Source organism: Adlercreutzia shanghongiae, from assembly GCF_035830635.1.
GTDB lineage: Bacteria > Actinomycetota > Coriobacteriia > Coriobacteriales > Eggerthellaceae > Adlercreutzia > Adlercreutzia shanghongiae.
Genome location: NZ_JAYMFI010000019.1, coordinates 1 through 56,101 on the forward strand (window position 1 = coordinate 1; position 56,101 = coordinate 56,101).

The 56,101-nt window shown below is 63.7% G+C and carries 54 protein-coding genes, 1 rRNA gene and 1 pseudogene (1 of these 56 cut by a window edge); 48 read left to right on the top strand and 8 right to left on the bottom strand.

The window, feature by feature from the left end; all coding sequences use genetic code 11:
* The 13 genes from rrf to moaC form a co-directional block, all read left to right on the top strand.
* Positions 1-102: ribosomal RNA gene (gene rrf, locus VJ923_RS09075) — 5S ribosomal RNA — on the top strand; the annotation flags it as partial.
* A 254-nt stretch (positions 103-356) separates the two neighbouring features.
* On the top strand, positions 357-1,253 hold the full coding sequence (locus VJ923_RS09080; RefSeq protein ID WP_326440727.1) for an acetamidase/formamidase family protein: 897 nt from the start codon (positions 357-359) through the stop codon (positions 1,251-1,253).
* 168 nt (positions 1,254-1,421) lie between these two features.
* Positions 1,422-2,351 carry a molybdate ABC transporter substrate-binding protein gene (locus tag VJ923_RS09085; protein ID WP_326440729.1) on the top strand — a complete coding sequence of 310 codons (930 nt, stop codon included), beginning with the start codon at positions 1,422-1,424 and terminating at the stop codon, positions 2,349-2,351.
* An 84-nt stretch (positions 2,352-2,435) separates the two neighbouring features.
* Positions 2,436-3,929 carry a molybdate ABC transporter permease subunit gene (gene modB, locus VJ923_RS09090; protein ID WP_326440731.1) on the top strand — a complete coding sequence of 498 codons (1,494 nt, stop codon included), beginning with the start codon at positions 2,436-2,438 and terminating at the stop codon, positions 3,927-3,929.
* Positions 3,926-5,032, top strand: a complete 1,107-nt coding sequence (locus tag VJ923_RS09095) for a sulfate/molybdate ABC transporter ATP-binding protein (RefSeq protein ID WP_326440733.1) — start codon at positions 3,926-3,928, stop codon at positions 5,030-5,032. Before modB ends, VJ923_RS09095 begins: the two co-directional genes overlap by 4 nt.
* A 261-nt stretch (positions 5,033-5,293) precedes the next feature.
* Entirely contained in the window at positions 5,294-6,055 is a 762-nt protein-coding gene (locus tag VJ923_RS09100) for a hypothetical protein (protein WP_326440735.1), read from the top strand.
* Positions 6,056-6,094: 39 nt separating this feature from the next.
* Positions 6,095-8,983, top strand: a complete 2,889-nt coding sequence (locus tag VJ923_RS09105) for a molybdopterin-containing oxidoreductase family protein (protein ID WP_326440737.1) — start codon at positions 6,095-6,097, stop codon at positions 8,981-8,983.
* Entirely contained in the window at positions 8,983-9,591 is a 609-nt protein-coding gene (locus VJ923_RS09110; RefSeq protein ID WP_326440739.1) for a 4Fe-4S dicluster domain-containing protein, read from the top strand. The genes VJ923_RS09105 and VJ923_RS09110 overlap by 1 nt, the downstream gene beginning before the upstream one ends.
* Positions 9,592-9,817: 226 nt before the next feature.
* Complete coding sequence (locus VJ923_RS09115) at positions 9,818-10,561, top strand: TorD/DmsD family molecular chaperone (RefSeq protein ID WP_326440741.1); 744 nt, start codon at positions 9,818-9,820, stop codon at positions 10,559-10,561.
* Between the two features lie 9 nt (positions 10,562-10,570).
* Positions 10,571-11,302, top strand: a complete 732-nt coding sequence (locus VJ923_RS09120; RefSeq protein ID WP_326440743.1) for a ferric reductase-like transmembrane domain-containing protein — start codon at positions 10,571-10,573, stop codon at positions 11,300-11,302.
* Between the two features lie 62 nt (positions 11,303-11,364).
* Complete coding sequence (locus VJ923_RS09125; protein ID WP_326440745.1) at positions 11,365-12,930, top strand: helix-turn-helix transcriptional regulator; 1,566 nt, start codon at positions 11,365-11,367, stop codon at positions 12,928-12,930.
* A 97-nt stretch (positions 12,931-13,027) separates the two neighbouring features.
* Positions 13,028-14,029, top strand: a complete 1,002-nt coding sequence (gene moaA / locus VJ923_RS09130) for a GTP 3',8-cyclase MoaA (protein WP_326440747.1) — start codon at positions 13,028-13,030, stop codon at positions 14,027-14,029.
* Between the two features lie 94 nt (positions 14,030-14,123).
* Positions 14,124-14,627 (top strand): cyclic pyranopterin monophosphate synthase MoaC, encoded by a 504-nt coding sequence (gene moaC / locus VJ923_RS09135; protein WP_326440749.1) that lies wholly within the window; start codon positions 14,124-14,126, stop codon positions 14,625-14,627.
* A gap of 400 nt (positions 14,628-15,027) precedes the next feature.
* On the opposite strand, the gene VJ923_RS09140 is transcribed toward moaC, so the two are convergent.
* The gene (locus VJ923_RS09140) at positions 15,028-16,830 is read right to left on the bottom strand and encodes an FAD-binding protein (protein WP_326440751.1); all 1,803 of its coding nucleotides are present in this window, start codon (positions 16,828-16,830) and stop codon (positions 15,028-15,030) included.
* Positions 16,831-17,098: 268 nt separating this feature from the next.
* Here VJ923_RS09140 and VJ923_RS09145 point away from each other — a divergent pair, with 268 nt between their 5' ends.
* From VJ923_RS09145 to VJ923_RS09160, 4 genes are all read left to right on the top strand, one after another.
* A complete protein-coding gene (locus VJ923_RS09145; RefSeq protein ID WP_326440753.1) occupies positions 17,099-18,559 on the top strand; it encodes a helix-turn-helix transcriptional regulator in 1,461 nt (486 codons plus the stop codon).
* A 157-nt stretch (positions 18,560-18,716) separates the two neighbouring features.
* Positions 18,717-19,517, top strand: a complete 801-nt coding sequence (locus tag VJ923_RS09150) for a YebC/PmpR family DNA-binding transcriptional regulator (RefSeq protein WP_326440755.1) — start codon at positions 18,717-18,719, stop codon at positions 19,515-19,517.
* 263 nt (positions 19,518-19,780) lie between these two features.
* Positions 19,781-20,581 carry an SDR family NAD(P)-dependent oxidoreductase gene (locus tag VJ923_RS09155; protein ID WP_326425924.1) on the top strand — a complete coding sequence of 267 codons (801 nt, stop codon included), beginning with the start codon at positions 19,781-19,783 and terminating at the stop codon, positions 20,579-20,581.
* A gap of 251 nt (positions 20,582-20,832) precedes the next feature.
* Positions 20,833-22,227, top strand: coding sequence for an RNA-binding domain-containing protein (locus VJ923_RS09160; protein ID WP_326440757.1), 1,395 nt, complete (start codon positions 20,833-20,835; stop codon positions 22,225-22,227).
* A gap of 70 nt (positions 22,228-22,297) precedes the next feature.
* Here VJ923_RS09160 and VJ923_RS09165 read toward each other — a convergent pair whose 3' ends face one another.
* Both VJ923_RS09165 and VJ923_RS09170 read right to left on the bottom strand, forming a co-directional pair.
* Complete coding sequence (locus VJ923_RS09165; protein ID WP_326440758.1) at positions 22,298-22,648, bottom strand: type II toxin-antitoxin system PemK/MazF family toxin; 351 nt, start codon at positions 22,646-22,648, stop codon at positions 22,298-22,300.
* Positions 22,635-22,925 (bottom strand): type II toxin-antitoxin system RelB/DinJ family antitoxin, encoded by a 291-nt coding sequence (locus VJ923_RS09170; RefSeq protein ID WP_326440760.1) that lies wholly within the window; start codon positions 22,923-22,925, stop codon positions 22,635-22,637. Before VJ923_RS09170 ends, VJ923_RS09165 begins: the two co-directional genes overlap by 14 nt.
* Before the next feature lie 351 nt (positions 22,926-23,276).
* Here VJ923_RS09170 and VJ923_RS09175 point away from each other — a divergent pair, with 351 nt between their 5' ends.
* The 16 genes and pseudogenes from VJ923_RS09175 to VJ923_RS09250 all read left to right on the top strand — a co-directional run bounded on the left by VJ923_RS09175 (position 23,277) and on the right by VJ923_RS09250 (position 34,607).
* Positions 23,277-24,251, top strand: a complete 975-nt coding sequence (locus tag VJ923_RS09175) for a hypothetical protein (RefSeq protein WP_326440762.1) — start codon at positions 23,277-23,279, stop codon at positions 24,249-24,251.
* Positions 24,252-24,257: 6 nt separating this feature from the next.
* A pseudogene (locus tag VJ923_RS09180) lies at positions 24,258-24,320 on the top strand (zinc-ribbon domain-containing protein); the annotation flags it as partial.
* Positions 24,321-24,374: 54 nt separating this feature from the next.
* Positions 24,375-25,358 carry a DUF6273 domain-containing protein gene (locus VJ923_RS09185; protein WP_326440914.1) on the top strand — a complete coding sequence of 328 codons (984 nt, stop codon included), beginning with the start codon at positions 24,375-24,377 and terminating at the stop codon, positions 25,356-25,358.
* A gap of 163 nt (positions 25,359-25,521) precedes the next feature.
* On the top strand, positions 25,522-26,823 hold the full coding sequence (locus VJ923_RS09190) for a DUF6273 domain-containing protein (protein WP_326440763.1): 1,302 nt from the start codon (positions 25,522-25,524) through the stop codon (positions 26,821-26,823).
* Positions 26,824-26,896: 73 nt separating this feature from the next.
* On the top strand, positions 26,897-27,436 hold the full coding sequence (locus VJ923_RS09195) for a zinc ribbon domain-containing protein (protein WP_326440764.1): 540 nt from the start codon (positions 26,897-26,899) through the stop codon (positions 27,434-27,436).
* A gap of 3 nt (positions 27,437-27,439) precedes the next feature.
* Entirely contained in the window at positions 27,440-28,150 is a 711-nt protein-coding gene (locus tag VJ923_RS09200; RefSeq protein WP_326440766.1) for a zinc ribbon domain-containing protein, read from the top strand.
* 47 nt (positions 28,151-28,197) lie between these two features.
* Positions 28,198-28,944 (top strand): zinc ribbon domain-containing protein, encoded by a 747-nt coding sequence (locus VJ923_RS09205; RefSeq protein ID WP_326440767.1) that lies wholly within the window; start codon positions 28,198-28,200, stop codon positions 28,942-28,944.
* A 298-nt stretch (positions 28,945-29,242) separates the two neighbouring features.
* Positions 29,243-30,433, top strand: coding sequence for an ATP-binding protein (locus tag VJ923_RS09210; RefSeq protein WP_326440769.1), 1,191 nt, complete (start codon positions 29,243-29,245; stop codon positions 30,431-30,433).
* Between the two features lie 221 nt (positions 30,434-30,654).
* Positions 30,655-30,870, top strand: coding sequence for a DUF3791 domain-containing protein (locus VJ923_RS09215; protein WP_326440771.1), 216 nt, complete (start codon positions 30,655-30,657; stop codon positions 30,868-30,870).
* Entirely contained in the window at positions 30,867-31,343 is a 477-nt protein-coding gene (locus VJ923_RS09220) for a DUF3990 domain-containing protein (protein ID WP_326440772.1), read from the top strand. Before VJ923_RS09215 ends, VJ923_RS09220 begins: the two co-directional genes overlap by 4 nt.
* Complete coding sequence (locus VJ923_RS09225; RefSeq protein WP_326440773.1) at positions 31,340-31,597, top strand: hypothetical protein; 258 nt, start codon at positions 31,340-31,342, stop codon at positions 31,595-31,597. The genes VJ923_RS09220 and VJ923_RS09225 overlap by 4 nt, the downstream gene beginning before the upstream one ends.
* A gap of 69 nt (positions 31,598-31,666) precedes the next feature.
* The gene (gene ruvC / locus VJ923_RS09230) at positions 31,667-32,161 is read left to right on the top strand and encodes a crossover junction endodeoxyribonuclease RuvC (RefSeq protein WP_326440775.1); all 495 of its coding nucleotides are present in this window, start codon (positions 31,667-31,669) and stop codon (positions 32,159-32,161) included.
* On the top strand, positions 32,158-32,757 hold the full coding sequence (gene ruvA / locus VJ923_RS09235) for a Holliday junction branch migration protein RuvA (protein ID WP_326440777.1): 600 nt from the start codon (positions 32,158-32,160) through the stop codon (positions 32,755-32,757). Before ruvC ends, ruvA begins: the two co-directional genes overlap by 4 nt.
* Before the next feature lie 12 nt (positions 32,758-32,769).
* Entirely contained in the window at positions 32,770-33,858 is a 1,089-nt protein-coding gene (ruvB, locus tag VJ923_RS09240; protein WP_326440779.1) for a Holliday junction branch migration DNA helicase RuvB, read from the top strand.
* Between the two features lie 9 nt (positions 33,859-33,867).
* Positions 33,868-34,281 carry a hypothetical protein gene (locus tag VJ923_RS09245; protein ID WP_326440781.1) on the top strand — a complete coding sequence of 138 codons (414 nt, stop codon included), beginning with the start codon at positions 33,868-33,870 and terminating at the stop codon, positions 34,279-34,281.
* A 122-nt stretch (positions 34,282-34,403) separates the two neighbouring features.
* Positions 34,404-34,607 carry a cold-shock protein gene (locus VJ923_RS09250; RefSeq protein ID WP_326440783.1) on the top strand — a complete coding sequence of 68 codons (204 nt, stop codon included), beginning with the start codon at positions 34,404-34,406 and terminating at the stop codon, positions 34,605-34,607.
* Positions 34,608-34,714: 107 nt separating this feature from the next.
* Here the strand turns inward: VJ923_RS09250 and VJ923_RS09255 are convergent, their stop codons facing one another.
* Entirely contained in the window at positions 34,715-35,608 is an 894-nt protein-coding gene (locus VJ923_RS09255; RefSeq protein WP_326440785.1) for a methyltransferase domain-containing protein, read from the bottom strand.
* Positions 35,609-35,869: 261 nt separating this feature from the next.
* Here VJ923_RS09255 and thyX point away from each other — a divergent pair, with 261 nt between their 5' ends.
* The 7 genes from thyX to VJ923_RS09290 all read left to right on the top strand — a co-directional run bounded on the left by thyX (position 35,870) and on the right by VJ923_RS09290 (position 42,736).
* Positions 35,870-36,562, top strand: a complete 693-nt coding sequence (gene thyX, locus VJ923_RS09260; protein WP_326440787.1) for an FAD-dependent thymidylate synthase — start codon at positions 35,870-35,872, stop codon at positions 36,560-36,562.
* 18 nt (positions 36,563-36,580) lie between these two features.
* Positions 36,581-37,819 carry a DUF1385 domain-containing protein gene (locus VJ923_RS09265; RefSeq protein WP_326440790.1) on the top strand — a complete coding sequence of 413 codons (1,239 nt, stop codon included), beginning with the start codon at positions 36,581-36,583 and terminating at the stop codon, positions 37,817-37,819.
* A gap of 130 nt (positions 37,820-37,949) precedes the next feature.
* Positions 37,950-38,681 carry an amino acid ABC transporter ATP-binding protein gene (locus VJ923_RS09270; protein ID WP_407651375.1) on the top strand — a complete coding sequence of 244 codons (732 nt, stop codon included), beginning with the start codon at positions 37,950-37,952 and terminating at the stop codon, positions 38,679-38,681.
* 12 nt (positions 38,682-38,693) lie between these two features.
* The gene (locus tag VJ923_RS09275) at positions 38,694-39,581 is read left to right on the top strand and encodes a transporter substrate-binding domain-containing protein (RefSeq protein ID WP_326440793.1); all 888 of its coding nucleotides are present in this window, start codon (positions 38,694-38,696) and stop codon (positions 39,579-39,581) included.
* On the top strand, positions 39,581-40,819 hold the full coding sequence (locus VJ923_RS09280) for an amino acid ABC transporter permease (RefSeq protein WP_326440795.1): 1,239 nt from the start codon (positions 39,581-39,583) through the stop codon (positions 40,817-40,819). Before VJ923_RS09275 ends, VJ923_RS09280 begins: the two co-directional genes overlap by 1 nt.
* Positions 40,812-41,468, top strand: a complete 657-nt coding sequence (locus VJ923_RS09285) for an amino acid ABC transporter permease (RefSeq protein WP_326440796.1) — start codon at positions 40,812-40,814, stop codon at positions 41,466-41,468. Before VJ923_RS09280 ends, VJ923_RS09285 begins: the two co-directional genes overlap by 8 nt.
* A gap of 188 nt (positions 41,469-41,656) precedes the next feature.
* Positions 41,657-42,736 (top strand): MerR family transcriptional regulator, encoded by a 1,080-nt coding sequence (locus VJ923_RS09290; RefSeq protein WP_326440797.1) that lies wholly within the window; start codon positions 41,657-41,659, stop codon positions 42,734-42,736.
* On the opposite strand, the gene VJ923_RS09295 is transcribed toward VJ923_RS09290, so the two are convergent.
* Positions 42,733-42,948 (bottom strand): helix-turn-helix domain-containing protein, encoded by a 216-nt coding sequence (locus VJ923_RS09295; protein WP_326440799.1) that lies wholly within the window; start codon positions 42,946-42,948, stop codon positions 42,733-42,735. The genes VJ923_RS09290 and VJ923_RS09295 overlap by 4 nt on opposite strands.
* Before the next feature lie 90 nt (positions 42,949-43,038).
* Between VJ923_RS09295 and VJ923_RS09300 the strand changes: the two genes are divergently transcribed.
* Both VJ923_RS09300 and VJ923_RS09305 read left to right on the top strand, forming a co-directional pair.
* Positions 43,039-43,674 carry a DUF4230 domain-containing protein gene (locus VJ923_RS09300; RefSeq protein WP_326440801.1) on the top strand — a complete coding sequence of 212 codons (636 nt, stop codon included), beginning with the start codon at positions 43,039-43,041 and terminating at the stop codon, positions 43,672-43,674.
* Positions 43,675-43,698: 24 nt separating this feature from the next.
* On the top strand, positions 43,699-44,490 hold the full coding sequence (locus VJ923_RS09305) for an FxLYD domain-containing protein (RefSeq protein WP_326440803.1): 792 nt from the start codon (positions 43,699-43,701) through the stop codon (positions 44,488-44,490).
* A gap of 374 nt (positions 44,491-44,864) precedes the next feature.
* Here VJ923_RS09305 and VJ923_RS09310 read toward each other — a convergent pair whose 3' ends face one another.
* Positions 44,865-45,359, bottom strand: coding sequence for a hypothetical protein (locus VJ923_RS09310; protein ID WP_326440805.1), 495 nt, complete (start codon positions 45,357-45,359; stop codon positions 44,865-44,867).
* A gap of 513 nt (positions 45,360-45,872) precedes the next feature.
* Between VJ923_RS09310 and VJ923_RS09315 the strand changes: the two genes are divergently transcribed.
* Positions 45,873-48,368 (top strand): DNA topoisomerase I, encoded by a 2,496-nt coding sequence (locus VJ923_RS09315; RefSeq protein WP_326440807.1) that lies wholly within the window; start codon positions 45,873-45,875, stop codon positions 48,366-48,368.
* A 17-nt stretch (positions 48,369-48,385) separates the two neighbouring features.
* Here VJ923_RS09315 and VJ923_RS09320 read toward each other — a convergent pair whose 3' ends face one another.
* Both VJ923_RS09320 and VJ923_RS09325 read right to left on the bottom strand, forming a co-directional pair.
* Positions 48,386-48,937, bottom strand: coding sequence for a FumA C-terminus/TtdB family hydratase beta subunit (locus VJ923_RS09320; protein WP_326440809.1), 552 nt, complete (start codon positions 48,935-48,937; stop codon positions 48,386-48,388).
* A gap of 1 nt (position 48,938) precedes the next feature.
* Positions 48,939-49,799: a fumarate hydratase gene (locus VJ923_RS09325; RefSeq protein ID WP_326440811.1), complete on the bottom strand. Its 861-nt coding sequence runs from the start codon at positions 49,797-49,799 to the stop codon at positions 48,939-48,941.
* A 312-nt stretch (positions 49,800-50,111) separates the two neighbouring features.
* Here VJ923_RS09325 and VJ923_RS09330 point away from each other — a divergent pair, with 312 nt between their 5' ends.
* The 5 genes in view from VJ923_RS09330 to VJ923_RS09350 are tightly spaced (at most 5 nt apart) and all read left to right on the top strand, a layout consistent with a single transcriptional unit that may run on beyond the window.
* On the top strand, positions 50,112-51,281 hold the full coding sequence (locus tag VJ923_RS09330) for an NAD(P)-dependent malic enzyme (RefSeq protein WP_326440813.1): 1,170 nt from the start codon (positions 50,112-50,114) through the stop codon (positions 51,279-51,281).
* A 5-nt stretch (positions 51,282-51,286) separates the two neighbouring features.
* Positions 51,287-52,066 carry a dTMP kinase gene (gene tmk / locus VJ923_RS09335; protein ID WP_326440815.1) on the top strand — a complete coding sequence of 260 codons (780 nt, stop codon included), beginning with the start codon at positions 51,287-51,289 and terminating at the stop codon, positions 52,064-52,066.
* Positions 52,059-53,216 carry a DNA polymerase III subunit gene (locus tag VJ923_RS09340; RefSeq protein WP_326440816.1) on the top strand — a complete coding sequence of 386 codons (1,158 nt, stop codon included), beginning with the start codon at positions 52,059-52,061 and terminating at the stop codon, positions 53,214-53,216. Before tmk ends, VJ923_RS09340 begins: the two co-directional genes overlap by 8 nt.
* Positions 53,194-54,726, top strand: a complete 1,533-nt coding sequence (gene ricT / locus VJ923_RS09345; RefSeq protein WP_326440818.1) for a regulatory iron-sulfur-containing complex subunit RicT — start codon at positions 53,194-53,196, stop codon at positions 54,724-54,726. The genes VJ923_RS09340 and ricT overlap by 23 nt, the downstream gene beginning before the upstream one ends.
* Positions 54,727-56,101 carry the 5' portion of a nicotinate phosphoribosyltransferase gene (locus tag VJ923_RS09350; RefSeq protein WP_326440820.1) on the top strand. Its footprint extends 80 nt past the window's final position, so only the first 1,375 of its 1,455 coding nucleotides appear in the window; the start codon lies at positions 54,727-54,729; the stop codon falls past the right edge of the window. It abuts the gene before it with no gap.

Consider the following 56,101-nt stretch of genomic DNA (forward strand, 5'->3'; position numbering starts at 1 on the left):
GAGTGGGGGATCACCCGATCCCATTCCGAACTCGGCAGTTAAGCCCCACCTCGCCGAAAGTACTGCGGCGCCAGGCCGCGGGAGGACAGGTCGTTCCGCTCGCAGGGGGCGCTTTGTTATGTTCCGAACGCCTGATGGCGTTCGGATTTGGCTGACGCTGCGGTTCCGACAGGCGCCTGCCCTCGCACCTCAAAGCTTTCCCTCGCGTACCTAAGTACGCTCAGCCGCTTTTCGGCACGATTGCAGGTACCTGCCGCAACCTCGCTGACTTCCTTGGGCGAACCCGTGAGATATAAGAATATGTATTATAATTTTTGGCACCGTTGAGGTGTCTCTTTTGTTTTTAGGAGGAGTGCATGATCGAGTTGGGCGATGAGAAGGTGCTCTATGCCTTCGATAAGGAGCTTGAGCCGGCGCTGACGGCGCCTTCGGGGGCCACGGTGCGCATTCGCACGAAGGATTGCTTCGGCAATCAGGTGCAGCGGCCCGAAGACGAGCTTGACGAGATTGATTGGGACCACATCAATCCCGCTACGGGCCCTATCTTTGTCGAAGGCGCGGTGGCTGGCGGTGCTTTGAAGGTGACCGTTGAGGCTATCGAGTTCGACGAGCAGACCGCCTCGTGCACGGGCGAGGGCGAGGGCGTGTGCGGCGATCGCTTCAACGCTTGGAGCACGCATCTGTGCAAGATCGACGGAGACGAGCTTGTGTGGGACGAGACCCTGCGTATTCCCCTGCGCCCCATGATCGGCGTCATCGGGGTGGCTCCCGCCGGCGAAGCGGTCAACTGCGGCACGCCGGGCTCCCACGGCGGCAATATGGACAACACGGCTATCACCACCGGCGCGACGCTGTATTTCCCCGTGTCTGTCGACGGGGCGCTCTTCGGCTGCGGTGATATGCATGCGGCTATGGGCGATGGCGAGATCAGCGTGTCCGGTGCCGAGGTGGCCGGATGGGCCACGGTGACGCTTGAGGCCCTGCCGGAGCTTGCGATCGCCGATCCGCTCATCGAGAACGCTACCCATTTCGGGGTCATTGCCTCGGCAGAGTCCCTGGACGCGGCTGCAGATCGCGCGGTGCATGAGATGGTCGATCTGATCTGCGAGCGTACGGGCAAGCCGGCCGATGAGATGGTCATGCTGCTGTCGCTCGTGGCCGATGTGCAGGTGTGCCAGATGGTGGATCCGGAGAAGACCGTGCGCTTCATGGTGCCGAAGTACGTGTTGGACAGCTTGGGCTTTGCCCTGTAGGGCATCCTGCGCGCTATAGCTCTTCTTGGCCCCGGCTCTGACGAGCCGGGGCCTTTCTGTTCAAAATTATTCGCCAGTAAGAATAATAAGTCTTGTGCTCATATATCGAGAGCGCTATGATAGGCGCGTCCATTATTCATGGGCAAGGATAATAACGACGGAGGAACTATGAAGAATATGACCCGTAGGATGTTTGCCGCCGTGTCGGCAACGATGATGGTGGCGGCCCTCGGCCTGAGCGGCTGCGCGAGCGACGGCGGCGCTCAGGATGCATCTGCCGACGCCAACGAGACCCAGGAGCAGGCTGCTCCCGTGGCAACGACCGAGGAGCCTGCGGGTGAGCCGGTGGAGCTGCAGATTTTCGCTGCCAACTCGCTGACCAAGGCGATGGCCGAAGCACAGGAGCTGTATCACGAGCAGCACCCCGAGGTGACCTTCGCGGATACGCAGTACGAGGGCTCGGGCACGCTGGTGGAGATGCTGGGCGCCGGCCAGTACGCGGATGTTCTCATCACGGCCTCCGCGGGCAAGATGGACGACGCTGCCGAGGCGGGCTATATTGCGGAGGATACCCGCAGGACCATGTTCAACAACGACCTCGTGATCGTCACCGAGGAGGACGGCGATCTGGCGGGGAAGGATATCTCGCTTGAGGACATCGCTGCGGGTGCGTACACGCTCGCCGTTGGCGACGAGAGCGTTCCCGCGGGCAACTACGCCTGCCAGGCCCTGACCACGGTCGGCGGCTATATCGAGCCTGATGGAGCCACGGGCCCGGAGGCGACGGGCAAGGGCGGCACGTTCTCCGAGACGCTGAAGCCCATGGTGACCCTCGGCGGCAAAGTGGGCGATGTCTGCAAGTACGCTGAGACGGGCGAGGTGGATATCGCCATGGTGTACACCTCCGACGTGTACCGCATGGGCGGTGTCGCTATCTGCACAGTGGTGCCGGGCGATACCCACAAGCCGATCACCTACCCGGGCGCGGTGTGCGCCGGCAGCAAGCACACCGAGGCGGCCCAGGCCTTCATCGACTGGTGCATGACCGATGAGGACTGCGCGCAGATTTGGGAAGAATGGGGCTTCGAGCGCGCCTAATGCGGCGAAGCTCGGCCGGCCGTGCTACAAGAAGCGCTAAACTGATGGGCGGATCAATCCGCCCATCAGTCTGAGAGGGGATTCATGGTGAGGCGTCTTTGGGCGATGGTGCTCATGCTGCTGGTGCTTGCGGTGCCGGCTGGTACTGCTTGGGCCGATGGGCCGGCAGCGACCTCCTCGGCGGAAGTCGAGGTGGCGGCCGATGGCGATGCGGCCCGCATGGAGGGCTGCTCGTTCGCCGCCGAGGGCTTCGAATGCTCCCGCACGGGCTCGGCCCGCGAAATCGACGGGCGGTCCTACGGCTACACCTACCGCCTCAGCGACCCAGAGCGCGTGGCCGTGGCCAACACTGCCGACTGTGCGGTTATGTTCATACCCCGGCAAGTTGCCGACCAATTCGGCATCGAAAGCCCCGACGACGGGGCGGTGAGCGATTTGTGGAGCCTTATGGAGGCTCTGGACAGCAACTTCTCCGCCGGGGTTGTGCCTTTGCGGAATCAGGATGAGCGCTATGTCCTCATTGGAACCGTGGGCTCGCAGACGGATACCTCGCTTACGGTGGGCGAGGCGACGTTCACGTTCGCGCGGGAGATAGGCGCGGGGCGCTACTACGTGACCATCGAGGGCCCCGATGCCGCCTACGATGTGAAGGCGGAGCTGCGCCCGGCTCAGATGGACAGCGCGCATCTGGTGCCCGCCGAGGGCCTTGCGCTCGCCCAGGAGGGCACGCCGCTCGAGCAGCTCGGCGAGTTTCTGGCCACGATGGACTATTCCCCGCTGTGGGTGACGCTGCGCACGAGCGGCGTGGCCATCGTGTTCGTGTTCTTCCTGGGGCTTGCGGCGGCCTATTTCACGCTGCGCATCTCGAAGCGCGCCCAGAACATCTTCGATACCGTCTTCACCATTCCCATGGTGCTGCCGCCCACGGTCTGCGGCTTTCTGCTGCTGTCGCTTCTGGGGCGCAACACCGCTTTCGGGCGCTTCTTCCAAGACATCGGCTTTCCTTTGGCCTTCAGCTGGCAGGCCACGGTGATCGCCGCGGTGGTGGTGGCCTTCCCGCTCATGTACCGCAGCGCTCGCGGGGCCTTCGAGAGCCTGGACCCGAACATGCTGGACGCGGCGCGCACCTTGGGGTGGTCCAACGGGCGCATCTTCATGAGGCTCATGCTGCCGCTGGCCTGGTCCTCTATCGCCTCGGGCACGGTGCTCGCCTTCGCCCGCGCCCTGGGCGAGTTCGGCTGCACGCTGTTCCTCGCCGGCAATCAGCTGGGAAGTACCCGCACCATCCCCATTGCCATCTACTTCGAGTGGATGAACGGCAACACCGAGGCCACGTGGTTCTGGACCATCGTGCTCATGGTGTTCAGCTTCCTGGTGATCATGTTCATCAACTTGTGGAGCCGTCACACCACACGCTACCGCCAGCGCAGCGATTACGAGGGGCGCTCGCCGAAGCCCCGGCGCAACGGCACGCGCGGCGGGGGACGACGCGGGCGGGCGGCCGCGGCGGACGATGGGCTGGAGGAGGCCGAGCGTACGGTATCTGACGGCCTGATGGCGGAAGGAGGGGAGCGATGAGCCTGTCGGTGGATATTCGCAAGAGCTATGGGAGCTTCACGCTGGACGTGGCCTTCGAGGCGGAAGACGAGACGCTGGGCTTTCTGGGCGCCTCGGGCTGCGGCAAGAGCCTCACGCTGCGCTGCATCGCGGGCATCGAGACGCCGGATGAGGGCCGCATCGTCGTGAACGACAAGGTGTTCTTCGATTCGGAGGCCGGACTGAACCTCACGCCCCAGCAGCGCAAGACGGCGCTGCTATTCCAGAACTACATGCTGTTCCCGAACCTCACCGTGGCCGAGAACATCGGTGCCGGCATCGGGCGCGAGGTGGCCAAGGAGGAGCGGGCGCGGATTATATCCGAAGAGTTGGAGCGCTTCGGCCTGCGCGGCTTCGGCCAGCGCTACCCGGCTCAGCTCTCGGGCGGCCAGCAGCAGCGTGTGGCGCTCGCCCGTATGCTGGCGGCGCGCCCCGGCATCCTCATGCTGGACGAGCCCTTCAGCGCCCTGGACGCGCACTTGAAAGGAGTGTTGGAGCAGAGTCTCGTGAGCCTGTTCGAGGCCTTTGAGGGCACCATTTTGTACGTGAGCCACGATATCGACGAGTCGCTGCGGTTCTGCGACCGCATCGCCGTGGTGGATGCCGGGCGTATCGCGGAGATGGGCACGGGGGATGAGCTGGTGAACCGTCCCCGGTCGGTGGCGGGGCTGAAGCTGTCGGGCTGCAAGAACGCCGTGCCCGTAGAGCGGGTCGACGGGCGCACCGTGCACGCCCCGCGCTGGGGGGTCGATGTGGCCTGCGCCGCGGCGGTGCCCGCCGATGCGACATGCCTGGGGGTGCGCGCCTTCTACATCGAGCGCGCGGAGGGGCCGGGCGAGAACTGCTACCGGATGCGCGTGGATCGCACGAGCGACTCGCGCTTCGAGCGCACGGCGCTGCTCGCGTTCCTCGATCGCGACCCGGCCGATGCAGCGGTGCCCTTCGACGGGAACGAGATGAGCTATCTGCACCAGCACCTGTTCTGGCGCGTGAGCAAGCGCGATACCGACGTCCCGCTGCCCGAGGTAGGCGATGAGCTGTGGGTTCGCATCCCGCCCGACAAGGTGTACCTTGTTTGCCGCTAGGGCGTTCTACCTCAAAGGCGCGAAGGAAAATCCCAGGTAGACGAGGTCACTCACCCAGGCTGCGTGAGGTTTCACGTGGCCTTTTTCGTAATTTCAGGCAGTCTGCGGGTAGCTGAGAAACGAGCTTATCCCCTATAGTTCCAACCTGTGAGAGCCGTTTCGAGTCTGCTTCATCGCGAAGATGAGCTTGACGGAGAAGCGGTATGGAGGAGAACCGAATAGGTGAGGGGAGGGTCGCATCCGCTGCGATGCGAAGCATGCATGGTTGATGTTCAGGACCGCGGTATTCCGCGCACCGATTCCCAGGCCGACGACGAGAACGTGGAAGTTCCCGCATCCGTCGATGCCTCTATTTCCGTCGAGGACTTGCCCGACGCCTCGGAGTTGACGTTCGAGGAGAAGCTTGCGGCGCTCAATATGACGGTGATGCGCCACCCGCTCAATCGCGAGATTCTCTATAAGGCGCTCGCCTATTGCCGCGAGGAACGCCCCCTGCGTGAGGCCGAGGACTACATCGCCTCGCTTCCCCAGTTCGAGCTCGCCACCCAGAACCAGTACTACCTGCTCATGTCGCTTGCGAAGGCCCACGGTCTTGAGCTCATCGAGCGCGACGAGAGGGGCGAGCGCGTCTTCGATGACCAGAAAGAGGGCCTTTCCGAGGACGAGGTGGACGACCTTATCGCCTCCATCTCCTTCAAGACCACCGAGGTGGGCGACTACTTCGTCGATTACAACAAGCCCCAGGCACGGCTCGCCGACCTGCTTGGCCTGGTTCCCGAGCGTGCCGATACCTATGTCGAGCTGCTTCGGTTCGTCGAGAGCGAGCCGCGCCCCTATGGGCAGATCGAGGCTCTGCTGCGCGGCAAGCCGGCGCTGCAGACCGTGATAGACGGCCGCCTCGAGACCATGCAGCCCTCAGTTTTCGTAGACAAGCTCGAGCGCGCAGGTGCTCTGGTTTGGAAGGATGGTTGGACGTTGACCGAGGAGGGAAGGGAGTTTCTGAGAGATCTGACGTCGAACTGAACCGTACCGTAACGTAAGGAAAGAGGAGAGGAAGACAACATGTCAAAGACCAATTTGACACGCCGCAGCTTCGTCAAGGTGTCCGCGCTCGCGGGCGCGGCGGCGGCCGTGGGCGCCTCGATGGCCGGCTGCATGCAGGAGAGCGCGCCGCAAGAGGACCTCGCCGGCACCGGCGAGGGCGGGCCTTCGAGCACCGAGGGCCTCACGCGCGTGCGCACGAGCTGCCACGGCTGCATCCAGATGTGCCCGGCCATCGCCTACATGAAGGACGGCGTGGTGGTGAAGCTGGAGGGCGACCCCGAGGCGCCCGTGAGCCGCGGCAGCCTGTGCATCAAGGGCCTGAACCAGCTGCACACCATGTACAGCCCCCGCCGCATCCTGCACCCGCTGCGCCGCGCCGGCGAGCGAGGCGAGAACAAGTGGGAGGTCATCTCCTGGGACGAGGCCATCACCGAGGCGGCCACCCATATCAAGGAGGCCATCGACCAGTACGGCAACTACGCGTTCTTCGCGAGCGTCGGCGGCGGCGGATCCTACTCGTTCATGGAGGCCATGACGCTGCCCATGGCCTTCGGCAGCCCGACCGTGTTCGAGCCCGGCTGCGCCCAGTGCTACCTGCCCCGTTGGGCCCTCTCCAAGCTCTTCTACGGCGGCGACGACCAGTCCATTGCGGACAACGCCGTGCAGGAGATCTTCAAGGTCGAGGACAACAAGACCGAGATCGTGGTCATCTGGGGCGCCCAGCCCTCCGTGTCCGAGACCGCCGAGTCGGGCCGCGGCATGGCCGAGCTGCGCGCCGCCGGCGTGAAGACCGTGGTCGTGGACCCGAACTTCTCGCCCGACGCCGTGAAGGCCGACGTGTGGCTGCCCGTGCGCCCCGGCACCGACACGAAGCTTTTGCTGTCGTGGTTCCGCTACATCTTCGAGAACAAGCTCTACGATGAGGAGTTCACGAAGTACTGGACGAACCTGCCCTTCCTTATCGACCCGGACACCAAGCTGCCGGTGAAGGCCCAGGAGCTCTTCCCGGACTTTGTGCAGACGACCCCCGAGAACACCCCGGCCTACGTGTGCTTCGATCTGAAGACGAACGCCGTGGCGCCCTTCGAGTACTCCGCTCCGGCCGATGCCGCCGTGGACCCCGAGATCTTCTGGGCCGGCGAGTTCAACGGCAAGCAGTACAAGACGGCCGGCCAGATCTACAAGGAGGAGGCCGACCCCTGGACGCTGGAGAAGACCGCCGAGGAGTGCTGGCTTCAGGCCGATAAGATTGAAGAGGCCATCAAGCTGTACGTCGAGAACAACGGCGGCATTGCCAACGGTGTGGCCTCGGATATGACCGAGTCGGCCTCCCAGGTGCCGCTCGGCTGCATGGGCCTGGACTCCATCATGGGCCGCATCAACAAGCCCGGCGTGACCATGACCCAGAAGGGCGGCGGCTATTTCGCCGAGATGACCGACTCCGGCGAGACCAAGCTCGTGCGTCCCGTGACCTACAACAACGGCTTCGGCGGCATGTTCTCCGACATGTACGGCGTGGGCGCGGTCATCGGTATGTCCGATGCCGAGAACGAGGCCCGCATCAAGGCCCTCGGCGAGGCCATGCCCGACTCCCAGCGCATCCTGAACAAGCTTCTGCAGGACCGTTTGGGCATGAAGGACCACAAGGGCCTCTACGCCTGGTGCCACTCCCACATCCCCACGGTGCGCAACGCCATCGCCACCGGCGAGCCGTTCAAGCCGCGCGTGTGGTTCGACATGTCCGGCAACAAGCTGGCCATGCTCGGCAACGCCAAGTCATGGTACGACGTGTTCCCCGAAGTGGACTACATCATCGGCCAGTACCCGCACCTCACCTCGTTCCACATCGAGGCGTGCGATCTGGTCTTCCCGCTGCGTGAGTGGCTGGAAGAGCCCATGGTGAACATGACCCAGCTGGACACCCAGTGGCTGCAGAACGAGTGCGTGCACATCGGCGAGACCGTGTCGCATTCCATCCCGGCCGCCCAGGTGGTGGCCAAGTGCCGCGAGATGTGGGGCGGCCACATCCCGAACGGCCTGGAGCTGGGCGACGGCACGGCCTATCTGGGCAGCCCCAACGAGGCGGCCGTCAAGCAGGGCGTGGCCGACACCCTGGGCGCTCCCGACTGGGAGACCCTGCAGGCCAACGTGGACGAGTACGTGCCCTGCATCACGCCCGACTACTGGAACTACAACCAGCACGAGCAGATCTGCGACGACGGCCTGCCCTCGGGCTTTGCCACCGAGTCCCGCAAGGTGGAGACGTACTGCCAGATGCTCATCCGCATGGCGCGCGACGGCTATCCGTACTGCTACCCGGAGCCCCAGGAGGCCTGCGAGGACTACAGCCCCATCTGCGTGCCCATCGAGCCGGTGGAGAGCCCCTACGAGGGCATGCCGGGCTACGACGCGGAGTACCCCTTCGTACTCACCTCCGGCCGTGTGCCCTACTTCCATCACGGCACCATGCGCCACGCGCCGTTCAGCCGCGAGCTGTTCCCCTGCGCCGAGATCCGCATCAACCCGGCGAGTGCCGCGGAGCTGGGCATCGAGCACATGGACTGGGTGAAGGTCACGAGCCGCCGCGGCGAGGTGCACGCCCGCGCCTACCTGACCGAGGGCGTCCATCCCAAGACCGTGTGGATGGAGCGCTTCTGGAACCCCGAGTGCTTCGACGCCTCCCAGGCCAACCCCACCGGCGGTTGGCGCGAGTGCAACGTGAACGTGCTCACCAAGAACGACGCCCCCTTCAACGAGGTGTACGGCTCCTACACCAACCGCGGCTTCACGGTGAAGATCGAGAAGTCCACGCGCCCGGAGAACATCTGGGTGGAGGCCGAGGAGTTCGAGCCCTTCATGCCGACCCAGGAAATGCTCGCTGAAGCTCAGACGAAGGATGTGTTCTAATGAAAAATACGCTTGTCATCGACTTGGACCGCTGCTCGGGCTGCGACTCCTGCGTGGCCGCCTGCAAGCACGAGAACCAGATGAACCTGGGCGTGGTGCGCAACCACGTGTCGGCCATAGGCCCCGTGGGCACCTTCCCCGACATCGAGATGTACTGGCTGCCCATGCAGTGCCAGCAGTGCGAGAACCCCGGCTGCATCGAGGTGTGCCCCACCGGCGCCTCCTACCGCGACGAGGAGACCGGCATCGTGCTCGTGAACGCCGAGGACTGCATCGGCTGCGAGAGCTGCCTGACCGGCTGCCCCTACGGCGTGCGCCAGATGAACCCGAAGACCAACACCATCGAGAAGTGCACGCTGTGCTTCCAGCGCAAGAACGACGAGACGTGGGAGCCGGCCTGCGTGCACAACTGCTGCTGCGGCGCCCGCATCTTCGGTGATCTGGACGACCCGGAGTCCGCGGCGAGCAAGGCCGTGGCCGCCGCCGGCGATGCCGCGCACTATCTGTGGGATCCGGCGAGCTTGGCCCCCACGACGGTCTACATTCTCTCTGAGAAGACCGCCAAGTGGCAGGAGGAGCCCGTCGAGGTCACCCGCTACGAGAAGTAAGTAGCTTCGCACTACCCGCGAGGGGCGCTGCTTGCCAGCCAGCCGACGGCGCCCCTTCTTTCACGCACGTCTTCCGGCCGCCCCTCCCTCCCTACCCGGCGGCCGGAAGATGCGCAGGGCGCGTCCTGCAGATGCAGGGCAACCGAGGCCGCTTTGCCGCGCGCAGCGACAAGGATGCCTCGGTTGCTCTACAATGCGAGGAGAGAACAAGAGGAGAGGGGAGTCTATGGACGACGCTTTGGGACATGCCGAAGGCGGGAAGCCAGTCGGGGCCAACGAGGTCACCGAGGAGATGATCGCGGCCTGTGAGGGCCGTGCCGCCTTCTACGACATGCTGGCCGCCATCTACTTCCGGCCGCTTACGGCCGAGCAGATCGAGAACATCGCCGAGATGGACTGGTCCGAGTACGCCGATTTGAACGAGCTGTTCGCCGACGGCCTGAACGATATGGCCCGTTACCTGCGCAAGCGCAACTCCGGCACCCGCCAGGAGCTGGCCGTGGACTTCACGAGCGCGTTTGCCGGCACCTCGTCGTGGAAGGGCCGCTACGCGGTGCCCTACGAGAGCGTGCATACGAGCGAGGAAGGGCTCATGTTCCAGGACGCCTACCACGAGGTGTTCCAGCTGTACAAGGCCAACCACGTGGCCAAGGCCGAGGGCTACGACTTCCCCCACGACCACCTGTCGTTCATGTGCGAGTTCCTCGTGGTGCTCTCCGGCCGCATTGCCGAGGCCCTGCGCGCCGGCGACGACGCCGAGGCCCTGCGCCAGGTGAACGTGTCCCGCGCGTTTCTGGCCGACCATATCCTGTCGTGGTTCGACACGTTCCAGGATTTGGCTCTGCTGCTTCTTCAGACGCGCTTCTACCGCGGCATCCTGAAGGTGTCCAAGGCGTTCTTCCTGGAGGACGCCGAGCTTCTGCAATCCATCGCCGTCGAGCTCGAGGAACGCCTCGAGGCCGGGGAATAGGGGTACGTCATGGATTTCGCCATCATCCTCCTGGTCACCATCGCCGCCTGCTTCGCCCTGCGCAATCCCGTCAAGGCGTGCCCGACGGCCTTCTACGCCGTCGCCATCGCCGTGGACGTGCTGTTCGTGTTCGGCTCCACCGTGGGCCTGCCCCGCGCCGTTTGGAGCCCGCTCTTTGTGCTCATCCAGAAGTGCGAGCTGTCGCTGGCGATGTTCGTCGTGGTCATGTTCATCGGCTGCCTTGCCAAGGAGTCGCGCGCCTGCAAGTGGCTCAAGCCCATCCGCAGCGAGCTGTCCATTATCGCGTGGTTCCTCTCGCTGGGCCATATGGCGGTGTATCTGGAGAGCTACCTGCCCCGCATCTTCGGGGGCGGAGCCATCTCCGGTAACGTGATGGGGGCCTTCGCGCTGGCCATCGTGCTGCTCGTGCTGCTCATCGTGCTGGGCGTGACCTCCTTCGCCTTTGTGAAGAAGACCATGCGCACCGAGACGTGGAAGAAGGTGCAGAAGCTGGCCTATCCGTTCTTCGGCCTGGTGTACGTGCACCTGCTGCTGATGCTGCTTCCCTCGGCGCTGCACGGCGGCCTGGCTGCTCAGGCGTCGGTGGCCGTGTACTCCGTGGTGTTCGTCGGCTACGGGCTCTGCCGCACGGGCCGTGCCCTGCTCGATCGGCAGGACGCCGGCGCTCCGGCCAGGGCGAGCGCGCCGTCGTTTTCCGAAGAGCCGGATTTGGTGTCCTAGAAAAAGAAGCTGAGATGCAAAGCGCGCCTTGGAAAAGGCGCTCTTTGCGCTAAGGGGATGACATGGCCGCGACCAATACCTTTCTGGCTAAGCTCGTAAGGGCCTGGCCGGCGCTGCCCTACATGGCCCTAGGGGCGCTGCTCGCCTCGGTCTATATCGCCAGCTCCGGCACGGCTTGGCTGTCGGACACCGAGATGAACGGCGGGAATCTCTCCACGCTCATCATCGCGTCGAGCCTGGCCTTCGGCGCGGTCATGCTGGCGGGCACTTTTGCGGCACCGAGGGTTCGCGTGGGGCTGGAAAAGCCCTTTGCGGCCCTTTGGGGCGGCGCGATGTCGTCGGCGGGCAGCCTGCTCGTCATTCTCATTGGCCCGTACTACTTCTACTACCTGCTGCCCGGTTGGGCGATCATGACGCTCTTCATCTTCGGCGCGGTGCTGTTCGGCGCGGGTCTGGGTGTTGTCGCCCTGCGCTGCGGACAGCTCTTCGGGGCGCTTCCGCCGCGGCAGGTCATCCTGTACGTGGCGTACTCCCAGTTCGTTGTGGGCGCCTCGTTCTTTATCGTAGTGGGCTCTCCCGCCTGGGCTCCGGTGTCCGGCGGCCCCAGTTTGGCCGGCATTCTCGTCTTCGTGCTCCTGCCCGCCGCCGCGGGCTTTTTGGCTATGCTCTCGCGCTACAACGAGCAACCGACCCAGGGGCTGGAGCGCTCGCTGTCCCGCGCGTCGCTGCCGAAGTCCTTCTGGAAGCTTCTGGCCGTGGTGTTCGTGTTCTCCTGCATCGTCTCGTCGGTTTACGCCTCCTCGGTGGCGATCTCCTCCATCGATACGACGCTCAATGGGTCGCGGCTCGTCATGCTCGTGCGCATGGTGCTCGCCCTCGCCCTGGCCGTCGTGGCCGTGGGCACCGAGGGCGACCGCTTGAACTTCGGCAAGCTCTACTCGGTGGTCATGGTGGTGTCCGTGGCGCTCGTGGCCTGCCTGCCCTTGGTGACGGTGCTGCACACGGTGCTCTCGCAGATCGTGTCGCTGGCCAGCGTCGTCTTCGAGCTGTTCCTCTGGTGCACGCTGGCCTTCATCGTCTTTCAGCGCCGGGTGTCGGCGGTCATCGTGTTCGGCTACGGCTACGGCGCCTACCAGTTGGGCAACGGTATCGGCTGGCTGTCCGGGGCCCAGGCCCTGGGATCGCTCTTCGGCGCCGTGGGCGAGGCGTTCGCCTATATGATCATGGCGCTTATCGTGCTCGCCTGCGCCTTCGTCATCTTCTCGGAGCGGGAGTTCGACCGCCTGTTCATCCCGCAGGTTGAAGGGGCGCCGACCCTTGACGAGCTGCTCATGCAGGATCTTACCGCCGAGCGCGCCGAAGAGGGGGAGGGCGACGAGCCGGCGGTGAAGAAGGGTCGCTTCGGCGTCGCCATAGAAGAGCTCACTGAGACCTACCAGCTCTCGCCGCGAGAGACCGATGTGCTGCGTTGCTTGGCCATGGGCTACAACAGCTCCACGACGGCGAGCAAGCTGCATATTTCCTGGAACACGGTACGCACCCATACGCGCAACGTCTACGGCAAACTGGGCGTGCATTCCCAGCAGGAACTCATCGCGTTGGTGGACGAGGCCACGGCGGGGGAGTAAGGGCCGCGCCTCGGAGGCGGCGGCTCTATTATGCTCGTTGCGGTTTATTCCCTCTTGTGTATAATAGTTTCCCGAGAGACGACCTTGAGGGGGAGCTGTGAAGGACTCGCACGGCAGGACCATTGACTATCTGCGTATTTCGCTGACGGACCGCTGCAATTTCCGATGCGTCTACTGCATGCCCGAGGACGGCGTGTGCCAGATGGCCCACGACGAGATTCTGCGCATCGAGGAGATCGAGCGCCTGGTGCGGGTGGCCGCGGGCCTCGGCATCAAGAGCGTGCGGCTCACCGGCGGCGAGCCTCTGGTGCGCAAAGGCGTGGTGGATCTGGTGGCCGCTATCACCGACGTTCCCGGCATCGAGAACGTGTCCATGACCACCAACGGCGTGCTTTTGCCCCGCATGATCGACGACTTGAAGGCCGCGGGGCTCTCGCGGGTGAACATCTCGCTGGACACGCTGGACGCCGACCAGTTTCGTGCCATCACGCGGGTGGGCCGTCTGGAGGACACGCTCGCCGGCATCGACGCGGCCCTTGAGGCGGGGCTCAACCCCGTTAAGGTGAACGCTGTGGCCGTGCGCAGCCTCGACCAGGATTTCCTCGAGTTCGCGAAGCTTTCCATCGACCGGCCGCTGCACGTGCGCTTCATCGAGTACATGCCTGTGGGCGATACGAGCGAAGATGCGGGCACGGGCTGGGGCAAGGCCGATGTGATTCCCTCCGAGGAGCTCTTCCAGATTATCAATCGTCGTGCCGCCGCGGCCGGCCTTCCGTCGCTGCGGGCGGCAGGGAGCGCCAAGCCTTTGGGCTGGGGCCCGGCGCGCTACTTCGAGTTCCCGAACGCCCGGGGTACTGTGGGCTTCATCAGCCCCCTGTCGCGTCACTTCTGCAGCGAGTGCAACCGCCTGCGCGTGACCGCCGACGGCAAGGTGCGGCCCTGCTTGTTCTCCGACGACGAGTACGATGTGCGGCAGGCCCTGCGCGCCGGCGACGACGAGGCGGCCCGCGATGTGCTGCTGACCGCGCTCGGCGCCAAGCCCGACGAGCACCACGACAAGGTAGGCACCGACCGGAAGATGTCCCAAATAGGCGGCTAGACGCCTTGCGGCTCTCAAGAGCCGACAGATTGAATCCGCAGGGGCAGACTTCGGTTCGCCCCCCCCCTCACCCAGGCAGAGCAAGGAGCACCCCATGACCGAGCAGCTGACCCACATCGACGAGAACGGCGACGTCCGCATGGTGGACGTGTCGCAGAAGGCCGACACCGAGCGCGTGGCCGTGGCCGAGGGCTTCATCTCCATGAAGCCGGAGACCCTCGCGCTTATCGTGGAGGGCAAGGCCGCCAAGGGCGACGTGCTCGCCTGCGCCCGCGTGGCCGGCGTGATGGCGGCGAAGAAGACGAGCGACCTTATCCCCATGTGCCACCCGCTGAACATCACCAAGGCGAAGGTGGAGTGCGAGCCGGTGCGCGCGGGCGAGCGCGCCGACGGCCGCGTGGGCATTCGCGTGATTACCACCTGCGGCGTCACCGGCAAGACCGGCATCGAGATGGAGGCCCTCACGGCGGCTTCTGTGGCGTGTCTGACGGTCTACGATATGTGCAAGGCCGTGGACCGCGGCATGGAGATTTCCGACGTGCGCCTGCTACGGAAGGACGGCGGCAAGACCGGCCTGTGGCTGCGCGAGAACTCCTAGGCGCGAGCGCATCCCTGCTATTCTGCTTGCAAAACGACGGTTAGCGTAGTCCTCTCGCTTCGAATGCTCGGATTGTGAAGATGCCACCTGGGAAAACTCGGTCTGTTTTCTCGGATGGCATCGCTGAAACTACGCTACCCGTCATTTTGCAAGCAGAAATCCGCCCAAGCGGTGCGACTGGACGCAATGCGCGAAGCCCCCGGCCTGGGAGGGAGAGGCCGGGGGCTTCGCGCGTCATCTGCGGCTTCGAGGGATTCGGGCCGCAACGGGTATGGCGGCAGGATCGGGTGCTTCCACTCGGTGAGACGCCCGGGAAGTCGGGAGCGCCGCTGGAAGGGGCCGACCGATAAGGCCGGGCGCGCCTCCTGCGAGAGGGGAGCGCCCGGCGGGAGCGTACGGGCTAGCCGAGGAACTTCGCCACGGACTTGCCGCACTCGCGGCCGAGCACCAGCGCGAAGGCCAAGGACACGCCTGGGATGGGGGTGATGTACTCGGTGCCGAAGCGGCGGCCGCAGTCGTTGCCGGCCATGTACAGGCCGGGGATGGGCTCGTAGTTGGCGTCGAGGGCGTTCTGCTCGCCGTCGGTGATGATGCCGCCCATGGTGACCATGGTCTCGCCGAGCACCGGGTCGAAGGTGCAGGCGTAGAAGGGGCCGTCCTTCACGGGGAAGAGCACTTCCTTCGCGCGGCCGAACTCCTCGTCGGCGCCGGCCTCGCAGTAGCCGTTGTAGCGCTCGATCTGCGCCACGAACTCGGTGGCGGCGTCACCGGTGAGGCCGAGCTGGCCGGCCAGGCCCTCGAGGGTGTCGTCGGCGATGAACTCGACGGAGGTCATAGGACCGCCGCCGCCCGGGCCGCCCTGGCCCTCTTCCTGCTCCGGCTCCTCGTAGGTGCCCTTGAACTTGGCGTAGGCCTTGTCCAGGTCGTCGCGCAGCGACTGGATGTTCTCCTCGGTGGCGTTGAATCCGGCGTGCTGGGGCAGCGTGTACTGGCGGTACTCGGTGAAGTTGTTGTCGCACACGGCGTACTTGGTCTTGCGGCTCATGAACGTGGTCTGGTAGCCGCGCTGCTCGCTGGTGGGGTAGAACTCGTTGCAGAAGCGCTTGCCCGACTCATCGATCCACACGGCCTGGGGCAGGCAGTTCATCTTGCCGGGGACGGAGAGGCCCTTCATGTTCATGCCGGCGATGGGCGTGGTCTCCAGGTGCGCGCCGGCCCAGTAGGCCATCTGCACGCCGCGGCCGTCGTTGGCCGACATGGAGTTCAGCTCCTCGCCCTCCACCAGGGCCTGGGCCATATCGGGCATGAAGTAGGCCATCATGTCGGGATTGCCGCCCATGCCGCCGCAGGCGCAGACCACGGCCTTGCAGTTGATCTTCACGTAGCCGTCGGCATCGGAGGCCACAAGGCCGGCCACGGCGCCGTCCTGCATGATGATGTACTCGGCGGTGGTGCCGAAGAAGAACTGGGCGCCCTTCTCCTCAGCGGCGGCCTGGTTGTACATCTGGATCTTGGTCTGGTTGCACTCGCCGTAGAAGGAGCACACGCTCGGCCAGAACTTGATGCCCGACAGCTCGGAGAGCTGGTGCTCGGTGGGCGGGAAGAAGGCCGTCGTCATGGTGGCGAAGTCCTCTTCGGTCAGACGGTCGAGGTACCAGTTGGAGTTGGCCTCGGAGTTCTGGGCGAACTTCATGACGAGGGCGGGGTTCGGCATGTTCGAGGTGATCTTCATGAAGTTCTGGTAGAACTCCACCGGATCGATGTGCGGCACGCCGCGCTCCTGCAGGATGGCCGCGTTCAGCGAGGCGAACTCGTTGCCCACGGCGGCGTAGGTGTCCTCGGGCTGCTTCTCGATGAGGATGACGTTCTTGCCCTGCTCGGCCAGCTCGCGGCAGGCGGTGATGCCGGCGAAGCCGTGGCCGCAGACGACCGCGTCGCAGTTAAGCTCCTTGGCGAAGTCGGTCACCTCGGCCGGCGGGGTCATCCAGCTGGTGTCCTTCACGTTGTGGATGTGCACGTCGCTCGCGCCGGCGCCCTGAGCGGTCGCCTCGGCGCCCTCTGCGGCATTGCCCGCAGCCGCACTGCCGTTGCCGGCGGCCGGCGAGCAGCCGGCGAGCCCGGCCGCGCCTGCGGCCATGGCGGCCACGGCGCCCATGCCGATGAACGAGCGGCGGGACATGCCCTTGATGTTCTCCTTGCTCATTTCCCTGTCCTCCCTTGGTGTCGGGGTCGTTGACTCGCGGCGCCCTCTGCACCGCGATGGCCCCATGCTGGCACGGGATGGTGCCCGCGAGAAATCGTCGGAACGGGGTATTTGCCGGAATCGCTCCTCGCGGAATTGGGGTAGATACGGCTAAACTGCAGGTCAGAACGGATTTGAAAGATAATGGAACGGCGAGTCCCCACTGCGTCAACATTGGGTATACTAGGCGGCGATCTGTTGCGACGCGAACCGGGGAGGGTGACGTCCGTTGCATCTCAGCTCTTCGTTCAAATTGGAAACGCTCATGCTGGCGGCCTTTCTGGTCACCTTGCCCATCTACGCTCCGAACCATCTTCTGTTCGAGACGGGCGTGTACGATACGGGTGCCTATATGGCTCCCTTCGCCAACACGCTTCTGGGCGTATCGGTGGTTGCGGGTCTTGCCGCGGCGTGGGCGTCGGCGCGGCCGGGCGGTGCGGCGCGCCTGCTCGGGCGCGGGTGGGTGTTCGCAGGTTCGGGATGCTACCTGGCGGGCTACGTGCTGTTCGTGCTGGCCGCGGCAGTGCCGGGCTTCGGCGCGGCGCCCCTCGCCGCAGCCGCAGGCGCGCTTCTGGGCCTGGGCACCGTGGAGCTTTCCGTGTGCTGGGGCGCCTACATGGCCCAGTACGACCTGCGCCAGGCGCTTCTGTGGGTGGCGGTCATGGTGGGGCTGTCGGCCCTGTTGGAGATGCTGCTCGCCTCGGTGACCTTCGCCGTGGGGCTGCTCGTGTTCTGCGTGCTGCTGCCGCTCGGGTGCTTTCTGCCCTGTTGGAAGGCGGCGCAGGGGCGCTTGTCCGACCGCTTTGTCGCCGAGGGGGCGCAAGGCGACGCGCCGCTCACGCTGCGGCGCGGCCTGCTCGCCATGATGCGGCTTCTGGCCATGCCCTTTGCGGGCCTTATGGTGTTCGCCTTCCTCATGGGCGCGCGGAAGTTCATCCTGTTCGACGTGGTGCACATGGAGGTGCTCGGCTGCGTGCTGGGCGCGCTCGTGGTGGTGCCGCTGTGCTTCGTGCGCTCGTCGCGTCCGCTTCTGCCGGTGATTTACCGCCTGGTGCTGCCGGCCTTCGCGCTGGCGCTCATCTTCCTGGACAGCTTTCCGGGCGGCAGTGTGCCTCTGTGGTTCGCAGCGTGGCTGTCCTACGCGTTTTTCGGGATGCTGGCTATCCTGGCCCTGGCGAGCCTGGCGGCGTTGGCCCACGGCGGCGAGCTTCCCTGCGGCTTCATCTTCGGTGTGGCGGTGGCGGCTTTCGCGGCGTTCTCCATCCTGGGGGTTGCGGCTGCTGCGACGCCGCCCTTCCAGGAGCAGGAGGGCGGCCCGGCGCTGCTGGTGGTGAGCACGCTGTTCTTCGTGGCGCTTATCGGCGAGGCACTGATGTCGCTGTGGCGCGCCTCGCGGGGAGCCGGCGAGGCGCCGGCGACCGATGAGGGCGACGAGTTGCCGGGGCGCCCGGTGGCGGTGCCGCGCCCGCTTAATGTGGCGGCCCGCTGCGACGCTCTGGCCGACGAGGCGTCGCTTACGCCCCGCGAGCGGGAGATACTGGGGTATTTGGGGCGCGGCCACGGTATTGCGTTCATCGCCGGCACGCTGGTCATATCCGAGTCCACGGTGCGCACCCATGTGAAGGCCATCTACCGGAAGGTGGGCGTGGGCTCCCGCGAGGAGCTGCTGGCGCGGGTGGACGAGGGCTAGCCGCGAGAGCGTGGCGGGGCGTCTCCGGCGAATCCGCGGACCGGCCCCGTCCTCTTCCGTAGAAAAAACGTGCAGCGCCGGGCGGGTATTTTCAGGGAAGCGGGCCTTGTGGTACCATGAGCCGCTGTTATATTCGTGTTTTCGAAGGGACGTATCCATGTCAGGGCATTCTAAGTGGGCAACCACCAAACACCGCAAGGCCGCGCAGGACGCTAAGCGCTCGGCTCTGTTCTCCAAGCTGGCTCGTAACATCACCGTGGCGGCCAAGGAGGGTGGCGACCCGAACCCCGACAACAACGCGTCGCTGGCCGCCGCCATTGAGAAGGCCAAGGGCTATTCCATGCCCAAGGACAAGATCAAGACGGCCATCGACAAGGCCTTCGGCTCCGGCAAGGACGCCGCCAACTACGAGACGGTCGTCTACGAGGGCTACGGCCCGGCCGGCGTGGCGGTGCTCTGCGAGGCGCTGACCGACAACCGCAACCGTACCGCGGCCGACGTGCGCGCCGCTTTCTCGCATTCCGGCGGCAACCTGGGCACCTCGGGCTCGGTGGCGTTCCAGTTCGACCGCAAGGGCCAGATCGTGGTGTCCAAGGAAGTGGAGACCGGCGACAAGAAGAATCCCATCGCCCCCAACGGCGCCGCTGCCGACGAGGAGGAGTTCATGCTGGCCGTGGCCGAGGCTGGCGGCGACGACTACGAGGATGCCGATGAGGAGTGGATCGTCTACACCGCTCCGGGCGACCTCATGGCCGTGGTGAAGGCGCTGGAGGCCCAGGGCGTGGCCGTGAAGGGCGCCGAGATGACCATGATCGCCAACACTCCCTCCGAGGTGTCGGTGGCCGACGCGAAGAAGGTCATGCGCCTCATCGACAAGCTGGAGGAGTTGGAGGATCTGCAGGCGGTGTACCACACCATGGACATCACCGACGAGATCGCCGAGGCGTTGGACGAGTAAACCGCTCTTTCGCATATCGCGCAGCTTCAAGGGCGCCGGGCTTAAGGCTCGGCGCCCTTTTTGCGTGCGGGTGGCGTTCGGCGTGCCAGGAGGGGGCGTTCCGAAGCGCAGTCAGCGCTTTCTGCGCCTTTCGGGGACGCGGATGGCCCGCGCAACATTCCGGAAACATCGGCGCGGGGAAATCTGGTAGGGTGAAGGGCAGGTAAGGGCGCGGGAGGCTTGCCGCTGCGCGCGGCGCCCCGCCATTCGACAAGGGAGGCTCCATGGGTTTTCTCGAAGGTAAGACCGCCATCATCACCGGCGCCGGCTTCGCGGCGCTGAAGGACGGAAGCGCCGGCTCCATCGGCTACGGCATCGCCACCGCTTATGCCAAAGAGGGCGCGAACCTCGTTATCACCGGGCGCAACGTGCAGAAGTTGGAAACGGCCAAGGAGAAGCTGGAGGCCGAGTTCGGCATCAAGGTGCTCGTGGTGGCCGCCGACGTGAACGCCGGCGCCGACAACGCCGCCGTGGTGCAGAACGTGGTGGACCAGGCCATCGAGACCTTCGGCCGCATCGACGTGCTGGTGAACAACGCCCAGGCCTCCGCCTCCGGCGTGACCTTGGCCGACCACACCACCGACCAGTTCGATCTGGCCATCTACTCGGGCCTCTACGCCACCTTCTACTACATGCAGGCGTGCTACCCGCACCTGAAAAAGACCAAGGGCTCGGTCATCAACTTCGCCTCGGGCGCGGGCCTGTTCGGCAACTTTGGCCAGTGCGCTTATGCGGCGGCCAAGGAGGGCATCCGCGGCCTCACGCGCGTGGCCGCCACCGAGTGGGGTCCCGACGGCATCAACGTGAACGTGGTGTGCCCGCTGGCCTGGACCGCTGCTCTGGAGAACTTCCAGGAGGCCTACCCCGAGGCTTTCGAGGCCAACGTGCACATGCCTCCCATGGGTCACTACGGCAACGTGGAAACCGAGATCGGGCGTGTGGTGGTGCAGCTGGCCAACCCCGATTTCAAGTTCATGAGCGGCGAGACCCTCACTCTGGAAGGCGGCATGGGCCTGCGCCCGTAGAGCGTCCTCTGGCAACAGAGTAGTCGTAAAGCGGCCCGGAAAGCATCGCGGCTTTCCGGGCCGATTCTTTCTGGTTGCGTGTTTGGATGTTTTAGGATGTGGCGGAGGGAGCTAGCCACTCGGCCGCGCCTCAACGTTTCCCTTATTTCCCTATTTCTTCCCTTATTTCCCTATTTCTTCCCTTATTTCCCTATTTCTTCCCTTATTTCCCTATTTCTTCCCTTATTCTGCTTTCAATGGAAAGGAGAGGGATGATGGAGCGCTCTGTCTTCGAGAATATACTGCAGCAAGGTGAATCTACGACAGTCGAGTTTAAGAGATGCGGTTCTAAGCCAGAGCGAGATTCGCTCGAGACGCTATGCTCCTTCGCCAACAGGAACGGCGGCAGTCTATTTCTGGGAGTGACGGACGATGGAATCGTGCAAGGCATTCCCTCGCAGAGCATACTTGATGTGGAGCGTAATCTCATCAACTGTACGTGCAACCCCAAGTTGGTCAATATGCCGCCTAGTTTGGAGTTCGAGCAAATCGAGTATGACGGGCGATGGGTTTTGCGTGTTTGGGTGCCACCCACCCAAGGCGTGTTTCGTTTCAAGGGCAAAGTGTACGATAGGTTCGCCGATGCCGACGTTGTTTTGAGAACCGATGCTCAGATTGCCTCCCTCTATCTGAGGAAGTACTCGGTGTTCACCGAGCAACACATCTTTCCTTATTTGCGCATCGATGATTTAGAGCCTGGTCTTATCGATAAGTGCCGGAAGATGGCCTCAGCCAGAAGGCCGAATCATCCCTGGGCTGAAATGGACGATTTCGAGCTATTGCGAAGCGCGCAGCTTTACACAAGAGATATAGAGACGGGAGCTGAGGGTCTCAACCGGGCTGCTGCGCTACTTCTCGGTCGTCGTGAAGTTGTGCTCTCCGCGTGTCCCGCCTATAAGACTGATGCGGTGTTTCGCGATCAGCAGGCCGATCGCTACGACGATAGGGAAACAGTGAGGGACAACCTCGTGACAGCCTATGGCGCGCTGCGCGACTTCTGCGCGAAGCATCTTCCCGACCCGTTTTACCTCGAGGGCGACCGTCGAGTGAGCGTACGCGATATCGTGGTGAGGGAGATGGTATCCAATACGCTTATCCACCGTGAATTTACGAGTCCTTTTCCCGCGAAGCTCATCATCGATGAGACGGGTCTGCGAACCGAAAACGCGAGTCGCGCTGTTTTCGAGGGGCGTTTAACGCTTTCCGATTTCAATCCCATACCAAAGAACCCGATCATTGCGAATTTTTTCACGCAAATTGGCTATGCGGAAGAGCTAGGGAGCGGTTTTCGTAATTTGGAGAAGTACGCAAAGGCGCTGTTTGGGGCCGATCCCGTACTCGAAGAGGGTGATGTGTTCAAAGCGCGCATTCCTCGCGGGGAGGATTCGCATGCGAAATCGAAGACGGGCAACTCTCTGAAGGAAGGTGTGAGACTCGCCATTATCGCTCTTTTGGAAGAGAGGAAGTCGCTGACGGCCGGCGAAGTGGCTGCCGAACTTCGCATCTCATCGAAAACTGCGGCGAAATATCTTAAGGAGCTTGTGGCGGAAGGCCTTGCTGAAGCCGATGGGAATGTAAGAACGAGGCGATATTATTGGGCGGGATGAGCGGCGAGACCCTCACCCTGGAAGGCGGCATGGGCCTGCGCCCGTAAACGCTTTTCGGACCGATTCGCCGTTAGGTCTCGTTTCTATTATCTGAATCCAGCGCGGCGCAAACGAGCTCGTAAGTCGAAAGGGACAGCTGTCCGAGCGGCGTATCCCTCAGGAGCTTGTCGCGCCGCACCTCAACAAGGGGCTCGACTTGCACCCAGGAGGGCCGACGAAGCCCGCAGGATTCCCAGTCCGAGATCTCGACAAAAGCGGACCGTTCGTAGTTTGCTGACGCCGTTATCTTCGCGGTAATGACGCTCGCCTTCCCGGAGGCGTCCAAGATGACGACGGGGCGTACCTTGCCTACGCCTTGGTGGTCAGCAAACTCGACATAGGCAAGCCAGATGTCGCGCGGTGCGGGATCACACGAGGTCATCGTAGAGCCCCTCATCCTCGGGGCCGTCCATCCAGGCTGGAAGGACGGTGATGCCCGTAGCGGGATTCGGGCGCAGCGTCTCCCGGCCGCTCAGGGCGGGGGAGGGCTCGGGCCGCAGGTCGAAGGGGAGGCCGCCCACCTCGACGGACTTGCGCATGAAGAGGTTGAAGGCCTCGCTCAGGGAGAGGCCCCATCGGTCGTAGACGCGCCGGGTCTGTCGCTTCAGCTCGTCGCTCGTGCGAAACTTGATCTCGGCATCCTTCGTTGCAGTTGGCATGGTGCACCTCCTTGTTGCGGCCCTAATGTTACCACAATCGGGTACGTGGCTGGAACGGAGGCGGTGCACAGTGCTCTATTGTAAGAGACTCGTCGCGCGTCCCGTCGGCTAAAAAAAATCTTAGTAGCGTCGCCAACCTGTGCTAAACTTGCCGACATGCTGTTAACGAAGCGCACATACACTTGCCTGGGGGGGGGTCTCACCGCTAAGACGGCGTGAGCCCTCGCGCGCTAGCGCAGCATTTCCGCGGGACGAGTTCCCGCAGCAATCACGTAGATACAACCGAATAGCACGAGATCATGCGGCCGTGCGTTACGCTGTTCCGGCCACTTTCGCAAAGGAGTGGTTCTGATGAGCGACGATGCTTCTTTGACATTGGGCGAGGAGCAGTCGTATCCCGTCGCATTCGGGGAGGTGCAGTTCTCTGAACGTGAGGCAGCGGATGCGTTTTGCAGGATTGCGGGCAAATTCTACGAGAGAAATTTCGGCGTAGCATCAAAGACGGAAATCGAGTTGGTCATGTTCGAGATTCTTGCTGAAAAGACTCGCGGTTTGTCCGATTTGGCGTTAGCGAAGCGCCTCGGGATTACTCCTCAAATGGTTAGCAACCGCAGAACGAAGCTAGCGCTCAGGAACGATTTGGGCTCTTGCGACTGGGCTGCATCTCTTTTGGAAGTGCTGGATTCGAGAACCTACGTCCTCCGTGAGACAAAAAGTGGCTGCGAGATGAAGATCTTGTTTTCGTCGAAAATGGCGGTTTATGAGTTCGAGGATGCGCTGAAGGGGTGTGGCCATTACTTCGATAACAGCTTCAACAGTCTGGTAGTCGTCACGCCGATGTCGGCGGTCTTCGATCTTCTATTTCAGGAGATGGCGGGTCTGCCCATGCCCAAAGGCTGCGAGAACCCGGGTCCGGGGGGATATATCAAGTACTGCTTCGAGAAGAGGAAAATCAAGGACCCTCAGGTAAGAGAAGCTATTGCGAAGCTGTGGAAGAGCGAAGCATGTGCGAAAACGTCGGCTGTCGTCAAAGGCATCGGCAAAAGTACGGTGCGCATCGCGTTCAGCACTGCATTTAAAAATCTCACGATCGATCAAGTTGCAAACTGCGCAACTGCCCTCTACTCGATCGTCGACAGCTATATAGAGGACAGCAAGCCAGCGGGAGAAAAGGGAGACGGCGGAGAAGGCGAGGGGAAGAGGAGCGACTCTTTTCCAATACAGTTCTTGAATAACATCAAGGGTATTGCGAAGTGCCTGACCAAAAGGGAAGAGCTTGTTGTTGAAGAAGGCGTTCGTGGTGACGTGGCACCGAAAGAAAGGTAGGTAGGTATGTTCTGTCCTAAGTGTGGTAGTGAGATTGCGGAAGGGTCGGCCTTCTGCGGGAAGTGCGGGGCGTCTGCGGGCGCTCAGGCAGGGGGCCCGGCTCCAGCTGGGGGCGGTGCGCCGATGCCGAAGAAGGGCGGCGCAAAGATCGGCGTCATCGCGGCCGCTGTCGTGGTTGTGGTGGTGTTCGTCGCCGGGTTCGCGACGAACTGGTTCGGGCTCGCCGGCGTGCAGCCCAAGGAGGCGGTGGAGGTTCCCACCGCGAGCCAGGGGGCAGGTAATGCGCAGGATGCGGGCGACGGTGCCGAGGGCGATGCCCAAGATGCCGCGACTGGTGATGCGGTGAAGTCGGCGGTAGAGGCCTACACCTGGGACGAGCTGTCGCAGATCTCGGCCGAGATCTGCGCGGCCAGCGACGAGGCGGCTGCCATTGAGGTGGCGAAGAGGTACAACCTGTGCACGCCCGAGGGCAAGCTCGACGGCACCCAGGTGAAGTCGGTGACGCTGGCCGACGGCACCCAGACCACGGTGCAGATCGTCGGCTTCGCCCACGACGACAAGACCGCGGGCGGCAAGGCCGGCATCACGTTCATCTTCGGGGACTGTGTAGGTGAGGCGCCCATGAACGGCGAGTCCACCAACGCCGGTGGCTGGGAGGCCTCCCAGATGCGAGCCTACCTCAACGGCGAGTGGCGCGCCGAGCTGCCCGAGGACCTAAACGCCATCGTCGTGCCGGTGGACAAGCTCACCAACAACGTGGGAGAGACGCAGGACGTGTCGGCGGTGACGGCGACCTCCGACTCGATGTGGCTGCTCTCCGCCACCGAGCTCTGCGGCGTGATCGACTGGTATAGCGACGCGGCCTACAACGCGGTGCTCAACGCAGAGGGGGCCGAGTACAAGCTGTTCCGCGATACGGCCGTGGATTCAGCAGGTTCAAACGAAATTTTGGTGAAGAACTTCCAAGGTTCGCCGAACCACTGGTGGGAGCGTTCCCCGTATCCGAGCAACTCGGGCAGCTTCCAGGGCGTGATCTCCGATGGCGGCCCGTACATCAGCGGCCGCGCCGACATCTCCTACGGTGTGGTCCCCGGCTTCTGCATATAAACCATCCAATCATCTGGACCCCCATGCCCATGTGGCATGGGGGCGGAAAGGGCCTCCGATGAATAACGTTTCCTTTTCGAAACGTGAGGTTGCGCGAGGCGACGTGGAAGGATGCGACCTCTGGCTGCCGTAGCGAAGGAGGATGGTGTGCCGCGGGGTCCACATGAGCTGCGGCGCGAAAGTGGATTGGAAAGCCGACAAAGAGGTTTCAAAAGGAGGAGAGTGGGTGATGTTCTGTTCCAAGTGTGGAAATGAGATTGCGGAGGGGGCGGCTTTCTGCAGGAAGTGCGGGGCTCCGGTTGGCGCTCCAGTGAATGCGACGAAGTCAGTCGCCGGGGCTCCGCGGTCGACGGATGGTGCCAATTCCCCCGCGCCCAAGAAGAGCGGTGCGAGAAGAGGCGTTATCGCAGTAGCTGCTGTTGTCGTGCTGGCGCTCGTCACCGGGTTCGCGACCAACTGGTTCGGGCTGGCGGGCGTGCAGCCCGAAGAGGCAGCTCTGGCACCCACCGCGAGCCAGGATTTGAGCGATACAGGCTCGGAGAGCGTGCAGGGCGTGGACTCGGCTGGTGTGCAAGACGGCGATGTGCAGAGTGAGAGCGCAGCCGACGAGCAGGGCGGCGATGCGCAGGATGTTGGGGGCGGTGGTTTGGACAGCGCGGCCACGGCGGTGAAGTCATCTGTAGAGGATTACACCTGGGACGAGCTCTCGCAGATATCAGCCCAGATTGCTGCGACCGGTGATGAAGCGACCGCTATCGAAGTGGCCAAGAAATACAACCTGTGCACGCCCGAGGGCACGCTGGACGGCACTCAGTTGAAATCGGTGACGATGCCCGATGGCACTCAGGACACTGTGCAGGTTATCGGCTTCGCCCACGATGACAATGCCAGCGGCGGCAAGGCGGGAATCACCTTTGCCTTTAGCGGCTGCATCAGCGAGCTCGGTATGAATGTCGATATTACAAATGCTGGCGGCTGGGAGGCTTCCGCGATTCGCGCCGCTTTAAACGACGATATGGATTATTGGCTTCCTGAGGATTTGCGCAAGGTGATTGTTCCGGTAAAGAAAATGACAAATAACGCAGGAATGACGGCGTCTATTGACGATGTTACCGAGACGCTCGATGCGTTGTGGCTTCCGTCTTCCGTGGAAATGTGGGGCGAGTACGGAGGCGATCCTGCAGCACTGCCGTCAGAGGACGCAATTGCGTGCGATATCCATAATGCCCAAGGGGTCCAATATAAGCTCTTCTCGGACTTGGCGGATAAGTATAAGCAAGACGGCTCCTCTTCTCCGAACTCGTTCACCATCCGCACATCTGGGGGCGTTCAAGTGACTTGGTGGATGCGGGATCCGATAAGTGACTCCGATAGCGACTTTTCCTGCGTTAGCGACGACGGTTTGTACATTTACGAAGATGGGGCGAGCAGCACGAAAGGGGTCGCTCCTTGCTTCTGCGTTTGAGCCACACGCTACATAAGTTTGCTTGTCTGAAGTTCGTGGAATGTGATTTGCACCGAAGCGTGAAAGGATGGTTATGGGATTTTTGGACAATGTGACCTCGGCGGTGAACCGGGGGACGGCGGCCGCGGGGCGCGGCGCCGACAAGATCAAGCTGAACGCCCGCATTGCCGAGCTGAACCGGCAGCGCCAGGGGCTGGCCGCGCAGCTGGGGGCGAGCCTGTACGAGACAACGCGGGAGGACGCAGCTCTGCGCGCCGGACGCGAGGCGCTTTACGACGGCATCGCGCAAGTGGACGCCGAACGCAAGGAGTGCCAGCGCCAGATAGCGGCCATCGACGAGCAGACGGCAGCTGCGGCCACGGCAGCGGCCGGGTTCGCCTGCTCGGTATGCGGGGCCCGCATGACCGGTGCCGACCTGTTCTGCTCCAGCTGCGGGTCGCCTGCGGAGAAGGCGCGGCCCCAGGCCGCCGCGGCGCAAGAAGGCGGTGCTCCTACGGGGCCCGCGTGTCCCTCCTGCGGCGCCCCGATTGGAGAGGGCGACCTGTTCTGCATGGGCTGCGGCGCGAAAGTGGAGAAGAAAGCTGATGAAGAGGATTCGAAAGGAGAAGAATAAGTAATGTTTTGTCCTAAGTGTGGTGCATCGTTGCCCGATGGCTCTCAGTTCTGCGGGCAATGCGGCTCGCAGCTGAAAGCCAACGAGGCTTCGGCCGCAACGAGCCCTTCAGCGCAGGGCGGGAAAACGCGGCAGCAAAAAGGATTCTCGTCCTTGAGCGGATCTGAGGCAAACTCTGAGAACTCGGCACATGTTGCCATAGCGCTGGCCGCCGCCGCTGTGGTTGCGTCGCTGCTTCCGTGGCTCGAAGTTGATTCAGTGGTATCGGCTCTTTCGGGTGCCGCGGCTGGCGCAGCCTCGTCTTTGGGCTTCTCTGGCGTAAGTGATTACGCTTTCGGCGAGAGCTATAGCCTTTGGTCGATGCCATCCCTTGCCGGAACCATCGAGCGATATGCGTCGCTGGGAGCCGCTTTTGGCAATTCCAGTGCCGATGCTGGCATGGGCACGATAACGCTCGTGGCCTGGATTTGCTTCATTGCCTGGATTGGCTCAGTGGTACTGCTTGGCCTGGGCAGTTACGAGTTGCTCCGCAAGGGCGATATCAAGAAGTTCAAGAACGGCGGGACCCTGCTTTTGTTCTGCATCGCTGCTTTCTACGTTCTTGTCGGGATGCTTGACGGCTTTGCGACGGCTATTGTGCTGCCGACGATTGCGTGCATGCTGCTCGATTGCGCGGCATTTGGGTGGCTTAAGCTGAAGATGAAAAAGAGCTAGAAGGCCTGAAGTTCTACGGTATTCATACATGAGGAAGGAGTTTGAGCGTGTATTGCCCGAACTGTGGAAACGAAGTGACGGATGGGTCGGTGTTTTGCGGGAAATGCGGTACGTCGGTTGCGCAATCGTCGACGAGCGCGTCTGGTGTTGCTAGCGAACGGGGGCGTAAGGACTCGCATGCTCCGGCCGTGACTGCGGTTCCGGACTCTACCGGCGCGGCACCGGTGACGCAAAAGCCCGAAAAGAAAAAAGGCGGCGCAGGAAAACTGATTCTCGCGCTTGTCGTTGTGCTCGTGTTGGCGGGCGGGGGATTCTTCGCTTACTCGATGCTCGGCAACTCGGATGACGCGCCAGTGCCAGAAGCGGGACCAATTGATACGGATTTCTGGATTGGAAAGTGGTCTGGCGGTCTTGTCTCAACGGAGACGAAACAGTCTAAACCCCAGTGCTACGGCGGGGAAGCACAAGATATGACGCTCGATATCACGGGCATCTCTGGTGCTGGTCGAGTATCTATGGATGCGACGCTGCTGTTTCACGGACACAATCCGCGCGAGCTCACGGCTGATGAGCAAACGGTACCGGGCGATTCGGTCGAGACCTTGACGGGCGTGACGGCCACGTTCGACCCCTCTGGCTTCTCGACAACGGTGCCGATGGCCGGCGGTGAGGGAGAAATGGAAATAGAGGTGCGTCCCGTCCAGGGCGCTGACTCTGGAATCGAGGTCGTCGTCATCAGCGAGCTCAAGTTTGCGCCGGCGATAACCGATACCTACCTTCTGCATAAGCAGTAGAGGGCGGCCCCCGCAAAGTTCTTGCAATCAGCAAACATATGTTCTATGATGGGCCCCACGATTGAAAGTGGGGCTCTTCTTTTGGCTGGTACGTCGCGCATTATATTGGCCGATCGTGATGTCATTGCCGGTCACGGTCTTCTTGTGATGTCGTTTGAGCGAACTGCTGCAGATCCGGTTCGTCTTATTGCAGTCGGCCAAAGGGAGGTTCTGATGACGCGTTCCCGGGAATCTAGACTTTACTACTGAGCAAATTTGCCTTACTATTGAGCAAATTTGCTCAGTAGAAAGGCAAATCATGTCTCACCTTGTTTTCGAGCGGCCTCTCGTGAGCACGCTTGCCGACCGCATGGAGGAGCCGCGCCGGCTCATTCAGATGCTTATCGGCCCCCGGCAAACGGGGAAGAGCACCGCACTGAGGCAGGCGCTGTCCCATGTAGACGTGCCGGCGCATGTCGCGCTCGCGAGCATCGATTCGTCAAGCCGCGATTGGCTGCGGGCGCAGTGGGCGCAGGCACGCACTCTTGCCTCCGCATCGGGTGGAACGGCGCTGCTCGTTGTAGATGAAATCCAGCTTGTGGACCAGTGGTCGGCGGTCGTGAAGGAGCTTTGGGACGAAGATTCGTGGGCGGGTCTCGATTTGCGCATTGTGCTGAGTGGCTCTTCGTCACTCCTTTTGCAGAAGGGACTGCGGGAAGGTCTGACCGGGCGATTCGAGATCGTGCGGAGCACCCACTGGAGCCTGCCCGAGTGCGAGGAGGCGTTCGGCTATACGCTCGATGAGTTCCTCTACTTCGGCGGCTACCCCGGGGGTGCGCCTCTCCGGCGTGACGAGAATCGCTGGCTCGACTATCTCAACGACGCGGTCATAGAGCCGAGTATTGCCAAGGACGTCGTGGCAATGGAGGACGTCCGCAAACCTGCCCTGATGGAGCGCTTGTTCCGATTGGGCTCCGCCTACTCTTCCCAGGAGCTATCCTATCGTAAGATCATGGGGCAGCTTGATGATGCGGGTAATACGGTCACCCTTGCCCATTACCTGCGACTTCTCAATGATGCCGGTCTGCTGGCGGGATTAACCAAGTATGACCCGAAACTCGTACGCGAGAAATCCAGCTCGCCGCGGTTTGCCGTTTATGACACGGCGCTCATGGTGGCCACCTACGGACCCTACCGCAGTTTTCTGCTTACCGACAGCGAGAGGCGCGGTCGGCTGGTGGAAAGCGCCGCGGGAGCTTGTCTGCTCGCTCGCTCCAAGAAGGAGCACTTCGATGTTCACTGGTGGCGCGAGGGGAACGACGAGGTCGATTTCGTTGCCGTCCAGGGCGAGGCGGCTATCGGTATCGAGGTGAAGAGCGGTCGTGTGAAGTCGCTCAAGGGGCTGACGGCGTTCGTTAACCGGTTTCCCTGGGCGCGGACGCTGGTCGTTGGTTCCTCGGAGTGCCCCCTCGAATCGTTTCTCCGCGGGGAGGTGCCGCTTTTCACATAACAGGAAAGCGCGATAGGCCAAAACCTATCTTGCAATCAGCAAACATATGTTCTATGATAAGCCCCACTTGAATTTGGAAGGTGGGGCTTATCTTTTGGACGTGGCGCGCATCATATTGGGAATCGACTCGGGTCTGGCCCATGCGGGGGTGGGGCTTGAGGGTGCGGCGGGCGCCTTGGTACAATGGATGTCGTTGCTGATAGGGCAAAGGAGGTGTCTTTGTGTCGAAGCGAGAGGTCGAGTTCGTGACGTATTGCATTGGCAATTTGTCCGAGCGATTGGGACTTAGCCAAACCGAGATTTACAACTTGTTGGCGCAGAGCGGCATTCTCCAGAACTATATCGTTGCCTCTTATGATGTGCTCCATACCTTCGGCAAAGACTACCTTATGGAAGATATCATTGGCTATATGCGCGAGAAGAAGTTGGTCGCATGAGGGTTTATCATGCGTCCGACTGCGTGGTAGACAGTCCGGATACCGAGCATTCCCGCGACAACCTCGATTTTGGCCGCGGCTTCTATGTCACAACAATGAAAGACCAAGCGACCAGCTACGCCCAGCGGTTTATGCGCCGAGGACGCAAAGCCTACGTAGGGGAGTACGATCTTGACGAAGGCGCGCTGGCGTCTTTGGATGTTCTCGAGTTCTCTTCTTACGACGGGCAATGGCTCGATTTTGTCATGGCTTGCCGCAGCGGTGCCGACGACACCTCTTGGGATGTTGTTATGGGCGGCATCGCCAACGACCGCGTGTTCACTACGGTCGATTTGTACTTCGCGGGTGAAATCACCAAAGAGGAGGCGTTGGGGCGGTTGGCCTATGTGAATCCCAACGACCAGCTGTGCTTCCGAACTCAGCGGGCGATCAATCGGGCGCTGCGCTTCTGCGGGGCGGAGGAGGTATCGTGAGCGACGCGGGCAAGCAGGCTGTTCTGCAAATGAAGTACGCTCGAGTTATCGATGCTATGGCGAGCCTGGGCGGAATAACGCCCGAAGAGGCGATGGATCTTTTCTACAATGCGCCGCTCATGCCATTGATTCAGGAGGGCGTTGCCGACCTTCACTGCCGAAGCGACGAGTATTTGGCGAAGGAGATATTGAGGGATGCCGGACGCCTGCCCGTTGGCTCGGTGGAATCGGTTCATCCTTCCTCTGGCGAATAGAGTCCTTGCATTTCACAAACATATGTTCTATGATAAGCCCCACTTGATTTGGAAAGTGGGGCTTATCTTTTGGACGCGGCGCGCATCATACTGGGCATCGACCCGGGCCTGGCCCATACGGGCTGGGGGGTTATCGAGCAGTGCGGCTCGCGGCTGGGGTGTGTGGCCTACGGGTGCGTGGCCACGCCGGCCTCGCAGCCCTTGGCCGAGCGTCTGCTGAAGATTCACCATCAGGTGGGCGCCGTGATCGAGCGGTTCCGTCCCACCTGCGTCGGCATCGAGACGGTGTGGTTCGGCAACAACGTGACCGCGGCCTTCGCCACGGGCCAGGCCCGCGGGGCGGCGCTCGTGGCCTGCGCCGAAATGGGGCTTTCCGTGGGCGAGTACTCGCCGAGCCAGATAAAGCTGGCCGTGGTGGGCGAGGGCACCGCCGAGAAGGAGCAGGTGCAGTACATGGTGCGCCACCTGCTGGGCTTAAGCCGCGACCCAGAGCCCGACCATGCGGCCGACGCCCTGGCCGCGGCCATATGCCATACGACCCACGAGGGGAAGGTGTTCGCGTGATAGCGTTTCTGGACGGAGAAGTGGCGGCGGTGCTGCCGCCGAGCACGGTGTACGTGGATGTGAACGGCGTGGGCTACGCCGTGGCCATGCCCGGGGGCGACCTGGGCAAGCTGGCGCAGGGGCAGCGGGTGCGCGTGCTCACCTATATGTCGGTGACCGACAACGGCATCGGGCTGTACGGGTTTCTCTCCGAAGAGGAGAGGGCGCTGTTCGAGAAGCTCATCGGCGTGTCGAAGGTGGGGCCGAAGATGGCCCTATCGGCGCTTTCGGCCTTCACGCCCGGCGAGCTGGCCGATGCCATTGCCGCCCAGGACATCGCCCGGGTGTCGCACATTCCCGGCGTGGGCAAGAAGACGGCCGAGCGCATTATCCTGGAGCTGAAGGGCACGCTTGAGGCGGGTGCCGCATCGCTGTTCAGCCAAGAGGCTGACGGGGGCGCCGCGGTGGCCAGCGTGGCGCTTGCGGGCGCTACCGAGGCGCTGCTTTCCATGGGCTTTACCTCTGCCGAGGCTGAGGTGGCCCTGAAGGGCGCTCCCGAGGGCGCGGGCGAGGGCGCGCTGCTACAATACGCCCTGAAACGTTTGGGAAGTCGATAGCGATAGGCTGTTATGGCATTTGATCTGGACATAGAGGGCATCGGTTTTCTGGCCGACCGCGACGGAGGCGCCCCGCGCGGCCGCGCCGAGGGCGAGGGCGGCGTGCGCGCCGTATCGCCCACCTTCACCGAGGACGACCTGGAGCTCGATTTCTCGCTGCGCCCGAAGCGGCTGGACGATTATCTGGGCCAGAGCAAGGTGAAGGAGTCGCTCGGCATCATGATCGATGCGGCCCGCGCCCGGGGTGATGTGGCTGACCACATCCTGTTCTCGGGCCCTCCGGGTTTGGGCAAGACCACGCTCGCCACCGTGGTGGCCAACGAGCTGGGTGCCTCCATCCGCACCACCTCGGGTCCGGCCATCGCCCGCACGGGCGACCTGGCCGCCATCCTCACCAACCTCGAAGAGGGCGACGTGCTGTTCATCGACGAGATCCACCGCCTGAACCGTATGGTGGAGGAGGTGCTGTACCCGGCGCTGGAGGACTTCGAGCTGGACATCGTGGTGGGGAAGGGCCCGGCGGCCCGTTCCATCCGGCTCGATCTGCCGCGCTTCACGCTCATCGGCGCCACCACGCGCACGGGCCTGCTGACGGGGCCTTTGCGCGACCGCTTCGGCGTGGCCTTCCGCCTGCAGTACTACACGCCCGAGGAGCTCTCGCTCATCGTGAGCCGGTCGGCCTCCATCCTGAACGTGGCCATCGATGGCGAGGGTGCTCTGGAGATTGCCCGCCGCTCCCGCGGCACGCCGCGTTTGGCCAACCGCCTGCTGAAGCGCGTGCGCGATTGGGCCCAGGTGCGCGGCGACGGCTCCATCAGCGAGGACGTGGCCGCCGAGGCGCTCACCTTCTTCGAGGTGGACCATTTGGGGCTCGATGCGGTGGACAACCGTCTGCTGGAGGTGCTCTGCGTGCAGTTCGCCGGCCGCCCGGTGGGGCTGACCACCCTGGCCTCGGCTCTGGCCGAGGACCCCGATACCGTGGAGGACGTGTACGAGCCCTATCTTATGCAGCAGGGCCTTATGATGCGCACGCCCAAGGGGCGCCAGGCCACCACGGGTGCTTGGGAGCATTTGGGCCTGGTGCCGCCCGAGGGCTGTTAAGGAGCGAGCATGTTCGAGCAGGATTATCTGATGCGCATTATCGCGCAGCTTATGGGGGCTATTCGACGTTCTATGGAGCGGGCGGCCGGCGAGGAGGATCCCGACGGCGCGGCCCGTATGCTTGACGAGGCCCTGGGCGATGCCACCGGCTTGGATGGCGAGGCGCTGCTCTCGCTTGCGCCGGAATCCCTGGCTTCCATTCTGCAGGTGTCCGGTGTCGACCCGCATCTGACCGAGTACATAGCGCGCAGCCTCATGCTATCCGGGCGCTATTACGCTGAGGCGGGCCATGGGGCTGTTGCGGCGCTGCGCGAGGCTCAGGGGCGTGCGGTAGCCGCCGCTTTCGGTCATGATGTGGGTGTCGCGCCCGTAAGCGACGAGGAAATAGAGGCTCTTCTTGCCGCATGTGATGGAGAAGCGTAAATTCCCCGTGAAAACCCGCGAACTTAGCGTATAGTTATAGCGCGCTTCCAAAAGGGAGCTGGGCTTCGCGCCCCATTGCTAGACCCTCTCGCGACGCGAGGGGGAGGAAAGAGGAAAGTATCATGGCGGAAGGCACTGTCAAGTGGTTCAACCCCGAGAAGGGCTACGGCTTCATCTCCCAGAATGATGGCGAGGATCTCTTCGTCCACTTCTCCGAGATCAAGATGTCGGGCTTCAAGACCCTCAACGAGGGCGACGCGGTGACGTTCGATGTGACCGAGGGTCAGAACGGCAAGCTGCAGGCGAGCAACGTGGAACGTCTCTAAGTTTTAGGAACCTACATGATGCTACAGGGCCCGGGAACATCCCGGGCCCTTTTCGTTTAAGCGAGGCGGTAGGCGATGGGGCGACCTTACGTCCGCCCCATCGTCGTCTAGATGTCCCAAGCGAGGAAGGCCCAGGTGACGGTGCGCGGCTCGCGCAGGCGCCAGGCTCCCTGGGGGACGCCCTTGCGGTCGGGCTTGCCCGCCTCGTCGTTGGGGACGAGATTCGCGTCGAGCCATTCGGTCAGGCGCGTGCGGGCGCGCTCGCGCTCGGAGGCGGTGGCCATCACGGCCGAGGAATCGTCGATCATGGCGGACAGCTTCTGGTAGGCATCCTCTTGGCTGGCGAAGGTGTCCTCGCGGGTGCTGTCGATGTAGCGCACCTCGGCCTTGATGCCCTCGCTGGCCAGGATGTTGAAGGCGTACAGGTAGTCGCGTCCGAGCACGCAGGGCAGCCCCACCGCCGCGAGGATGCGCTCGTCTACCCGCGGCGAGGAGCCGGTGGCCAGGGTGATGCACACCCGCCGGCGCGCCACGTCGGTCAGGCGCAGCAGCGATTCGCGCAAGTCGCCCGTGGCGATGGAGCGAGAGGCGAGGGCGATGTCGGTCATGCCCCCGCGCACGCCGAAGGAGGCCCAATCGTCTTCCCAGCTCATGAGCTTGGGAAACACGGTGCGGATGCCCTGGGCATCAAGGCGCTCTTGCATCTGGTCGAGCATGCCCTGGGAGAAATCGGCGGCGACCACCTTGTGGCCCGCCTCGCCGAGCGGCACCGCTAGAGCGCCCGTGCCGCAGCCCATGTCGAAGACGGTCTCGCCGGGGCGGATGGCGGCATATTCCAGGAACTTCTCAACATAGAGATTCGGCGCGTCTTTGGTGGTGAAGGTGGCCGAGCGCTTGTCCCAAAAGGCGGCGTCGTCGGCGCGACGGCGCCGCTTCTGGAACTCTTTCCACTCCGCGTTCCAGTCCGTTGAGCCGAGCAGGGGTGTAAATTCGTCGTGCATGGAGCCTCCAAGCCGTGTCGCCAGTCGTCCAGCCATTATACTTCTCAGGATGAAACCATGCGCTTTGCTGTTCTCCCAAGCGGAAAAGAGCGTAGAGGAAGCGTCCGGTGTTCCAACCGAGCGAGTTCCGCAGCGACTCGAACAGGACTAAACGTCCTGTTCGACAAAGCGAGGACTGTCTGAGCGAATTGGAATGCCGGACGCTTCCGAGCGGCGAAGGGCCGCAAGGAGAAGAGCAAAAACGACTTCGAGGAGAGCCCCATGCAGGTAGAGCTTCTGTACCATACGCCCGACCCCGAGCGCGCCATCGCCACGGCCGCGCGGCTGTGCTACGCGCCGGTGGGCGCGAGCGAGCTGATGGAGACCATGCCGCCCGAGCGGGTGCGAAGCGTGCTGTCCACCATCATGGGCTCGGGGCATTTCTCCACGCTGGAGCACGCGAGCTACACCTTCGCGGTGGACGGCGTGTCGCGCGCGCTCACCCATCAGCTGGTGCGCCACCGCATCGCCAGCTTCAACCAGCAGTCCCAGCGCTACGTGAAGTTCAAGGGCGAGATTCCCGTGGTGAAGCCGGAGACCGTGGCCGCCGATGCCGAGGCGAGCGAGCTGTTCGACGAGGCCATCGAGAAGGTGTGCGACGCCTATCGCGCGCTCGTTGAGGCCGGCGTTCCCGCCGAGGACGCCCGCTACCTTCTGCCCAACGCTGCCGAGACGAAGATCGTCATCACCATGAACGTGCGCGAGCTGCTGCATTTCTTCGAGCTGCGCTGCTGCAACCGCGCCCAGTGGGAGATTCGCGAGATGGCGTGGAAGATGCTGGAGCTGGCGCGTCCCACGGCGCCGTTCATCTTCGCCGACGCCGGCGCGCCCTGCGTGCACAGCACCTGTCCCGAGGGCAAGATGACCTGCGGTACGCCGTTTGCGCGCGTGGACCGCGCGACGCTGGACCTGTAGGGACGGCGGGCGATACCCATGGCCAAGCAGAAGAGCGACCTGTCCCGCGCCTTTTCCGAAGACGGGGCTGTGAAGACCCATGTGGGCGGCCAGGCCCTCATCGAGGGCGTCATGATGCGCGGCAAGTACAACTGGGCCGTGGCCGTGCGCGAGCCGAACGGCTCCATCTACGTGGAGGAGCACGACCTGAAAAGCGGCCAGGACAAGAACGGCTGGATGTACTGGCCGCTCGTGCGCGGCTGCCGGGCGCTGGTGGAATCGCTCATGCTGGGCTTCAAGGCGCTGGAGATTGCCGCCCTGCACGCCTTCGGCGACGAGGAGGGCGAGCAGAAGGCCGCCGCCGAGGCCGATTTCGTGGAAGCCGAGGCCGAGTTGGAGGGCGCCGCGGCCGTGGCGGCCGAGGAGGAGAGGCACGAGGGCTTCAGCTGGAAGCGCGACTTCGGGCATCCCGACGAGATGGTGGACGGTTTGGGCGCCCAGCGCACCCTGGAGGTGGCGAGCGAGCCGGCGTGCGAGCCGGCCGCTGCCGAAGCTGGCGGAGAAGCTGGCGGCAAGGACGAGGCCGCCGAGGAGGAGTTCGGCCATCGCGAGATGGTGATCTCCATGGTATTGGGGCTCGTGCTGGGCGTGGTGCTGTTCATCGTGGCGCCGGCGGCCGTGACCAACCTCATCGTGGGCGAGTACGACGACCACACCCTGGCCTGGAACATCGTGGACGGGCTTCTGCGCGTAGCCGTGTTCGTGTTCTACATCTGGCTCATCGGGCGCATGGAGGACATCAAGCGCATGTTCATGTACCACGGCGCCGAGCACAAGGCCATCCACTGCTTCGAGCACGGCCTTGACATGACGCCGGAAAACGCCCGCCCGTTCCCGCGGCTGCACGTGCGCTGCGGCACGGCCTTCCTCATCATGGTCATGGTCATCGCCATTCTAGTGTACACTGTCTTCCCCCTGAACGCCATTATCTCCGGCTTCGGGGTGCCCGACGGGCTGCCGAAGCTCGCGCTCGTCATTGTGGCGCGCATCGTGCTCATGCCGGTGATCGCGGGCATCTCCTACGAGATCACGGTGAAGTGGGCCGGGAGCCACCCGGACAACCCGCTTGTGAAGGTCATCCTGTGGCCGGGCATGCAGATGCAGTACCTGACCACCAACGAGCCCGACGATGCCCAGATGGAGTGCGCCATCGCGGCCATGAGGGCGGTGCTCGACCGCGAGGAGGCCGAGAAGGCGAAGGCGGCGTGCGCAGCATAGCCCAATGATGCCCCGGTCCGTCATAATTCCGTGCGCAAGGCGTTTCCCCGGCGAAACCGCCTGTTGACCTGGTGGCGATAGAATCACTCTCGGATATATAGGACGATACCTGAGAGGGGCGTGGTGGATGATGGAGCCGCTGATCTCCGCCAAGGACCTTAAGAAGAACTTCGGCAAAGTGGAGGCGCTGAAAGGCGTCTCCCTGCAAGTGGGCGAGGGCGAGAAAGTCGTCATCATCGGGCCGTCGGGCTCGGGCAAAAGCGTGCTCATCCGCTCCATCAACGGACTGGAGCGCCCGGATTCCGGCGAGCTTATCGTCAACGGCATCGACATGATGGCCAAGAAGGTGAACACCCGCAAGCTCGCGAGCGAAGTGGCCATGGTGTTTCAGGGCTACAACCTCTATCCCCATAAGACCGTGCTGCAAAATGTCACCTTCGCTCCGGAAAAGGTGCTGAAGGTGCCGAAGGGGGAGGCCGAGGCGGCGGGCCTGGCCTACCTGGAGCGCGTGGGGCTGTCCAGCAAGCTGGACAAGTATCCCGACCAGCTTTCCGGCGGTCAGCAGCAGCGCGTGGCCATCGCCCGTGCGCTGAACATGCATCCGAAGATTATGCTTCTGGACGAGCCGACGAGCGCGCTGGATCCCGAGATGGTCAACGAAGTGCTCGACGTCATCAAGTCGCTCGCCGAGACGAACATGACCATCGTCATGGTGACCCACGAGATGGGCCTGGCGCGGGACGCCGCCGACAAGGTGGTGTTCATGGAAAACGGCCTGGTGGTGGATGAGGGCACGCCGGAGTACTTGTTCGGGCCGACGTCCAACGAGCGCGTGCAGTCGTTCCTCTCGAAGATTCTGTGAGGGGTGGTCGGCATGGACGGAATGAGCCTCACGCGGCGCACCTTCGTGCGGCTGGCCGGCGCGGCGGCTGCCTGCGCGGCCTTGGGGGGAGCGGGATTCTCGCTTTCCGGCTGCGCGCCCCAAGGAGACGTGCTGCGCATCGGCACGAAGATCGACGTGCCCGGCTTCGGCTTTCAGAATCCGGAGACAGGAAGTGTGGAAGGGCTGGAGGTGGACGTGGCCCGCGAGCTGGCGGCGCGCCTGAAGGGCGACCCCAACGCGCTAGAGACCGTGGGCGTGAACGTGACCACCCGCGGAGCCATGATCGACAACGGTACGCTGGACGCGACGCTGGCCACATTCACCATCACTGATGTGCGCAAGAAGACCTACGATTTCTCGCGGCCCTACTATATCGACCACATCGGCGTGCTGGTGAAAAAAGACTCGGGCATCACCGATTTTGCGGGCCTTGACGGCAAGACCGTGGGCGTGGCGCTTTCGGCTACGACCAAAGACAAGCTGGGAGAGGCGGCCAAGGAGATCGGCATCACGCTGAAGTTCGCCGAGTACGCTACCTACCCCGAGATCAAGATCGCGCTCGTGGCCGGGCGCGTGGACGCGTTTTCCGTGGACAGTTCCATTCTGTTGGGCTATCAGGACGACACCACCTATCTGCTGCCGACGCAGTTTGCGCCCCAGGAATACGGCGTGGCCACGAAGAAGGGCGGCGCGTATTCAAAGCCCATCGACGACGCCATCGCCGCCATGGATGCCGACGGCACCCTGCGCTCGCTCAAGGAGCGCTGGGGGCTTTCGCTTACCACCGAGGCCGACGTGGAGGCCGAAGAGGCCGCCGGCGGCACGGGGCTTGGCGCGGGGGATCCCGCCGACGATGGTTCGGAAGGGGGCGCGTCCTGATGGGGGAGATTTTCGCACCCTATAAATGGGAGGCGCTCTTCCAGCGCTGGCCCGATATTCTGCAGGCCTTCGGCATGACCGTGGCCATCTCCGCGCTCGCGCTTGTCATCGCGCTTGGGCTGGGCTTCGTGTTCGGCGTGTTCTCCGTGTCGAAGTTCAAGGTGCTGCGCGGCATTACGCGCGTGTACGTCGAGGTGGTGCAGAACATTCCGCTGCTGTTGCAGGTGTTTGTGCTGTACGCGGTGTTCCCGCTGCTCGGCCTTACCATCGCATCGTTTTGGATCGGCGTCATCGCCATTGGCGTGTACCATGGCGGCTACATGTCCGAGGTGGTGCGCAGCGGCATCGGCTCGGTGCACCGCGGCCAGTTCGAGGCCGCCAAAAGCCAGGGCTTCTCGTCGGTGCAAACCATGATGCTCATCATCTTGCCGCAGGCCATGCGCATCATCTTGCCGCCGCTCGCGGTGCAGGCCGCGAATCTGGTGAAGAACACCTCGGTGCTCGCGCTCATCGCGGGCGGCGAGCTCATGTACTTCTCGAACTCGTTTGCCGGCGACACGAGCTACTACGGGCCGGCCTACGTGGCCGCCGCCGTGCTCTACTTCGCCATCTGCTTCCCGCTCTCGCGCGCCGCGGTGGCCTTGGAGCACCGCATGGGGTCTCACCGCCACGTGACCACCGGCGATGCCACCGAGTTGCTTGCGGCCGATGCCATGGAAGTGACGCCGGGCTCCCACGATATCACCGGACACGCATCGGCTGTGGCCCTGGCCGGCGGCGTGACCACCATGAGCCGCGGCACGACGAGTCTGGTCCCGGCGCGCCATGTGCCCTCGCCGCGCTATCCGCTGCACGGCTGGGAGGTTCGGATGGCCGTGACCGACGACGGCCTGAGGCTCGTGGAGGCCCGCGAGCTGGACGGCAAGATGCGCGCCGAGGCTCATCCTGTGGATGCCGAGGCGTTCGTCCCGCCCACCTACACTGGCAATCAGGCCGCCGAAATCGCCGACGATATCGGCCTGGAGCTCGCCCAGGAGGAGGATGCCTCTGTGGCCCGCAGCCGCCGCCGTGCCTGGCTGCGCCTGGGCGATCGCACCGAGCGGCGTCATTTCGGCCGCGCGCGGAGAAAGGCCAAGCGCGCCCGTCGCTGGTTGGACAAGCAGGAGCGCACCGCTAAGAACGCGCGCAAGCGGAAGGCCCGCGGCCGGAATCGGAAGGGAGGTGAGCGCCATGAGTGACATCGCCGCCTTGCTCACGTGGACGAACATCCGCTTTCTGCTGGAGGGGCTGGGGCTCACGCTCATCATCTCGGCGCTCTCTATCGTCTGCTCCATCGTTCTCGGCGCCGTCATCTCCATCATGCGCGGGTCGTCCTCCCGCGTGCTGTGCGGCATCTCCATCGCCTACGTGGAGCTGTTCAAGAACACGCCGCTTCTTCTGTGGATCATGTTCACGTTCTTCGTGGCCCAGCTGCCGCCGCTTCCCGCCGCGGTGCTCGCCTTCACGCTGTTCACGGCGGCCTCGGTGGCCGAGATTGTGCGCGGCGGCCTGGCGAGCGTGCCCGCGGGCCAGTACGAGGCTGCTCGCTCCCAGGGCTTCTCGGCGCCGCAGATGTACCTCTACATCATCTTGCCCCAGGCCCTGCGCAACATGGTGCCGGCGCTGCTCTCGCAGTTCGTGACCACTATCAAGGACACGTCGTATCTGTGGGGCGCCATGGCGCTGCAGGAGCTCATGGGCCGCGGCATGATTCTCATGAACAGCTACAACTCCACGGTGCAGATCTTCGCCATCTTCGGACTTTTGGCGCTCATCTACTTTATCGTCTGCTTCGCGCTCTCGCAGATCGTCCGCGCCTACCAAAGGCGGCTTAAGGGCGCCCGGTAGGGTCGCCCGGTAGGGCCTGTGTCTCAGCCCGTCTTGCCTTGCCCTCGGCGGCGCTGGGCAAGACGGGCCTTTTTGTTGCCGTTCCCACTTGACCATGACACGACGTCCAGGTTTACACTGCGTAGCTGACAGCAAATCTCGTCTGCGGTCAACGGCAGGCGAGCGGAATACGCGAGGAGCTGCTGGCTATGATCGAGAAACCTAAGACGAGCTTCGAGCTGATGAGCGAGGAATACGCGTGGCCGATGACGGCTGGCGAGGTGTCGAGGCTCACGGGCATCACGCGGCGCGCGCTGCGCCACTACGACAAGGAGGGGCTGCTGAAGGTCGCGCGAACGGGCGAGTTCGTGGCCAATGACCGCAAGCTGTACTATCCCGCTGATGTTGAGCGTCTCAAGCGCATCATGGTGCTCACCACCTACGGATTCCAGCTGAGCGAGGTGGCTGTCATTCTGGATGGCGACCTGAGCGTTGCCGATGCGCTCTCCATGCGGCTCGAAGAGCTGCGCCAGCAGGAGCGGCGCATTCGCAACCTCATTTTGTTTGCGCATTTCGCTGCCCTGGTGGGCGACGACGTGTTCGAGACCCTCGCCTTCGGCACGTCCGATATCGATGCTTTCGCCGAAGCCGTGAGGGGCACCGAGCGCTTCCGAGCGTACCTCGCGCGCCAGGAGGTGCTCTCCGAAGAAGAGCTTGATGCGCTTTGGAGCCGCTACTGCGATGTGGTGGAAGATTTTCTCGAGATTGATGGCGAGCTGTCGTTTGCCGCTATGGAGCTTGTGGTAGATCGCCTGCGCCAGTGGTTCGGCGACGCCTATTATCCCGCAGATGAGGGCGACTTGCTGTCGCTGTGGACGCTGTTTTCCGATGGGGCCGATGCGGCGGAGTTGGCCGAGGAAATCGGGGGAGTGGGAACGGCGGGCTTTCTGCAGGCAACGGTGTTCTTCGTGTGGGCCAAGCGAACGCTTGCGGGACTTGCCGAGCTGTGCGCGGCGACGGGCGAGGCGGCCTCGGAGGCCCCCCTGGGCGATGCGGTCCGCGATTACCTTGTGCGGCGCGTTGGGCTCGGGGAGGGCTGGATGGAGCGCGCCTTCGACCCAGACGAGTGCAGCGCCTTTTGCGATACCGTCTTGGGTTATCTGGCAAAGCTTATTGGCGACGAGGACGCTATGGAGCTGATGGGATTGGGCGATGAGGCCGATGCCTACCGCGAGTGCCTCGGCCGTCTGCTGGTCTGCGCCGATGAGCACGCCGGGGTGCGGCGCTAGAACGTCAGCAGGTCGCGGACCGGTGTGTCCAGCGCGTCGGCGATGCGGCCCAAGTCATCGATGCCCACACCGACGCGGCCGGTCTCGATGCGCCAGATATGGGACTTGCTGCTGCCGATCATGAGCGCCAGCTGACTTTGGGATAGGCCCTGCTCTTCGCGGACGGCGCGAACGGCTTTTCCCAGGGCCTGTCTTTTCTGCTCGACATTCATGAGGAAAGCATATGTGCTACCATTAACGAATCGACTTCAAATATGAAGCCAACCGATTACGCCACATCTTGTTTGGAAAAAGGAGGCCGCATGGCGATATCGAAAGCGAATGCAACAAAGAAGCTGAAGCTCATCGGTTTAGGGGCGCTTGTTGGATTGCTGGTGGGTGCGTTTTCCGTCTTCATGCTTTTCACTTACAATCCGCCTGATAAAGAGAACGAAGCCACTCTCGACGTATCGATTCTTATGAGCGAGATCGAGCGAATAAGTGAGCTAGCTACAGCGTCCCAGACATATACGGTGGTTGAAAAGGTCGAGAGCAACAGCAAGCTGTTTGACACAATCGACATTCCTTTTTCGGAGAACTTTTTCATTCTCACCTACATGGGCGAGGTTAAAGCGGGCGTGAATCTGGATGAGGCCCAGATCACTTTGGAGGGGACGACTGTGAAGGTGTCTCTGCCTCAGGCGACTATCCTGTCTGACGCTATCGACACGGCCAGTTTCAAGGTGCTGCATGAGCAAAACAACTTCCTCAACCCCATCGGCGTGGAGGATGTCACGCAATACATCGACGAGTCTCGCCAAAAGGCCGAAGCGGCTGCCATTAGCGGAGAGGTACTGACCGAGGCGCAAGCGAATGCCGAGTCGTCAATTAAAGCGCTTTTGAGCGCGGCAATCCCTGAGGGGTACGTTATTGAAGTGAGTTCTGCTGTTCAAGAGTAGTTTTGGCGCGGAAAGGAATGACCTATGAAGAAGATCATCGCAATGCTTCTTGCTGGATGGCTTGTTGTGTGCTGCGGCTGCGCACAGGTGGCCTCTTCGGCGGATGGGCAGCAAGAAGAAGTCGTATACGCAGATCAAGAAGCTGTAGAAGCCATCGGTCGAGGACTAGAAGAAAGATTCGACTATGCCGATGCGGTAGATGAGACGACAGGTGAAACCCTGGCCGAAGCTACAGAGATTGAGATTGAGAAGCTGGCGCCGTTCAGGTCAAGACTATTCGAAAGCTCGAAACTCCAGGAGAGGGTATTGGCATATTTAAACCTTCTCGAGGAGGCGAAAGAGCTGACAGGAGCTATGAGTGTCAATGACGACGCGTTTTATGACAGTTGGAATTCTCTATACGATCAGCGAGCAATGGCGCTCAAGGAGTTTGTCGACAGCTATGGGTTGATGGTTGATGAAGGGCACCAGTCCGCGCTGGACGATCTGCTTCGTCGAGGACGAGCTGTAGAGAAATCCGGAGCGGAGAATGAAGCTGTCGAGCAGCTAGTCGCTTCGCTCAACTTCGAAAAGACGAGCGACGAGGACGGATGGTTTTTCACCTATGCGGCTACAGGAGAAAACACCACAGAGCTTGATCTCGAAAACATCTCGCTCATACTTGCGCTCTATGATGGTGACGGCGTGAAGGTTGAGGAAACCTATGCAAGTACCAGTTCCTGGTTGCGCGGTGAAAAGGTTAGGTTTGAGGCAATAAGCGAAGTTGATGCTGCGGAGGTAAAGGTATCTCTGGATTCCTATTCGATTGCTGACTAATAGCGTTTAGGAGTTTTTTGTTTTTGGGCGGGAACGGGGCCGTTTCCGCCCAGCGGAGCGGCGATGTGCGGCTCTTGGGCGGGAGCGAGGACGTTTCCGCCCAGCGGAGCGGCGATGTACGGCTCATGGGCGGGAACGGGGCCGTTTCCGCCCGGCGGCGCGGCGATGTGCGGCTCTTGGGCGGGAACGAAGCCGTTTCCGCCCGGCAGTACGACGATACGTGACTTTTGGACGGGAACGGGGTCGTTTCCGCCCAAGAGCGGTGATTCGCTATTTGCGGGTGTGGGTTCAGTGGTGAAGATTGTGGCGCCGAATTGGCTTAGATCCGGGAAAACTAGTTTTTTGGAACCAGGAATCCGCTCGCGCGAAGGGGTTTAGCCCAAGTAGCTCAAAAATGGCAAATAGTCCTGGGCGCTTTCGGGGACGGCGAGGGTGATGTCCTGGCCCATGGCGTTGACGGTTACCACGGAGGGGTCGTCGTAGGTGGTGATGGTGGCGTCCGTGCCGCCGTAGCTTACCTCGGCCGATCCAGTCTTGGAGACGCCCGCAGGCAGGCTCGTCACCTCCCAGCTCTGGATGTCGAGCGCGTCGATGGCGGCATCTACCTGGGACGAGGGAAGCCCCGTAGCCTCGGAGATGCGGTCGACATTGCTGCGCAGGGCGTTTTCGGCCTTTGTTTTCAGGCCGGAGACGTCTAGGGCAGCGTTGGCAGCCGCGTTCTTGCCGCCCTCAAAAAGGCCGGCCAAGGGGTTTTGGAAGTTCTCGAAGGGGCCCTTAATGCCCATCTGGGGGAGTATGCCGAAAACGGCGATGACGAGAATGAAAGCGGCAATAAGGCCGACGAATGCTTTGACGATCTTGCTATCCACAAATGTCTCCTCGTGAGGGCGGGGCGGTGGCGCCCCTCTGTCTCGGGTGAGACCTTCGGTTCCGTTCACCATGTGCGAAGGCGCCGCCGGGAGTGCGTTGATGCTCTGTGTGCACGGGTCGAATGCTGCGATTCGACGGCGTCCGACATTCATAGTAACCTGCGCCGGGCGTCTTCATAAATCGACTACGGGACGCCCACGAAACGGTCATGGACCTTAAAGGAACCTTTCGCGGGCCTGGCAGGCGCCCAGGTGATATTTCGAACGGCGTTGCCTGCGGGATGCTTGAACGCGCGTTCGGACGGCGCGCGTTCGCGACTTCGGACGCGCGCACATTACGAGACTTTGTTCTTGCGCGGGGGTTGAAATCGTGTATCCTAAGCCCCACGCATGCGCACGGCCGGACGGCTTGTGCGGCTGCACAACAAAGACCCCGCGCACGTAAAAAGCTCAAGTTGGGGGAATCGTGCGAACGTGAAGGCCGCCTGGGCGGCCGTGAAGGAGGATGGTTCCGTGAAACTGGTCGTCACCGAGAAGAACGACGCCGCAGTAAAGATCGCCGACCTTCTGGGCGCTACCAAGCCCAAGGCCGACAAGGTGTTCAACACGCCGGTCTACCGATTTGAAGTCGAGGGGGAGGAATGGGTGACCATCGGCCTGCGCGGCCACATCCTGGAGCCCGACTTCGCCCCGTCTCTCATATACAAGAAGCGCGGCGGCTGGGAGGGCGTCACCGCCGAGGGCGAGGCGCTGCCCGCCGCCGTTCCCGCCGATCTGCCGAAGCCCCCGTTCAAAAAGAAGAAGCCCTTCACCGCCGATGGGGTAGACTTGAAGGGTTGGAAGATGGAGGCGCTGCCGTATCTGGTGTACGCGCCTATCGAGAAGCTTCCCAAGGAAAAGGACATTATCCGCTCGCTGAAGAACCTGGCGAAGAAGGCCGACTCCATCGTCATCGCGACGGACTTCGACCGCGAGGGCGAGCTCATCGGCTCTGACGCGTTGGCATGCTGCCGTCAGGTGAACGAGACGGCGCCGGTGTCGCGCGCCCGCTACTCTGCCTTCACCAAGCCCGAGATCACCCACGCGTTCGCAAACCTTGTTCCCATGGACGACGATCTGGCGAGTGCCGGCGCGTCCCGCCAGGATATCGACCTTATTTGGGGCGCGGTGCTCACACGCTATCTCACGCTGGTGAAGTTCGCCGGCTACGGCAACGTGCGCTCGTCGGGCCGCGTGCAGACCCCCACCCTGGCCATCATCGTGGAGCGCGAGCGCGAGCGCATGGCGTTTGTGCCCGAGGACTACTGGGTCATCCGCGGCGCTTTCGACGCCGGCGCGGCTGCCGGCCCCACGGCAGGCGACGGCCCCGAGGCCTTCGAGGCGCCCCATGCCACGGCGCGCTTCAAGGTTGAGGCCGAGGCCGACGCCGCCATGGCTCACGTGGAAGGCGCGGTAAGCGCCAAGGTGACCGCAGTCGAGAAGAAGCGCCGCAAGGTGCCGGCCCCCGTGCCGTTCAACACCACCTCGCTCATGGCTGCCGCATCTGCCGAGGGCATCTCGCCGGCGCGCTGCATGCGCATCGCCGAGAGCCTCTATATGGACGGCTACATCTCCTATCCGCGCGTCGACAACACGGTGTACCCCGATTCGCTGGACCTTGCCGAGGTGGTGAACGCCATCGCAGGCAATCCTGCCTACGGGCCCTACTGCAAGGAGCTTCTGGCCGCAGGACCTTTGAAAGCCACGCGCGGCAAGACGGAGACCACCGACCACCCGCCCATCTATCCCACGGCCAAGGCGACGCCGGACGACCTTTCCGCTGCCGACTACAAGCTGTACAACCTTATCGCCCGCCGTTTTCTGGCCACGCTTTCGGGGCCTGCCACGGTGGAGGGCACGAAGGTGACCCTCGATGTGGCCGGCGAGCCGTTCGTGGCCAAGGGCGACGTGCTGGCCGAGCCGGGCTTCCGCGCCATCTACCCCTACGGCCTGAAGAAGGACGAGCAGCTGCCGGCCATGGCCGAGGGCGCGACCATCGCCTTCAACGGCGCCACGTGCACGAAGAAGCAGACCGAGCCGCCCGCGCGCTACTCCCAGGGCAAGCTGGTGCAGGAGATGGAGAAGCTGGGTTTGGGCACCAAGTCCACCCGCGCCTCCATCATCGAGCGCCTCTACCAGGTGAAGTACGTGCAGAACGATCCCATCGAGCCCTCGCAGCTGGGCATCGCCGTCATCGAGGCGCTCGACAAGTTCGCGCCGCACATCACCCATGCGGAGATGACCGCCGAGCTGGAACATTCCATGGACCGCATCGCCGAGGGCGAGGTGACCAAGGCCGAGGTGGTGGACAAGTCGCGCCAGCTTCTGTCCGAGCAGCTGGAGAGCCTCATGCCGCACTCCGAGGAGGTGGCCGAGGCTCTGTCCGACGCCGTGGCCGCCGACGCCTACGTGGGCCCGTGCCCCAAGTGCGGCAAGGACCTGCAGCTGCGCGCGAGCCATAAGACCAAGTCGATGTTCATCGGGTGCGCCGGCTGGCCCGACTGCGACGTGACCTATCCGCTTCCCAAGGGCAAGATCGAGGCGGTGCCCGAGAAGTGCCCCACCTGCGGCATGCCCCAGGTGAAGGTGACCGCCTTCCGTAGCAAACCCCGCGTGCAGTGCATCGATCCGAACTGCCCCACGAACCAGGAGCCCGAGGTGGTGGTGGGGAAGTGCCCCGCCTGCGCTGAGCGGGGGCTCGACAAGCAGCTCATCGCCCGCCGCAACCCGCGCACGTTGAAGCGCTCCATCACCTGCGAGAACTTCGACGAGTGCCAGACGCGCTACCCGCTGCCCCAGTACGGCGACATTATTCCCACCGAGGAGGTGTGCGAGCACTGCGGCGCGCCCATGGTGGTCATCAAGACGGCCCGCGGTCCGTGGAAGCTGTGCCCGAACTTCGACTGCCCCGGCAAGGAGGAAGAGGAGAAAGCCAAGGGCGGTGCCAGGCGCGGCGCGAAGAGGAAGTAGCGTTTTTCCCGCAAAGGTTATTCCGAGGCGGCTTCTATCTCGCGGTAGAGGTCGCCTCCTTTTGTGTCCACGGCGACGTAGGTGGGGAAGTCCTTCAATGTGAGCTTGCGCAGGGCTTCGGTGCCGAGGTCTTCCCAGCCGATCATATCGCTTGCGGTGACGGCCTTGGCCAGAAGTGCGGCGATGCCGCCGACGGTGCAGAGGTAGATGCTGCCGGTGTCCTTGCAGGCCTGCACGACTTCGGGGCTGCGCTTGCCCTTGCCGATGGCGGCGACGATGCCAGCCGCGAAGAGCTGGGGCGTGGCGAAGTCCATGCGGCTGGCCGTGGTGGGGCCGACCGAGCCCAGGGGCCGTCCGGCGGCGGCCGGCGTGGGGCCGGCGTAGAAGAGCGTGGCGCCCTCCAGATCGAAGGGGAGGCGGCTGGTGTCTTCCAAGCATTGTAGCGCGCGCTCGTGGCCGGCGTCGCGCATGGTGTAGACGGGGCCCGAGAGCAGTACTTCGTCGCCCGCTTCCAAATCGGCCACGGCCTCGCGCGTGAGGGGCAGCGTGAGGGATACGGTTTTCGCCATGTTAGGCTCCCTTCGCAAGTTCGATGCTGGCGCTGCGCATGGCGCAGCAGCCCATGTTCACGGCCACGGGAAGCGCGGCGATGTGGCAGGGGGCCGTTTCCAGATGCACGGCCAGCGCGGTGGGAGTGCCGCCCAGGGCCGCAGGTCCGATGCCGAGCGCGTTCACCTCGGTGAGCAGTTCTTCTTCGAAGGCGGCCGCTTCGGTGCTTGCGGCGGGGGATCCCACGTCGCGCAGCAGGGCGTGCTTGGCCAGTCCCGCAACCTTGTCGAAGGTGGCTCCCACGCCAAGTCCGATGACGAGCGGCGGGCAGGCGTTGGCGGCCTTCTCGCGCACGCAGTCGAGCACGACCCGGCGCACGCCGTCGGCCCCGGCGCCCGGGGCGAGCATCACCACGCGCGAGGCGTTGTCCGAGCCGCCGCCCTTGAGCAGCACGTGCAGGGTGGCGCTGCTTCCGGAAACGAGCTTCAGCTCGCAGAAAGCGGGGGTGTTGTTGCCGGTGTTGGCGCGGTTGAACAGGGCGTCGTGCACGAGGGACATGCGCAGGCGACCGTCGGTGTAGGCTCGGGCCACCGCATCGTTTACCTGGCTGAAGATATTCCCCGGAACGGCCAGCTCCTCGCCCACCTCCAGGCACACCCAGACGCTGCCGGTATCTTGGCACAGCGGGACGTTGTCGGCCTGGGCGATGGCGGCGTTTTCCAAAATGCGCCCGAGCACGCCGGCCGCGCGGCTTTCAGGCTCGGCGTTGTCACGGGCCGCCTCTACGGCCTTCCGGAAATCGGGCCGAAGCGTCACCGCGCACTGGCGGATCGCATCGTAAACGGCTGCCCCCACGGCGGAGGCGTCAAGCGTGCGAGTCATGGCTGCCTTTCGTTCGGTTGCGTGCTGCGCTGTTCGCATTTTACGTTCGAAGGCCGATTATCCGACAAAAAAGGGAGTTGGTAGAGTCCAACGGCGGTTCCTGGGGCTATTTTTCGTCAGAATTAAGCACTTTCGCTCTTGAAAACGGTGCATGAGTTCAATGAAAGACTCTACTAACTCCGGTTTTTGGGAAAAAGAGCAGGGGCAATGGTGGAACTTGTGCGCAGGGGCGGGGCAAGCGGGCGCGAGAGAAGACGGATTGGGTACAATAAACGGGTTATATGGGAGGTTCGTTCAAAGGATCCGAGTTCTATGAATATCGCAGAGGAATCGCTCGCCAAGCACGGCGAATGGAAGGGCAAGCTCGCCTTCGAGCCGAAGATGCCCATCGCCGACCGTCACGACTTGGCCGTGGCCTACACGCCCGGCGTCGCCGAGCCCTGCAAGGCGATCGCCGAGAATCCTGAGGCGGCTTACGACTACACGCTGAAGGCGAACACCGTGGCCGTCATCTCCGATGGCAGCGCGGTGCTGGGTTTGGGCAACATCGGACCCGAGGCGGCCATGCCGGTCATGGAGGGTAAGGCGGCCCTGTTCAAGGCCTTCGGCGGCGTGGACGCGTTCCCCATCTGCTTGGATACCCAGGACACTGAGGAAATCATCGAGACCTGCATCCGCATCGCGCCGGGCTTCGGGGGTATCAACCTCGAGGACATCGCGGCGCCCCGCTGCTTCGAAATCGAGGAGCGCCTCAACGATGCGCTCGATATCCCGGTTTTCCACGACGACCAGCATGGCACGGCCATCGTGGTGCTCTCGGGCATCATCAACGCCCTGCGCCTTGTGGGCAAGGACAAGGAGACGGCTCGCGTGGTCGTCAACGGCGCGGGCTCGGCGGGTATCGCCATTGCGAAGCTGCTGCTCTCCTACGGCTTCGCCAACGTTACCATGTGCGACATCCGCGGCATTTTGAGCTCGTCTTACGAGGGCATGAACCCCGCTCAGAAGGCCATGCTGGACGTGACGAACCGGGAAGATAAGGCCGGCACGCTTGCCGACGCCATGGAAGGCGCCGACATCGTCATCGGCGTCTCGGCCCCCGGGGTCATCACCGAGGAGATGGTCGCCTCCATGGCCGACGACGCTATCGTGTTCGCCATGGCCAACCCCACGCCCGAGATCTTCCCGGACGAGGCCAAGGCCGGCGGTGCCCGCGTGGTGGGCACGGGGCGCTCCGATTTCCCGAACCAGGTGAACAACGTCATCGCCTTCCCGGGCATCTTCAAGGGGGCCCTCGAGGCGCGCGCCGAGCGCATCACCGAGCCTATGAAGGTCGCTGCCGCCGAGGCGCTGGCGGCGCTCGTGTCCGACGACGAGCTGACCGAGGAATTCATCATGCCCGACCCCTTCGACCCGCGGGTGGCCGATGCCGTGGCCGCCGCCGTGCGCGAGTGCGCCCTGGCGGCGCGAAACGAGGGCTAGGTATCGTGTCGACCGGTTCGAACAAGGGCACCTTCGTCACCTTCGAGGGCGGCGACGGGGCCGGCAAGTCCACGCAGATTCGCTTCCTCGCGCGTCTTTTGGAAGAGCGCGGACGGGAAGTGGTGCGCTTGCGCGAGCCCGGCGGCACGGCCGTGGGCGAGGCGCTGCGCGCGGTGGTGCTCGACCCGGCCCATAAGGTTATGAGCGACAGGGCCGAGCTGCTCATCTACGAGGCGGCTCGGGCCCAGATCGTCGACGAGGTCATTCGCCCGGCCCTCCAGCGCGGGGCCGTGGTGCTGTGCGACCGCTTCTACGACTCCACGGTGGCCTACCAGGGGTGCGGCCGAGGCATCGATGCCGCCTTCATCGATGCGGCCAACCGCTTTGCCTGCGACGGCGTGGCGCCGGATGTGACGGTGCTGCTTTTGGCCTCGGGAGCCGCGGTGCGCTCGCGTATGGACCGGCGCGCCGGCGCCGACCGCCTCGAGCTAGCGGGAGACGCCTTCCATCGCCGAGTGGCCGAGGGCTTCGACCAAATTGCCCTGGCCGAGCCCGAGCGCGTGAAGACGGTGGAGTCGCGGGTGCATCGGGCCGATACGTTTCGCGCGGTGCTCAAGGCGGTATCGGACGTGCTGCCCGAAGCGGCCGAGGCGTTGGCGGACGGCACCGATTTGGACGGCCTTGTCACCGACGAGATGGCGGCCAAGCGCGCCGAGCGGCTCGCCGCCGAGCGGGCCGCGCGAAAAGCCGCCGCACCGGCGCAGGGGGAGGCGCAGCGTGGCTGATGCCTTCGAGAACATCCTCGGCCAGCCCAAGGTGCGGGAGTTTCTGCGCGCGTCGGTGGTATCCGAGCGCGTGACCCAGGCCTACCTGTTCGTGGGGCCGGCCGGATCGAACAAGACCCAGGCCGCCTACGCGCTTGCCCAGGCGCTCATGTGCCCGAAGGGTCCGTGCGGCCCGCGCGGCGGCTCGTGCGGCGACTGCGACCGCTGCGGCCGCATCGTTCGACGCAAGCATCCCGACGTGCGCTACTTTGCGCCCGCTGGCGCCAACGGCTATTTGGTGGAGCAGGTGCGCGAAATTGTGGCCGACACGGCCTTGGCTCCCATTCAGGCGGACAAGAAGATCTACATTTTGGACCGCGTGGACCAGCTGGGCGCCGCCTCGGCCAACGCCTTTTTGAAAACGCTGGAAGAGCCGCCCGCCGATGTGGTGATGATTCTGCTCGGCCGCACCCGCGAGTCAGTGCTGCCCACCATTGTCTCCCGTTGCCAGGTGGTGCCCTTCCGCCACATTCCCGCCTCCGAGGCTGCGGGCATCGTGGCCCAGAACACCGGGGCCGCCCTGGACCAGGCGCGCCAGGCCATCGAGGCCTGCGGCGGCTCCATCACGGCGGCGGTGGCGTTTCTGCGGGCGCCCGCCAACGAGCGGCTCGCCTTCCGCACGCGCCTGTTCTCGGATCTGGGCATGCTCGCCCGGGCCGACGATTGGGACGTCATCGAGATGGCCCGCTCGCTGGTGGAGGCCTCCAAGGCGCCGCTCGACGAGGTGCGCGCCTCCCAGGAGGCCGAGCTCGCCGAGAACGCGGACTTCCTCGCGAAGTCGGCCATCCGCCAGATAGAGGCGCGCAACAAGCGCCAGCTGTCGGCCAAGACGAGCGAGTATCTGCGCCAGACCACCGCCATGGTGCGCTCGTGGCTGCGCGACGGGCTCATGGTGGCCTGCAACACGCCGGAGCTCATCATCAACACCGACCAGCGCGATACGCTGAACCGCTTGTTCGCCGGCCACGATGCGGCGGCTCTCGCCGCGGCGTGCGCCAAGGTGGACGAGTGCGAGCGGGCGCTGGCCTATAATGTATCCCCAGAAACGTGCCTGGACACGTTGCTGTTCGACGTAAGAGAGGTTATCAATGGTTCGGGTCGCACCGATTAACTTGACCTTCAATCCCCGGACGCTTTGGTTCGATCCGGGCGATTTGCCCATAGAAAAAGACATGCCCGTGGTGGTGCGCACCGCCCGGGGCACCGAGTTCGGCATCGCCGCGAGCGAGGTCATCGAGGTGTCCGAGGAGCAGGTGAAGTCGCTGAAGAGCGCCCTGCGCCCCGTGGAGCGCATCGCCACCGAAGAGGACATCGAGCGGGCCGCCGAGATGGAGGAGAAATCCGCCGAGGCCCTGCCGGTGTTCAAGGAGATGGCCCGGGAGTACCACGAGGATATGCACCCGGTTTCCGTGGAGTTTCTGCTCGACGGGGACAAGGCGGTGTTCTACTTCGAGGCCGAAGAGCGCATCGATTTCCGCGAGCTGGTGCGCAAGCTGGCCAGCCGCTTCCACGTGCGCATCGACATGCGCCAGATCGGCGTGCGCGACGAGGCCCGCATGGTGGGCGGCATCGGCCACTGCGGCCAGGAGCTGTGCTGCAAGCGGCTCGGCGGCGAGTTCTGCCCCGTGTCCATCCGCATGGCCAAAGAGCAGGGGCTCTCGCTGAACCCGCAGAAGATCTCCGGTCTGTGCGGGCGCCTCATGTGCTGTCTGCGCTACGAGTTCGACGCCTACAAGGACTTCAAGAGCCGTGCGCCGAAGATCAACGGCACGGTGCAGACGCCGGCGGGTCCTGCCAAGGTAATCGACCACGATGTGCCCCGGGAAATCATCTCGCTGAAGGTTGAGGGGGAAAAGCCCGTGAAGGTGCCCCTGGCCGATTTCGACGAGGCGCCCGAGGGCCAGAATCGCCCGAACACCGTGGGCGAGGAGGCTTGGGAGGAGGCCACTGCCGAGCACCGCGTCATCGGCGGCGAGGCGCTCATCTTCACGACGAGCCAGTTCACCGGCTCCGACAAGCTGGCCGAGGGGGCCAAGGTGCGCCATACCGGCGGCGGCGCCCGCAAGAGCGCCAGCGAATCGGGCCGCAGCCGTCGGGGCGGCTCCGAGGGCCGCGGGCGCGGCGGATCGCGCGGCGGGTCCTCCTCGACGAGCGCGCCGGCGGCACCGCCGCGCAAGCGCCGCCGCTCGACGAAGCTCTCGGCGGGCGACGACGGGCACGGCTTGGAGCGCGTGTCCACCTCCCGCGAGGAGGGCAAGGGCGGCGAGGGCGCCGCGGCGCCGAAGGTGCGCCGCCAGCGCTCCGGCTCCGGCTCTCGTCCCAAGGACGGCTCGCGCGGCCAGGGCGGTCTGGGCGCCCAGAACAAGAACGCCCAGGGCAAGAACGCCCAGGGCAAAAGCGGCCAGGGCGGCGCGGGCAAGCCCAAGAGCGGCGCGCCCCGTCCCGGCCAGAAGTCCTCGGGCCTGCGCGCCGACCGCCCCGAGGGGCAGCGCGGCGATAGCGCCAAGCAGGGCGAGGGCGCGCCCAAGCCCCGTCGCCGGCGGCGTTCCCGCAAGCCCAAGGGCACCGGCGGCGAGAGCGCGCCGCAGAACGCCGGCGGCAGCAAGGGAGGCTCCGAGTAGATGAACGTGGATTACGCGCTGCTCACCGATCTGTACCAGATCACCATGGCCCAGGGCTACTGGGATGCCGAGAAGGCGGGCGAGGAGGCCTGCTTCACCATGTACTTCCGCGACTATCCCTTCAAAGGGGGGTATGCGGTGGCCTGCGGCATGGCCCAGCTGGCCGATTTGGTGGAGAACTTCCGGTTCTCCGAGGAGGACATCGCCTATCTGGCGACGCTGGATGCGCCCGCCGGCGGCAAGCTCTTCGCCCCGAGTTTCCTGGACTACCTGCGCGATCTGCGCCTCACGGTGGACATCGACGCGGTGCTCGAGGGCACCATCGTGTTTCCCCATGAGCCGATCGTGCGGGTGACGGGCCCCATCATGCAGTGCCAGCTCATCGAGACGGCGCTGCTGAACATGGTGAACTTCCAAACGCTCATCGCCACCAAGGCCGCGCGGGTCTGCCGCGCCGCCAAGGGGCGCTCCGTGGCCGAGTTCGGCCTGCGCCGGGCCCAGGGTCTTGGTGGGGTGTGGGCCTCGCGCGCGGCGGTGGTGGGCGGCTGCGCCTCCACGTCCAACGTGCTCGCCGGCAAGCTTTTCGACATCCCGGTCTCGGGCACTCACGCCCATTCCTGGGTCATGTCCTTCAGCGACGAGCTCACCGCTTTCCGCGAGTACGCCCGCATCTTCCCGAACAACTGCATCTTGCTTGTGGATACCTACGACGTGGAGCAGGGCATCAAGAACGCCATTACCGTGGGGCTTGAGATGCGCGAGCGCGGCGAGCGCCTTGCCGGCATCCGCATCGACTCGGGCGACCTGTCGTGGCTCTCGAAGATGGCCCGGCGCATGCTGGATGCGGCGGGGCTTGTCGATTGCGGCATCGTGCTCTCGAACGACCTGGACGAGTACACGATTCAGTCGATGCTGGACGAGGGGGCCGACGTCATGTCGTTCGGCGTGGGCACCAAGCTCGCGAGCGCCTACGACCAGCCGACCCTCGGCGGCGTCTACAAGCTGGCGGCCGTGCGAAAGAGCGCCGAGGCGCCCTGGACGGCGCGGCTGAAGATTTCCGAGTCGGCGGCCAAGCTCACCACGCCCGGCGTGCTGGATGTGCGCCGCTACTACCTGGAGAGCGGACGCATCGCCGGCGACATGGTCTTCGACGTGAACTACGTGCCCGACGCCCGCGAGGTCATCGTGGACCCCATGGACGACCTGCGCCAGAAGAACCTGTCGGGGCTGCGCTACGAGACGCTCCTGCGGCCTTTGGCCCGCGCCGGCAAGGTGGCGCTTTCGCCCGAGGACCGCTCGGCCATGGCGGCGCGCGAGCGCGCCTGTGGAGGTTTGGAAACCCTTGACGAGACGCAGTTGCGCATGCTGAACCCCC

Bases quoted from the DNA above. Each gene is read 5' to 3' on its own strand.
- VJ923_RS09185 (WP_326440914.1), top strand. From the start codon at position 24,375: ATGCCGAAGAAGGGCGGCGCAAAGATCGGCGTCATCGCGGCCGCTGTC.
- VJ923_RS09210 (WP_326440769.1), top strand. From the start codon at position 29,243: ATGTCTCACCTTGTTTTCGAGCGGCCTCTCGTGAGCACGCTTGCCGAC.
- VJ923_RS09255 (WP_326440785.1), bottom strand. From the start codon at position 35,608: ATGCACGACGAATTTACACCCCTGCTCGGCTCAACGGACTGGAACGCG.
- VJ923_RS09265 (WP_326440790.1), top strand. From the start codon at position 36,581: ATGGCCAAGCAGAAGAGCGACCTGTCCCGCGCCTTTTCCGAAGACGGG.
- VJ923_RS09220 (WP_326440772.1), top strand. From the start codon at position 30,867: ATGAGGGTTTATCATGCGTCCGACTGCGTGGTAGACAGTCCGGATACC.
- VJ923_RS09110 (WP_326440739.1), top strand. From the start codon at position 8,983: ATGAAAAATACGCTTGTCATCGACTTGGACCGCTGCTCGGGCTGCGAC.
- VJ923_RS09080 (WP_326440727.1), top strand. From the start codon at position 357: ATGATCGAGTTGGGCGATGAGAAGGTGCTCTATGCCTTCGATAAGGAG.
- VJ923_RS09105 (WP_326440737.1), top strand. From the start codon at position 6,095: ATGTCAAAGACCAATTTGACACGCCGCAGCTTCGTCAAGGTGTCCGCG.
- VJ923_RS09095 (WP_326440733.1), top strand. From the start codon at position 3,926: ATGAGCCTGTCGGTGGATATTCGCAAGAGCTATGGGAGCTTCACGCTG.
- VJ923_RS09155 (WP_326425924.1), top strand. From the start codon at position 19,781: ATGGGTTTTCTCGAAGGTAAGACCGCCATCATCACCGGCGCCGGCTTC.
- moaC (WP_326440749.1), top strand. From the start codon at position 14,124: ATGACCGAGCAGCTGACCCACATCGACGAGAACGGCGACGTCCGCATG.
- VJ923_RS09285 (WP_326440796.1), top strand. From the start codon at position 40,812: ATGAGTGACATCGCCGCCTTGCTCACGTGGACGAACATCCGCTTTCTG.
- VJ923_RS09175 (WP_326440762.1), top strand. From the start codon at position 23,277: ATGAGCGACGATGCTTCTTTGACATTGGGCGAGGAGCAGTCGTATCCC.
- VJ923_RS09275 (WP_326440793.1), top strand. From the start codon at position 38,694: ATGGACGGAATGAGCCTCACGCGGCGCACCTTCGTGCGGCTGGCCGGC.
- ricT (WP_326440818.1), top strand. From the start codon at position 53,194: ATGGTTCGGGTCGCACCGATTAACTTGACCTTCAATCCCCGGACGCTT.
- VJ923_RS09100 (WP_326440735.1), top strand. From the start codon at position 5,294: ATGGTTGATGTTCAGGACCGCGGTATTCCGCGCACCGATTCCCAGGCC.
- ruvB (WP_326440779.1), top strand. From the start codon at position 32,770: ATGGCATTTGATCTGGACATAGAGGGCATCGGTTTTCTGGCCGACCGC.
- VJ923_RS09085 (WP_326440729.1), top strand. From the start codon at position 1,422: ATGAAGAATATGACCCGTAGGATGTTTGCCGCCGTGTCGGCAACGATG.
- VJ923_RS09290 (WP_326440797.1), top strand. From the start codon at position 41,657: ATGATCGAGAAACCTAAGACGAGCTTCGAGCTGATGAGCGAGGAATAC.
- VJ923_RS09270 (WP_407651375.1), top strand. From the start codon at position 37,950: ATGGAGCCGCTGATCTCCGCCAAGGACCTTAAGAAGAACTTCGGCAAA.
- VJ923_RS09280 (WP_326440795.1), top strand. From the start codon at position 39,581: ATGGGGGAGATTTTCGCACCCTATAAATGGGAGGCGCTCTTCCAGCGC.
- modB (WP_326440731.1), top strand. From the start codon at position 2,436: ATGGTGAGGCGTCTTTGGGCGATGGTGCTCATGCTGCTGGTGCTTGCG.
- VJ923_RS09300 (WP_326440801.1), top strand. From the start codon at position 43,039: ATGGCGATATCGAAAGCGAATGCAACAAAGAAGCTGAAGCTCATCGGT.
- thyX (WP_326440787.1), top strand. From the start codon at position 35,870: ATGCAGGTAGAGCTTCTGTACCATACGCCCGACCCCGAGCGCGCCATC.
- VJ923_RS09120 (WP_326440743.1), top strand. From the start codon at position 10,571: ATGGATTTCGCCATCATCCTCCTGGTCACCATCGCCGCCTGCTTCGCC.
- VJ923_RS09190 (WP_326440763.1), top strand. From the start codon at position 25,522: ATGAGCTGCGGCGCGAAAGTGGATTGGAAAGCCGACAAAGAGGTTTCA.
- VJ923_RS09125 (WP_326440745.1), top strand. From the start codon at position 11,365: ATGGCCGCGACCAATACCTTTCTGGCTAAGCTCGTAAGGGCCTGGCCG.
- VJ923_RS09320 (WP_326440809.1), bottom strand. From the start codon at position 48,937: ATGGCGAAAACCGTATCCCTCACGCTGCCCCTCACGCGCGAGGCCGTG.
- VJ923_RS09305 (WP_326440803.1), top strand. From the start codon at position 43,699: ATGAAGAAGATCATCGCAATGCTTCTTGCTGGATGGCTTGTTGTGTGC.
- VJ923_RS09195 (WP_326440764.1), top strand. From the start codon at position 26,897: ATGGGATTTTTGGACAATGTGACCTCGGCGGTGAACCGGGGGACGGCG.
- VJ923_RS09165 (WP_326440758.1), bottom strand. From the start codon at position 22,648: ATGACCTCGTGTGATCCCGCACCGCGCGACATCTGGCTTGCCTATGTC.
- VJ923_RS09140 (WP_326440751.1), bottom strand. From the start codon at position 16,830: ATGAGCAAGGAGAACATCAAGGGCATGTCCCGCCGCTCGTTCATCGGC.
- VJ923_RS09115 (WP_326440741.1), top strand. From the start codon at position 9,818: ATGGACGACGCTTTGGGACATGCCGAAGGCGGGAAGCCAGTCGGGGCC.
- VJ923_RS09245 (WP_326440781.1), top strand. From the start codon at position 33,868: ATGTTCGAGCAGGATTATCTGATGCGCATTATCGCGCAGCTTATGGGG.
- VJ923_RS09330 (WP_326440813.1), top strand. From the start codon at position 50,112: ATGAATATCGCAGAGGAATCGCTCGCCAAGCACGGCGAATGGAAGGGC.
- VJ923_RS09200 (WP_326440766.1), top strand. From the start codon at position 27,440: ATGTTTTGTCCTAAGTGTGGTGCATCGTTGCCCGATGGCTCTCAGTTC.
- VJ923_RS09325 (WP_326440811.1), bottom strand. From the start codon at position 49,799: ATGACTCGCACGCTTGACGCCTCCGCCGTGGGGGCAGCCGTTTACGAT.
- VJ923_RS09160 (WP_326440757.1), top strand. From the start codon at position 20,833: ATGATGGAGCGCTCTGTCTTCGAGAATATACTGCAGCAAGGTGAATCT.
- VJ923_RS09150 (WP_326440755.1), top strand. From the start codon at position 18,717: ATGTCAGGGCATTCTAAGTGGGCAACCACCAAACACCGCAAGGCCGCG.
- VJ923_RS09250 (WP_326440783.1), top strand. From the start codon at position 34,404: ATGGCGGAAGGCACTGTCAAGTGGTTCAACCCCGAGAAGGGCTACGGC.
- VJ923_RS09295 (WP_326440799.1), bottom strand. From the start codon at position 42,948: ATGAATGTCGAGCAGAAAAGACAGGCCCTGGGAAAAGCCGTTCGCGCC.
- VJ923_RS09170 (WP_326440760.1), bottom strand. From the start codon at position 22,925: ATGCCAACTGCAACGAAGGATGCCGAGATCAAGTTTCGCACGAGCGAC.